Source organism: Ruegeria sp. H9 (genome assembly GCF_056532915.1).
Genome location: NZ_JBQFNX010000003.1, coordinates 280,967 through 335,990 on the forward strand (window position 1 = coordinate 280,967; position 55,024 = coordinate 335,990).

At 57.4% G+C, this 55,024-nt stretch carries 65 protein-coding genes (2 of these 65 cut by a window edge); 22 read left to right on the plus strand and 43 right to left on the minus strand.

Annotation, left to right across the window (positions count from 1 at the left end; genetic code table 11):
- On the minus strand, positions 1–197 hold the start of the coding sequence (locus ACR0CZ_RS15555) for an acetyl-CoA C-acyltransferase family protein (RefSeq protein ID WP_170465822.1). 979 nt of this gene lie to the left of the window's left edge; only the first 197 of its 1,176 coding nucleotides appear in the window; its start codon is at positions 195–197; the stop codon falls past the left edge of the window.
- 112 nt (positions 198–309) lie between these two features.
- Here ACR0CZ_RS15555 and ACR0CZ_RS15560 point away from each other — a divergent pair, with 112 nt between their 5' ends.
- From ACR0CZ_RS15560 to ACR0CZ_RS15580, 5 genes are all read left to right on the plus strand, one after another.
- Positions 310–873, plus strand: coding sequence for a helix-turn-helix domain-containing protein (locus tag ACR0CZ_RS15560; protein ID WP_170395365.1), 564 nt, complete (start codon positions 310–312; stop codon positions 871–873).
- A gap of 109 nt (positions 874–982) precedes the next feature.
- Positions 983–2,167: a glycine C-acetyltransferase gene (locus ACR0CZ_RS15565; RefSeq protein WP_170395363.1), complete on the plus strand. Its 1,185-nt coding sequence runs from the start codon at positions 983–985 to the stop codon at positions 2,165–2,167.
- Positions 2,168–2,181: 14 nt separating this feature from the next.
- On the plus strand, positions 2,182–3,210 hold the full coding sequence (tdh, locus tag ACR0CZ_RS15570) for an L-threonine 3-dehydrogenase (RefSeq protein ID WP_170396071.1): 1,029 nt from the start codon (positions 2,182–2,184) through the stop codon (positions 3,208–3,210).
- Positions 3,211–3,273: 63 nt separating this feature from the next.
- The gene (locus ACR0CZ_RS15575; protein ID WP_170396070.1) at positions 3,274–4,149 is read left to right on the plus strand and encodes a tryptophan 2,3-dioxygenase; all 876 of its coding nucleotides are present in this window, start codon (positions 3,274–3,276) and stop codon (positions 4,147–4,149) included.
- Between the two features lie 3 nt (positions 4,150–4,152).
- On the plus strand, positions 4,153–4,983 hold the full coding sequence (locus tag ACR0CZ_RS15580) for an alpha/beta hydrolase (protein WP_170395361.1): 831 nt from the start codon (positions 4,153–4,155) through the stop codon (positions 4,981–4,983).
- A 59-nt stretch (positions 4,984–5,042) separates the two neighbouring features.
- On the opposite strand, the gene infB is transcribed toward ACR0CZ_RS15580, so the two are convergent.
- From infB to pip, 6 genes are all read right to left on the minus strand, one after another.
- A complete protein-coding gene (gene infB, locus ACR0CZ_RS15585) occupies positions 5,043–7,517 on the minus strand; it encodes a translation initiation factor IF-2 (RefSeq protein ID WP_170395359.1) in 2,475 nt (824 codons plus the stop codon).
- A gap of 8 nt (positions 7,518–7,525) precedes the next feature.
- Positions 7,526–8,149, minus strand: coding sequence for an RNA-binding protein (locus tag ACR0CZ_RS15590; protein ID WP_170395356.1), 624 nt, complete (start codon positions 8,147–8,149; stop codon positions 7,526–7,528).
- A gap of 22 nt (positions 8,150–8,171) precedes the next feature.
- The gene (gene nusA / locus ACR0CZ_RS15595) at positions 8,172–9,785 is read right to left on the minus strand and encodes a transcription termination factor NusA (RefSeq protein ID WP_170395353.1); all 1,614 of its coding nucleotides are present in this window, start codon (positions 9,783–9,785) and stop codon (positions 8,172–8,174) included.
- A complete protein-coding gene (gene rimP, locus ACR0CZ_RS15600; RefSeq protein ID WP_010442531.1) occupies positions 9,785–10,375 on the minus strand; it encodes a ribosome maturation factor RimP in 591 nt (196 codons plus the stop codon). Before rimP ends, nusA begins: the two co-directional genes overlap by 1 nt.
- A gap of 160 nt (positions 10,376–10,535) precedes the next feature.
- A complete protein-coding gene (locus tag ACR0CZ_RS15605) occupies positions 10,536–11,348 on the minus strand; it encodes an ABC transporter substrate-binding protein (protein WP_170395350.1) in 813 nt (270 codons plus the stop codon).
- A complete protein-coding gene (gene pip, locus ACR0CZ_RS15610; RefSeq protein WP_170395348.1) occupies positions 11,345–12,322 on the minus strand; it encodes a prolyl aminopeptidase in 978 nt (325 codons plus the stop codon). The genes ACR0CZ_RS15605 and pip overlap by 4 nt, the downstream gene beginning before the upstream one ends.
- Positions 12,323–12,370: 48 nt before the next feature.
- Between pip and ubiG the strand changes: the two genes are divergently transcribed.
- Positions 12,371–13,117 (plus strand): bifunctional 2-polyprenyl-6-hydroxyphenol methylase/3-demethylubiquinol 3-O-methyltransferase UbiG, encoded by a 747-nt coding sequence (gene ubiG, locus ACR0CZ_RS15615; RefSeq protein ID WP_170395345.1) that lies wholly within the window; start codon positions 12,371–12,373, stop codon positions 13,115–13,117.
- Between the two features lie 71 nt (positions 13,118–13,188).
- On the opposite strand, the gene ACR0CZ_RS15620 is transcribed toward ubiG, so the two are convergent.
- The 5 genes from ACR0CZ_RS15620 to ACR0CZ_RS15640 are packed head-to-tail and all read right to left on the minus strand — an operon-like array spanning position 13,189 to position 16,259.
- Positions 13,189–13,878 carry a hypothetical protein gene (locus ACR0CZ_RS15620; RefSeq protein ID WP_170395342.1) on the minus strand — a complete coding sequence of 230 codons (690 nt, stop codon included), beginning with the start codon at positions 13,876–13,878 and terminating at the stop codon, positions 13,189–13,191.
- A gap of 36 nt (positions 13,879–13,914) precedes the next feature.
- Positions 13,915–14,355 carry a MarR family winged helix-turn-helix transcriptional regulator gene (locus ACR0CZ_RS15625; protein ID WP_170395340.1) on the minus strand — a complete coding sequence of 147 codons (441 nt, stop codon included), beginning with the start codon at positions 14,353–14,355 and terminating at the stop codon, positions 13,915–13,917.
- 14 nt (positions 14,356–14,369) lie between these two features.
- A complete protein-coding gene (locus ACR0CZ_RS15630; protein ID WP_170395337.1) occupies positions 14,370–15,200 on the minus strand; it encodes a carbon-nitrogen hydrolase family protein in 831 nt (276 codons plus the stop codon).
- Positions 15,200–15,457, minus strand: a complete 258-nt coding sequence (grxC, locus tag ACR0CZ_RS15635) for a glutaredoxin 3 (RefSeq protein WP_480537187.1) — start codon at positions 15,455–15,457, stop codon at positions 15,200–15,202. Before grxC ends, ACR0CZ_RS15630 begins: the two co-directional genes overlap by 1 nt.
- Before the next feature lie 37 nt (positions 15,458–15,494).
- Complete coding sequence (locus tag ACR0CZ_RS15640; protein WP_480537188.1) at positions 15,495–16,259, minus strand: double zinc ribbon domain-containing protein; 765 nt, start codon at positions 16,257–16,259, stop codon at positions 15,495–15,497.
- Between ACR0CZ_RS15640 and ACR0CZ_RS15645 the strand changes: the two genes are divergently transcribed.
- Both ACR0CZ_RS15645 and hemH read left to right on the plus strand, forming a co-directional pair.
- Complete coding sequence (locus tag ACR0CZ_RS15645; protein ID WP_170395331.1) at positions 16,240–17,070, plus strand: methyltransferase domain-containing protein; 831 nt, start codon at positions 16,240–16,242, stop codon at positions 17,068–17,070. The two genes, ACR0CZ_RS15640 and ACR0CZ_RS15645, sit on opposite strands and share 20 nt — an antisense overlap.
- Before the next feature lie 55 nt (positions 17,071–17,125).
- On the plus strand, positions 17,126–18,175 hold the full coding sequence (gene hemH, locus ACR0CZ_RS15650) for a ferrochelatase (RefSeq protein ID WP_170395328.1): 1,050 nt from the start codon (positions 17,126–17,128) through the stop codon (positions 18,173–18,175).
- A 76-nt stretch (positions 18,176–18,251) separates the two neighbouring features.
- Here hemH and ACR0CZ_RS15655 read toward each other — a convergent pair whose 3' ends face one another.
- Positions 18,252–18,434 carry a hypothetical protein gene (locus tag ACR0CZ_RS15655; RefSeq protein WP_010442520.1) on the minus strand — a complete coding sequence of 61 codons (183 nt, stop codon included), beginning with the start codon at positions 18,432–18,434 and terminating at the stop codon, positions 18,252–18,254.
- A gap of 139 nt (positions 18,435–18,573) precedes the next feature.
- On the minus strand, positions 18,574–19,173 hold the full coding sequence (locus ACR0CZ_RS15660) for a L,D-transpeptidase (RefSeq protein ID WP_170395325.1): 600 nt from the start codon (positions 19,171–19,173) through the stop codon (positions 18,574–18,576).
- Between the two features lie 169 nt (positions 19,174–19,342).
- On the opposite strand from ACR0CZ_RS15660, the gene dalA reads away from it, so the two are divergent.
- Positions 19,343–19,858, plus strand: a complete 516-nt coding sequence (dalA, locus tag ACR0CZ_RS15665) for a divisome-associated lipoprotein DalA (RefSeq protein WP_255611997.1) — start codon at positions 19,343–19,345, stop codon at positions 19,856–19,858.
- Between the two features lie 71 nt (positions 19,859–19,929).
- Here dalA and ACR0CZ_RS15670 read toward each other — a convergent pair whose 3' ends face one another.
- The 7 genes from ACR0CZ_RS15670 to ACR0CZ_RS15700 form a co-directional block, all read right to left on the minus strand.
- Positions 19,930–20,394, minus strand: a complete 465-nt coding sequence (locus tag ACR0CZ_RS15670) for a PTS sugar transporter subunit IIA (RefSeq protein ID WP_170395318.1) — start codon at positions 20,392–20,394, stop codon at positions 19,930–19,932.
- A 59-nt stretch (positions 20,395–20,453) separates the two neighbouring features.
- Entirely contained in the window at positions 20,454–21,017 is a 564-nt protein-coding gene (gene hpf, locus ACR0CZ_RS15675; protein ID WP_039541074.1) for a ribosome hibernation-promoting factor, HPF/YfiA family, read from the minus strand.
- A gap of 252 nt (positions 21,018–21,269) precedes the next feature.
- Entirely contained in the window at positions 21,270–22,028 is a 759-nt protein-coding gene (gene lptB / locus ACR0CZ_RS15680) for an LPS export ABC transporter ATP-binding protein (protein ID WP_170395315.1), read from the minus strand.
- Entirely contained in the window at positions 22,028–22,519 is a 492-nt protein-coding gene (locus ACR0CZ_RS15685; RefSeq protein ID WP_255611996.1) for an LptA/OstA family protein, read from the minus strand. The genes lptB and ACR0CZ_RS15685 overlap by 1 nt, the downstream gene beginning before the upstream one ends.
- Before the next feature lie 3 nt (positions 22,520–22,522).
- Positions 22,523–23,131 carry an LptA/OstA family protein gene (locus ACR0CZ_RS15690; RefSeq protein ID WP_170395312.1) on the minus strand — a complete coding sequence of 203 codons (609 nt, stop codon included), beginning with the start codon at positions 23,129–23,131 and terminating at the stop codon, positions 22,523–22,525.
- 4 nt (positions 23,132–23,135) lie between these two features.
- A complete protein-coding gene (locus tag ACR0CZ_RS15695; protein ID WP_170395309.1) occupies positions 23,136–24,098 on the minus strand; it encodes a KpsF/GutQ family sugar-phosphate isomerase in 963 nt (320 codons plus the stop codon).
- On the minus strand, positions 24,095–24,709 hold the full coding sequence (locus ACR0CZ_RS15700; protein ID WP_170395306.1) for a ribonuclease D: 615 nt from the start codon (positions 24,707–24,709) through the stop codon (positions 24,095–24,097). The genes ACR0CZ_RS15695 and ACR0CZ_RS15700 overlap by 4 nt, the downstream gene beginning before the upstream one ends.
- A 144-nt stretch (positions 24,710–24,853) precedes the next feature.
- Between ACR0CZ_RS15700 and ACR0CZ_RS15705 the strand changes: the two genes are divergently transcribed.
- The 7 genes from ACR0CZ_RS15705 to ACR0CZ_RS15735 all read left to right on the plus strand — a co-directional run bounded on the left by ACR0CZ_RS15705 (position 24,854) and on the right by ACR0CZ_RS15735 (position 31,731).
- Positions 24,854–26,173 (plus strand): MFS transporter, encoded by a 1,320-nt coding sequence (locus ACR0CZ_RS15705; RefSeq protein ID WP_480537189.1) that lies wholly within the window; start codon positions 24,854–24,856, stop codon positions 26,171–26,173.
- A gap of 56 nt (positions 26,174–26,229) precedes the next feature.
- A complete protein-coding gene (locus tag ACR0CZ_RS15710; RefSeq protein ID WP_170395301.1) occupies positions 26,230–26,658 on the plus strand; it encodes an Lrp/AsnC family transcriptional regulator in 429 nt (142 codons plus the stop codon).
- A 72-nt stretch (positions 26,659–26,730) separates the two neighbouring features.
- Positions 26,731–27,399, plus strand: coding sequence for a transglycosylase SLT domain-containing protein (locus tag ACR0CZ_RS15715; protein WP_170465809.1), 669 nt, complete (start codon positions 26,731–26,733; stop codon positions 27,397–27,399).
- Positions 27,400–27,408: 9 nt separating this feature from the next.
- Positions 27,409–29,496, plus strand: a complete 2,088-nt coding sequence (gene flhA / locus ACR0CZ_RS15720; protein WP_170395296.1) for a flagellar biosynthesis protein FlhA — start codon at positions 27,409–27,411, stop codon at positions 29,494–29,496.
- The gene (locus ACR0CZ_RS15725) at positions 29,493–30,266 is read left to right on the plus strand and encodes a flagellar biosynthetic protein FliR (protein ID WP_170395294.1); all 774 of its coding nucleotides are present in this window, start codon (positions 29,493–29,495) and stop codon (positions 30,264–30,266) included. The genes flhA and ACR0CZ_RS15725 overlap by 4 nt, the downstream gene beginning before the upstream one ends.
- Complete coding sequence (flhB, locus tag ACR0CZ_RS15730; protein ID WP_480537190.1) at positions 30,263–31,348, plus strand: flagellar type III secretion system protein FlhB; 1,086 nt, start codon at positions 30,263–30,265, stop codon at positions 31,346–31,348. The genes ACR0CZ_RS15725 and flhB overlap by 4 nt, the downstream gene beginning before the upstream one ends.
- Before the next feature lie 11 nt (positions 31,349–31,359).
- A complete protein-coding gene (locus tag ACR0CZ_RS15735; RefSeq protein WP_480537191.1) occupies positions 31,360–31,731 on the plus strand; it encodes a hypothetical protein in 372 nt (123 codons plus the stop codon).
- 11 nt (positions 31,732–31,742) lie between these two features.
- On the opposite strand, the gene ACR0CZ_RS15740 is transcribed toward ACR0CZ_RS15735, so the two are convergent.
- Genes ACR0CZ_RS15740 through ACR0CZ_RS15780 form a run of 9 tightly spaced genes read right to left on the minus strand, consistent with a single transcriptional unit; the run spans position 31,743 to position 36,273 of the window.
- On the minus strand, positions 31,743–32,237 hold the full coding sequence (locus ACR0CZ_RS15740; RefSeq protein ID WP_170395285.1) for a flagellar basal body-associated FliL family protein: 495 nt from the start codon (positions 32,235–32,237) through the stop codon (positions 31,743–31,745).
- Positions 32,238–32,248: 11 nt separating this feature from the next.
- Positions 32,249–32,980: a flagellar basal body L-ring protein FlgH gene (flgH, locus tag ACR0CZ_RS15745; RefSeq protein WP_170395282.1), complete on the minus strand. Its 732-nt coding sequence runs from the start codon at positions 32,978–32,980 to the stop codon at positions 32,249–32,251.
- A complete protein-coding gene (gene flgA, locus ACR0CZ_RS15750) occupies positions 32,980–33,393 on the minus strand; it encodes a flagellar basal body P-ring formation chaperone FlgA (RefSeq protein WP_480537192.1) in 414 nt (137 codons plus the stop codon). Before flgA ends, flgH begins: the two co-directional genes overlap by 1 nt.
- A complete protein-coding gene (gene flgG, locus ACR0CZ_RS15755) occupies positions 33,393–34,178 on the minus strand; it encodes a flagellar basal-body rod protein FlgG (RefSeq protein ID WP_170395277.1) in 786 nt (261 codons plus the stop codon). The genes flgA and flgG overlap by 1 nt, the downstream gene beginning before the upstream one ends.
- A gap of 21 nt (positions 34,179–34,199) precedes the next feature.
- On the minus strand, positions 34,200–34,910 hold the full coding sequence (locus tag ACR0CZ_RS15760; protein ID WP_170395274.1) for a flagellar hook-basal body complex protein: 711 nt from the start codon (positions 34,908–34,910) through the stop codon (positions 34,200–34,202).
- On the minus strand, positions 34,910–35,182 hold the full coding sequence (locus ACR0CZ_RS15765; RefSeq protein WP_170395271.1) for a flagellar biosynthetic protein FliQ: 273 nt from the start codon (positions 35,180–35,182) through the stop codon (positions 34,910–34,912). Before ACR0CZ_RS15765 ends, ACR0CZ_RS15760 begins: the two co-directional genes overlap by 1 nt.
- A 3-nt stretch (positions 35,183–35,185) precedes the next feature.
- Positions 35,186–35,476 carry a flagellar hook-basal body complex protein FliE gene (gene fliE, locus ACR0CZ_RS15770; RefSeq protein ID WP_170395268.1) on the minus strand — a complete coding sequence of 97 codons (291 nt, stop codon included), beginning with the start codon at positions 35,474–35,476 and terminating at the stop codon, positions 35,186–35,188.
- Positions 35,477–35,488: 12 nt separating this feature from the next.
- Positions 35,489–35,875, minus strand: a complete 387-nt coding sequence (gene flgC, locus ACR0CZ_RS15775; protein ID WP_170395265.1) for a flagellar basal body rod protein FlgC — start codon at positions 35,873–35,875, stop codon at positions 35,489–35,491.
- 11 nt (positions 35,876–35,886) lie between these two features.
- Entirely contained in the window at positions 35,887–36,273 is a 387-nt protein-coding gene (locus ACR0CZ_RS15780; protein ID WP_170396063.1) for a FlgB family protein, read from the minus strand.
- A 107-nt stretch (positions 36,274–36,380) separates the two neighbouring features.
- Between ACR0CZ_RS15780 and ACR0CZ_RS15785 the strand changes: the two genes are divergently transcribed.
- The 6 genes from ACR0CZ_RS15785 (at position 36,381) to ACR0CZ_RS15810 (ending at position 43,609) form a co-directional block, all read left to right on the plus strand.
- Positions 36,381–37,706 (plus strand): FliI/YscN family ATPase, encoded by a 1,326-nt coding sequence (locus ACR0CZ_RS15785; protein ID WP_480503087.1) that lies wholly within the window; start codon positions 36,381–36,383, stop codon positions 37,704–37,706.
- An 83-nt stretch (positions 37,707–37,789) separates the two neighbouring features.
- Complete coding sequence (locus ACR0CZ_RS15790; RefSeq protein WP_170395259.1) at positions 37,790–38,629, plus strand: flagellar motor protein MotB; 840 nt, start codon at positions 37,790–37,792, stop codon at positions 38,627–38,629.
- Between the two features lie 98 nt (positions 38,630–38,727).
- Positions 38,728–40,023: a flagellar hook protein FlgE gene (locus tag ACR0CZ_RS15795; RefSeq protein ID WP_480454508.1), complete on the plus strand. Its 1,296-nt coding sequence runs from the start codon at positions 38,728–38,730 to the stop codon at positions 40,021–40,023.
- Positions 40,024–40,056: 33 nt separating this feature from the next.
- Entirely contained in the window at positions 40,057–41,508 is a 1,452-nt protein-coding gene (gene flgK, locus ACR0CZ_RS15800; protein ID WP_170395253.1) for a flagellar hook-associated protein FlgK, read from the plus strand.
- A gap of 2 nt (positions 41,509–41,510) precedes the next feature.
- On the plus strand, positions 41,511–42,518 hold the full coding sequence (locus ACR0CZ_RS15805; protein WP_170465806.1) for a flagellin: 1,008 nt from the start codon (positions 41,511–41,513) through the stop codon (positions 42,516–42,518).
- The gene (locus tag ACR0CZ_RS15810) at positions 42,515–43,609 is read left to right on the plus strand and encodes a flagellar basal body P-ring protein FlgI (protein WP_480537193.1); all 1,095 of its coding nucleotides are present in this window, start codon (positions 42,515–42,517) and stop codon (positions 43,607–43,609) included. Before ACR0CZ_RS15805 ends, ACR0CZ_RS15810 begins: the two co-directional genes overlap by 4 nt.
- 38 nt (positions 43,610–43,647) lie before the next feature.
- Here the strand turns inward: ACR0CZ_RS15810 and ACR0CZ_RS15815 are convergent, their stop codons facing one another.
- The 13 genes from ACR0CZ_RS15815 to glcF all read right to left on the minus strand — a co-directional run.
- A complete protein-coding gene (locus ACR0CZ_RS15815) occupies positions 43,648–44,292 on the minus strand; it encodes a DUF1523 family protein (RefSeq protein WP_170395244.1) in 645 nt (214 codons plus the stop codon).
- 10 nt (positions 44,293–44,302) lie between these two features.
- Positions 44,303–44,569, minus strand: coding sequence for a hypothetical protein (locus ACR0CZ_RS15820; RefSeq protein ID WP_170395242.1), 267 nt, complete (start codon positions 44,567–44,569; stop codon positions 44,303–44,305).
- Position 44,570: 1 nt separating this feature from the next.
- The gene (locus ACR0CZ_RS15825) at positions 44,571–45,908 is read right to left on the minus strand and encodes a DUF6638 family protein (protein WP_170395239.1); all 1,338 of its coding nucleotides are present in this window, start codon (positions 45,906–45,908) and stop codon (positions 44,571–44,573) included.
- Positions 45,909–46,056: 148 nt separating this feature from the next.
- Positions 46,057–46,389 carry a hypothetical protein gene (locus ACR0CZ_RS15830; protein WP_170395237.1) on the minus strand — a complete coding sequence of 111 codons (333 nt, stop codon included), beginning with the start codon at positions 46,387–46,389 and terminating at the stop codon, positions 46,057–46,059.
- Positions 46,386–48,317 (minus strand): ATP-binding protein, encoded by a 1,932-nt coding sequence (locus ACR0CZ_RS15835; protein ID WP_170395234.1) that lies wholly within the window; start codon positions 48,315–48,317, stop codon positions 46,386–46,388. The genes ACR0CZ_RS15830 and ACR0CZ_RS15835 overlap by 4 nt, the downstream gene beginning before the upstream one ends.
- Before the next feature lie 75 nt (positions 48,318–48,392).
- Complete coding sequence (locus ACR0CZ_RS15840; protein ID WP_170395218.1) at positions 48,393–49,517, minus strand: hypothetical protein; 1,125 nt, start codon at positions 49,515–49,517, stop codon at positions 48,393–48,395.
- Entirely contained in the window at positions 49,504–49,860 is a 357-nt protein-coding gene (locus ACR0CZ_RS15845) for a hypothetical protein (RefSeq protein WP_170395215.1), read from the minus strand. Before ACR0CZ_RS15845 ends, ACR0CZ_RS15840 begins: the two co-directional genes overlap by 14 nt.
- Positions 49,861–50,940 (minus strand): coiled-coil domain-containing protein, encoded by a 1,080-nt coding sequence (locus ACR0CZ_RS15850; protein WP_170395212.1) that lies wholly within the window; start codon positions 50,938–50,940, stop codon positions 49,861–49,863.
- A 209-nt stretch (positions 50,941–51,149) separates the two neighbouring features.
- On the minus strand, positions 51,150–51,581 hold the full coding sequence (locus tag ACR0CZ_RS15855) for a hypothetical protein (protein WP_480502285.1): 432 nt from the start codon (positions 51,579–51,581) through the stop codon (positions 51,150–51,152).
- A 223-nt stretch (positions 51,582–51,804) separates the two neighbouring features.
- On the minus strand, positions 51,805–52,272 hold the full coding sequence (locus ACR0CZ_RS15860; protein ID WP_480537194.1) for an Hsp20 family protein: 468 nt from the start codon (positions 52,270–52,272) through the stop codon (positions 51,805–51,807).
- 122 nt (positions 52,273–52,394) lie between these two features.
- Positions 52,395–53,213, minus strand: coding sequence for a trypsin-like serine peptidase (locus ACR0CZ_RS15865; protein ID WP_480454506.1), 819 nt, complete (start codon positions 53,211–53,213; stop codon positions 52,395–52,397).
- Complete coding sequence (locus ACR0CZ_RS15870; protein WP_170395202.1) at positions 53,210–53,995, minus strand: trypsin-like serine protease; 786 nt, start codon at positions 53,993–53,995, stop codon at positions 53,210–53,212. The genes ACR0CZ_RS15865 and ACR0CZ_RS15870 overlap by 4 nt, the downstream gene beginning before the upstream one ends.
- A gap of 117 nt (positions 53,996–54,112) precedes the next feature.
- Positions 54,113–55,024: the 3' portion of a glycolate oxidase subunit GlcF gene (gene glcF, locus ACR0CZ_RS15875; RefSeq protein ID WP_170395199.1), read on the minus strand. It continues 402 nt past the right edge of the window; only the last 912 of its 1,314 coding nucleotides appear in the window; its start codon lies beyond the right edge, outside the window; it ends in the stop codon at positions 54,113–54,115.

A 55,024-nucleotide genomic window follows, 5' to 3' on the forward strand; every position in this document is an offset into this window, starting at 1 on the left:
AGATACATGTCGCGCGGTTCGGTGTTGATCACATGACCAAAGACAACATGATCAATCTGCGCGCCTTCAACGCCCGAACGCTCCATTGCCGCCTCGGTCGCCACGGTCGCCAGATCGATCGGAGCGGTCGAGGCCAACGCACCGCCAAAGGTCCCGATGGCTGTGCGCGCACCGTCCAGTATTACTATGTCCGTCATGTTTTCTCCTCCAAGTCTCGCGCCCATTATGCACCTGCAGCATGATCTTCATATTAGACTCACTGTCACGCCGGAATTGACATTACGTTGCGCAACACCCATGGATTCCGTCATGACGGAAAACACAGACGATATTCTGACGCGCCTGCCCGCCCGATTGAAAGAGGCGCGCCGCGCCAAAGGCCTGTCGCTTGAGGCGGTCGCCAACCTCAGCGGCGTCTCCCGTTCTATGGTCAGCCAGATCGAGCGTGGCGAAAGCAGCCCCACAATTTCGACTCTTTGGAACCTGACACGCGCTCTGCAGGTGGATTTCGCCGGACTTTTAGAAGACGCCAAAACGACCGACCAGATCGAAGTGCTGCGTCAAGCAGAAGTGCCCAGTATCGACAATATGGGCGAGAAATGCCGGATTCGCATCCTCTCTCCCCCCGAAGAGGCCGGAGGACACGAGGTCTATGATATTCAGTTTCAGGCCAATGGGAGCCTGAACAGCCAGCCTCATGCGCGCGGCGCACGGGAGCAACTGACTGTGCTGGAAGGCGCCGTCCGTGTCACTTCGGGAACGGCATCCAGCGATCTGAAACAAGGGGATACCGCCCGGTATGCCGCCGATATTACGCATTCGATAAGCGCTGAAAACCCGGCCCGCGTTTTCCTGATCGTAAAAAACGCCTGAACGGGCAAGATTCCGCCTTCACGGATATTTTTCCCAAATACTGTAATTCTCCTATTTGGGAATTTCATCCGCTATGTTAGACATGCGACTCAGATTAACGGAGGTCGCCATGGCTGATGCATTCCTGTCTCATATTTCGGATACACTCGCGCAGATTGAGGCAGAGGGTCTGTACAAGCGCGAACGAATGATCACCTCGCCTCAGGGCGGTGAGATTACGGTGGGCGACAAGCAGGTGATCAACTTGTGCGCCAACAACTATCTGGGTTTGGCCGATCACCCCGCGCTGATCAACGCCGCCAAAGGCGTCATGGAGCCCAAGGGGTTCGGCATGGCCTCGGTCCGGTTCATCTGCGGTACGCAGGACATTCATCGTGAACTTGAGCAGAAGCTGGCAAAGTTCCTGAACAAGGACGATTCAATTCTGTTCGCTGCCTGCTTCGACGCCAATGGCGGGTTGTTTGAGCCTTTGTTAGGGCCTGAAGACGCCATCATCTCTGACAGTCTAAATCATGCCTCGATCATCGACGGGGTACGGCTGTGCAAGGCAAAACGCTATCGCTACATGAACAACGACATGAACGACCTCGAAGCGTGGCTGAAACAAGCACGCGAGGACGGGGCGCGGCATATCATGATCGCAACCGATGGTGTGTTCTCAATGGACGGCTATCTGGCCAATCTGCCGAAGATTCGCGAGCTGGCCGACAAATACGACGCCATCGTGATGGTCGATGACTGCCACGCCACCGGCTTTATGGGGCCAAACGGGGCGGGCACGCCGGATCATTTCGGCGTCGACGTGGATATTCTGACGGGAACTCTAGGCAAGGCACTTGGGGGGGCAATCGGCGGTTATATCGCCGGGCCGCAGCCAGTGATCGACCTGCTGCGGCAGCGGGCGCGGCCCTATCTGTTCTCAAACTCGCTGCCGCCGTCCATCGTTGCCGCAGGGCTTGAGGCAATCCGTCTGGTTGAAGAAGGTGACATGCTGCGCGCCCAATTGTTCGGCAATGCCAAGTACTGGCGCGCCGGGTTAGAGAATCTGGGCTTCGACCTACTTCCGGGCGAACACCCGATCATCCCGGTCATGCTGGGTGAAGCGACCCTGGCGCAGGATATGGCATCGCGATTGTTTGACGAAGGCGTCTATGTTTCGGGCTTTTTCTTTCCTGTCGTGCCGCGTGGTCAGGCCCGAATCAGAACGCAGATGAATGCGGCTCTAACACGAGACGAATTAGACCGGGCGCTCGCGGCATTTGGCAGGGTCGGCAAAGAATTGGGGATAATCTGATGCGGCCCAACACGATGAAAGCCCTTGAGAAATCCAAGCCCCAGGAAGGTCTGTGGATGGTGCAGGCCCCGGTACCCGAGATCGGCCCAGACGAGGTTCTGATCCGCATCAACAAGACCGGGATTTGCGGCACGGATATTCATATCTGGAACTGGGATGAATGGGCTGCGGCCACCGTGCCGATCCCGATGATCACCGGCCACGAGTTCGCGGGTGAAATTGTTGAATTGGGTCGCAACGTGACAGGGATGACTGTCGGCCAGCGCTGTTCAGGCGAGGGGCATCTGATCACCCCTGACAGCCGCCAGAGCCGTGCGGGCAAGTTCCACCTTGATCCCGGCACGCGCGGTATCGGTGTGAATGAACAGGGTGCCTTTGCGCAATACCTGAAACTGCCTGCCTTTAACGTGGTGCCCCTGCCTGACGACGTACCGGATGAGATCGGGGCGATCCTCGACCCGCTGGGTAATGCCGTGCACACTGCACTCAGCTTCGATCTGCTGGGCGAGGATGTATTGATTACTGGCGCAGGCCCTATCGGCATCATGGCCGCCGCCGTTGCCCGTCACGCCGGTGCCCGGCATGTAGTGATCACCGATATCAACCCCGACCGCCTTAAACTGGCCGAACACGTGGTACCAACGGTACGCACCGTTGATGTGTCCAAAGAGGATCTGCAGGATGTCATCGCGGAACTGGGCATGACTCAGGGCTTTGATGTCGGGCTTGAAATGTCGGGCTCGCAAGCCGCGCTGGACCAGATGGTCGAAGCGCTGGTTATGGGTGGCAAGATCGCACTGTTGGGGATTCCGCCCGGAAAATCTCCGGTGGACTGGTCGCGTATCGTGTTCAAAGCTATCACCATCAAGGGTGTCTATGGGCGCGAGATGTTCGAGACCTGGTACAAGATGATCGCCATGTTGCAGAACGGGCTGGATGTCAGCCGCGTAATCACCCACCAGTTTGCGGTCGATGACTTTGCTCAGGGATTCAAGGCCATGAAATCCGGTCAATCAGGCAAGGTGGTTCTGGACTGGACCTAACGCTCTGGAACCGTGCGGGTTTTGTCCCTAAACATGGATAAACCCGCGCGTCTGGAGGAGCACATGGGCGACAAAGACAGGTATACAGAACGGGGAATCGAAGAGTCTCTGGTCACCGATTTCACAGAAACTCACCGCAAAAGCTATGGGGATTTTCTGCAACTTAAGACTCTGCTGAACCTGCAAAAGACCTTTCAGGACCCGGCCCAACCTGATGAGATGTTGTTCATCATCATTCATCAGGTCAGCGAACTGTGGCTGAAACTGATGCACCATCAACTTGTCGAAGTCCGCCGGTTCTTGCAGCAGGACGATTTCGGTCCCGCGATGAAGAACCTCGACCGGATCAAGGCGATCCAACGGCAGTTGATCGCCGCGTGGGAGACGCTACTGACTATGACTCCCGCGGACTACATGACGTTTCGGGACGCATTAGGCAGTTCGTCAGGCTTTCAAAGCTATGGCTATCGCCAAATCGAGTTCATTCTGGGCAACAAAGATCCCCAGACCCTGAAAGTGCATGCGCATGACCCAGAAGTGATGGAGATGCTGAACGCGGCTCTTACCAAACCCTCGCTCTATGACGAAGTGCTGCGGATGCTGGCCCGGCAAGGGTTTGACGTGCCGCATGATCTGATCGAGCGGGATTACGCTAAGCCCTACTCCGGCGATCCGCGTATCGTCAAAATCTGGGTCGAAGTGTTCCGCAACACGGAGCAATACTGGGATCTTTACGCGCTGGCCGAAAAACTGATGGATGTGGAATCTCTGTTCCAGAGGTGGCGATTCGATCATGCAACCGCGGTTGAGCGCGTGATCGGAATGCAGCCCGGAACGGGTGGATCTAGCGGCGTGGCCTTCCTGCGCAAAGCGCTGGAGTTGCGGTTTTTCCACGACCTCTACGACGTGCGAACCGAACTGATGTATACTGGGGAATAGGCCATGCTGTATCGCGGATTCACCCAAGAAGAGCTTGAGCAGGAGTATTCCCCTAGCTCAATGATTGGCGGTGATCTGACGCCATATCTAGCCAGCTATTCTGCCCTCAGCGCACAGGCACGGTCTGAAATTAGGATGCACGAAAACCGTTCCTATGGCGACAGCCCGACGCAAGTTCTAGATTTCTTCCCCGCACCTGGCGCCAACGCGCCTTTGCATGTCTTTATTCATGGTGGCTATTGGCAGGCGCTTAGCCAGCGTGAGTCGGCCCCTATGGCACCGGTATTGCATGAGAACGGGCAAGCCTTTGCCACGCTGAATTATACGCTCGCCCCCGATGCCAGATTGGGGCAGATGGTCGACGAATGCCGTACCGCCTTGTTGTGGCTCGCGTCACAGGCCGAAACACTGGGTTTTGATCCATCAAACATCACACTTTCAGGCCATAGTGCAGGCGCCCATCTGGTCGCGATGGTCATGGCGACGTCTTCAAAGGCGTTTGCGCAGACCGGTCTGCGGGTACGTAATGTGATCCTGATCAGCGGGGTATATGACCTTGTCCCGATAAGCCTGACATCGGTGAATGATCCACTGCAGCTGACCAAGGTCGAGGTTCACGATCTCTCACCCTGCCTCAACCTGCCCGCACCGGGACCGCGTTACAGGGTAACCGTCGCCGAGCGGGATACGCCCGAGTTCATCCGCCAAAGCCGTGACTATGCGGAATTGCTGCGTAAGGCCGGACATTCGGTAAGTTTCGATCTGCAGAAGGGCAAGCATCACTTCGACATCATCATGCCATCGGGCACGTTTCTGTCGTCGCGCACGGACTAACCTAAATGAAAACAGCGGCCTAGTGGGGCCGCTGTTTCAAGTTTCTTTCTAGATCCGGATCAGTCCAGCGTACGCGTGACCTCTTCGCGTTCGAAAATCTCGATCACGTCGCCGGCGCGAATATCGTCGTAATTCTCGAACGCCATACCGCATTCCTGACCCGACTGAACCTCGGCCACTTCATCCTTGAAGCGCTTGAGGGTCTTCAGCGTGCCTTCGTGGATCACCACGTTGTCGCGCAGCAGGCGTACGCCAGCCGAGCGGCGGGCAACACCTTCGGTGACCAGACAGCCGGCAACTTTGCCAACACCGGTAACCTTGAAGACCTCTTTGATCTCGGCGTAACCGATGAACTTTTCGCGAATCTCGGCGCTCAGCAGGCCCGATGCGGCTGCTTTCACGTCATCAACCAGATCGTAGATCACCGAGTAATACCGGATCTCGACGCCCTTCTGGTTCGCGGTATTCCGCGCCGATGCGTTGGCACGGACATTGAAACCAAAGATCGGAGCGCCGGAGGCTTCGGCCAGGCCGACATCCGTCTCGGTGATCGCACCAACGCCCGAGTGTAGAACACGTACGCGCACTTCGTCATTGCCGATCTTCTCCATCGCCTGAACGATGGCTTCGGCAGAGCCCTGCACATCCGCTTTCATCAGAATAGGCAGCTCGGTGACGTTTTCGTCTTCCTTGGCCTTCTGCATCAGCTGCTCAAGGGTGGTCGCGGCACCGGCGGCGGCGCGTTTGTCCTTGGCGGCTTGCTCACGATAAGCAGCGATCTCACGGGCCTGCGCTTCGGTCTCGGTCACGTTCAGAACGTCACCTGCTTCGGGCGTGCCGTTGAGCCCCAGAACCTCGACCGGAACCGAGGGGCCAGCTTCTTTGACGCGGTCGCCCTTGTCGTTGATCAGCGCACGCACCTTACCGTACTGCTCACCCACGACAAAGATATCGCCCTGACGCAGCGTGCCGTTCTGAACCAGAACGGTAGCGACGGGGCCACGGCCCACATCCAGCTGCGCCTCGATCACGGCACCTTGGGCGGCGCGATCTGGGTTGGCTTTCAGTTCCAGAATCTCGGCCTGCAGTGCAATGGCTTCCAGCAATTCGTCCAGACCCTGACCAGTCATGGCCGAGACCTCAACGTCCTGAACCTCACCCGACATCTTCTCGACGATCACTTCGTGCTGCAACAAGTCAGTGCGGACTTTGTCGGGGTTCGCGTCGGGCTTGTCGATCTTGTTGATCGCCACGATCATTGGCACTTCGGCCGCTTTGGCGTGGTTGATCGCCTCAATCGTCTGCGGCATCACCGCGTCATCAGCGGCGACAACCAGAACCACGATATCCGTGACCTGAGCCCCGCGCGAGCGCATTGAGGTAAAGGCCGCGTGTCCCGGTGTATCCAGGAAGGTCAGCGTGGTGCCACCATCGGTTTTCACCTGATAGGCGCCGATATGCTGGGTGATGCCACCAGCTTCGCCGGCAACAACACGCGCGTCGCGGATCGCATCCAGCAACGAGGTTTTGCCGTGGTCAACGTGACCCATGATGGTGATGACCGGCGGACGCGGCTGCAGATCGTCATCGCTGTCTTCGACCTCTTTGATGACGTCTTCAACGTCCGAATCGGACACACGCGTGACCTTGTGGCCAAATTCTTCGATGATCAGTTCAGCGGTGTCAGCATCGATGGTCTGGTTCTGCGTGACCATCATGCCCATCTGCATCAGCGATTTGACAACGTCAGCGACACGCTCGGCCATACGGTTGGCCAGTTCCGAGACCATGATCGCCTCGGGCAGCTGAACGTCGCGGATCACCTTTTCCCGCTCGACCGTGCCGCCCATGGCCTTCTGGCGCGCACGCTCCTGCTTGCGCTTCATCGCGGCCATCGAGCGTTGGCGATTGCCTTCGCCGCCAGTGGCCTGACCAAGTGTCAGCTTGCCCGAGCGGCGGTTGTCGTCACGGCCCTTGCCACGGCCACGCTGCTCACGCTCGCGATCCTGCTTGCGCGGTGCCGCAGCAGGTGCAGGCTTGCTGGATGGGCTGCGTGCGGCCTTGGGCTCGGCGGGTGCCGGGGCTGCGGCAGCACGCTGGGCTGCTTCCTCGGCCTCTTTACGCTTGCGTTCTTCCTCTTCGGCCTTGGCACGGGCACGCTCTTCAGCTTCACGCTGCTCGCGTTCCTTGGCCTCTTGTTCGGCCCGGCGGCGTGCGCGTTCTTCTTCGCGCGCCTTTTCCTGCGCCTCACGGGCAGCGGCCTCTTCAGCCTCGCGCGCTTTGGCGGCTTGCAACGCCTTCATACGACGCGCCATTTCCGCATCGGAAATACCCGCTGGGCGACGCGAAGGATCACCCGAAGGTGTCGCACCACCACTTGGTTTGGTCGCGCCCGGCTTGGGTACGACCACGCGTTTGCGTTTGGTCTCCACCACGACATTCTTGGTGCGTCCGTGGCTGAAACTCTGTTTCACATTTCCGGGGCGTGCCCCGCCACGAAGACCCAATGTCTTTTTGCCGTCACTATCGCTCATAAAGCTTCTTACCCTTCCGAGCGGCCCTTGCCGCCGTCATCCTTTTCGCGCAAGCCACGCAGGCGCTGCGCTTCCTCTACAACACGTTTGGCGAGTCCGCCAGAGGCCAAGGCCGCATGAATCACGGTTTGGCGCCCAAATGCCGCCCCAAGCTCGTCTGCGGTCAGCCAGCCGATGTATTTCCCGAAGTGCGGCGTGCTGAGTTTCGACTTGCCGCGCCCCGATCCATCTGAGGCCTGAATCAGCACCTGGGCCTCTTCCCGGTCCAGCCACGACTTGACCTTTTCATACCCGGCGACCGCGTCACCGGACTTGCGCGCCAGACTGATCAGCTCGATCACACGACGCGCCACCTGTTTCTCGACCTCATCGGTCAGGTCCTTGGCGGCACTCACCTGTGCCTTAAACCCGCGCGAGAACAGTTTCTTGTTCACCGCCTTGTCCAGCGCCGCACGATCCGCCGCCACGTAAACCCCACGCCCCGGCAATTTCGCCGCGACATCGGGAAAGACCTGACCATCCGGCCCCGTCACAAAGCGGATCAAGCCATATTTGGGCTGAACCTCGCCCGTGGCGATGCACTTGCGTTCAGGGCCTTCCGACCGATCCTTATGGACGCCACCGCGACCCATGTCAGCCACCCGAGGCCTGAGATCAGGCCTCGACCTCCTCATCGGTTGCTTCGCCGTCTTCTTCGGCCTGCTCCAGCTCGGCCGGATCAACCCAGCCCAGCATGATGCGCGCGGTCATGACCAGATCCTGCGCTTCTTCCAGCGTCACGCCGAAGGGCTCCAGTACACCATCATCCTTGATGCGTTCGCCATCGACCGTGGTCCAGCCACCGGCCAGTTCCCAGTCGGCGCAGGTTGCGAAGTCTTCCAGAGTCTTCACATCATCCTTGGCCAGCGCCTCTACCATCTGGGGTGTCAGGCCCTCGAATTCAATAAGACTGTCCTCGGCACCCAGCGCACGGGCTGCATCCAGCGCCGCCTTGGCCTGAGCTTCCAGGAATTCGCGTGCACGTGTCTGAAGTTCTTGCGCGGTACCTTCATCCACACCGTCGATGACCAGCAGTTCGTCGATTTCAACGTATGCCACTTCTTCGAGGTTGGTGAAGCCTTCAGAAACCAGCAGCTGAGCGAAGAATTCGTCCAGATCCAGCGTTTCCATGAACAACTGGGTACGAGCCTCGAATTCTTTCTGACGGCGCGCCGATTCTTCGGCTTCGGTCATGATGTCGATGTCCAGATTGGTCAGCTGGCTGGCCAGACGCACGTTCTGACCACGACGGCCAATGGCGAGGCTCAGTTGCTCCTCGGGAACCACAACTTCGATCTTGCCAGCTTCTTCGTCCAGAACCACCTTTGAAACTTCGGCGGGCTGCAGAGCGTTGACAAGGAAAGTCGGCTGATCTTCGTTCCACGGGATGATGTCGATTTTCTCTCCCTGCAGCTCGTTTACCACGGCCTGCACGCGGCTGCCGCGCATACCAACACAAGCGCCGACGGGGTCAATCGAGCCGTCATAAGAAATCACGGCAATCTTGGCGCGCGAGCCGGGATCACGAGCAACGGCCTTGACCTCGATGATGCCGTCATAGATTTCTGGTACTTCCATCTTGAACAGCTCGGCCATGAATTCCGGCGCAGTGCGCGACAGGAATATCTGGTGGCCACGAACCTCGCGGCGAACCTCTTTGATATAGGCGCGCACACGGTCGTTCGGGCGATAGCTTTCGCGACCGATCTTGTCATTGCGGCGCAGAACGGCCTCGGCACCGCCCAGATCGACGATCACATTGCCGAACTCTTCACGCTTGACCGCACCGTTGATGATGGTGCCGGCACGATCCTTGAATTCTTCGTACTGACGATCACGCTCGGCTTCGCGAACCTTCTGCAGGATGACCTGCTTGGCGGACTGAGCTGCAATCCGGCCCATTTCCACGGGCGGGACTTCTTCAACGAAGACGTCACCAACCTCGGGCGATTCCATGTACTGGCGCGCCTGCTCGACGGTCATCTCGGCCTGATAGTTCTCAAGCTCTTCATCCTCGACCACGGTGCGGACGCGGGTGAAGGTCGCCTTGCCGGTCTTGCGGTCGATGCTGACGCGGATGTCCATCTCGGCGCCGTAACGGCTCTTGGCGGCACGGGCGAGCGATTCTTCCATCGCTTCGACAACCAGACCGGGGTCGATCATCTTTTCGCGGGCCACGGCCTCGGCGGTCTGCAGCAGCTCCAGCTGGTTGGCTGAGGTGATTGCCATCAGTTCGTCTCCTCTTCGGACCCTTCGGTCTCAATCTCGTCGAAAGCGTTCTCGTTCAGGGCACCAGCATCTTTGCGCTGGCGCAGCATTTCCTTGATCAGGTCATCGGTCAGGACCAGCTTGGCATCGCTCAGCCAGTCAAACTGCAAACCGATAGTGATCGTCTCATCCCCCTCAGGGATGTTGATCAGAACCTCATCCCCTTCGATCCCGGCCAATTCGCCCTTGAAGCGGCGGCGACCGTCGATCAGTTCTGCGGTTTCGATCTTGGCCTCATACCCTTCGAACGTCTCAAAATCTTTGAGACGGGTCAGAGGACGGTCAATTCCAGGGCTGGAAACTTCAAGCGTGTAGGCGTCCAAAATGGGGTCTTCGACATCCAGCGTGGCGCTGACCGCATTGGAAATCTCGGCGCAGTCATCCACTTCGATGCCGCCATCGGGCTTGTCTGCCATAATCTGCATCGTGGTGGTCTTGCCGCTCATCAGCCGAATGCGGACAAGCTCATACCCCAGATCCTCGATCACAGGGGTGATGATCTCGGCCAGTCGCCGGTCGATGGCAGCTTTGGCTATCAGGTCGTTTGTCATTCAGGTTCTCTACCCTGCTATCGGGCACAAAAAAACGGGCGCGCGGCCCGTCGAATTTTCCGGTGGAGCCCCGGACCAGAAGTCCGACGCGCCGCTGTTGCAACTGCATATACGCAGGAGTTCCTGAGTCTGCAACCCCCGGCGCAAATCGTGATCAAATTTACGCCAGCCACCACCGTTCGGCGATGCGCCCATCATCCAGCGCAGCCCGGCTGATCTGGCGCGGCATACCGACATGAGAGGCCATTGCCAACGCCATCTCGGCCTCAGACGGATGATATCGCAGCCCGCGTTGCGCGGTCAGCTCCTCACCAGCCGGGAGCGCTGCGATATCTACATATCCATCGCGCAATGCTTCGGCCCGCACCCCGGCGTCCGGGATCACGATAATCTCAAGCGTATCAACCCATCCTGCCGTTCCGCTTTTGTAGTGATTGGACACCCTCCGTGCGCGGAAATGACGTTCATCCTCGGCCCGCTCAACCCGGTAGCATCCTGTGCCGTTGGCCTGAGCCAGTGGCGTCACGCCCCCTCGCGCAATGACAAACCGTGACCCAGCCAGCAAGAATGGTAGTCCCGGGTTACCCTCAGCCAATTGCAACTGCACACGATCAGGTGCAATGGCCTCGGCCTGACCAATATCTTCCAGAACAGCTAGAACATCGTTCACGTCCAGCTTGGTGCCATCGTGGAACACAGCATCATCGCGCAGGTCAAAGTTCCAGACCCGCGCATAAGCATCGGTCTGCCAATTTGTAGCCAGCTCTCCGCGCAGGGTACCATCAGGCGCGATCTCGGTCAGGCTGTCAAAGACTGCGCCCCGAGCCACCTGTTCCAGACTGTTGTCGCGTGGCACCGCCAGCCGCAAGGTGCCACCCTGTTTCGGCGTATCGGCCAGAGACGCTCCTGTCGCCGCCAGCAAAGCGGCGGCGGCGCCCGAGGCAAATAATGCGCGACGGTCGATGCGAGTCATACCGTTTCCTCCGACACGCGATCCATGATCCGAACCAGTTCCGCGCTGATGCCCGGTTCTGACAGGGCGTGACCGGCTTGCCGCACCATCTTCAGTTCGGCATTGGGCCAGCGCTCGGACAGGTTCCATGCAGCCTGCGGTGGGCAGATCATGTCATAGCGTCCCTGAACGATGTGACCGGGAATATGGGCAATCCGGTCCATCTGATCCAGAATTTTCCCGTCATACTCAAGAAACGCCTTGTTCGTGAAATAGTGATTCTCAAGCCGCGCAAAAGTTCGCGCGTATTCGCCGGGACTTTCCCCAACCGAACCATTGGTGTGGATCGAAGCCAAAGCGTTTTCCCAATGTGACCACGCGCGGGCATAGAGGATCTCGGTCGCGCGGTCGCCCGAAAACAGGCGCTTGTTGTAGGCCGAAATTGCGTCATTTACTTCATGTTCGGGCAAGAGAGAGGTGAACTTGGCCCATTGTTCAGGCCAGAATTTGCCCGCACCACCGCCATAAAACCAGTCCAGCTCGGCCTGTGTGGCCAGAAACACGCCGCGCAATACCAGCCGATTTATCCGATCCGGATGTGTTTGGGCATAGATCAACGCCAGTGTCGCGCCCCAGCTACCGCCAAAGACGATCCAATCTTCGATGTCGAACAATTTGCGCAGACGCTCGATATCCGCCACCAGATGCCATGTCGTGTTGTTTTCGACCGACGCAGTTGGCCGCGATCGGCCACATCCGCGCTGATCAAAGAGAATCACCCGATAGGCATCCGGGTTGAAATACCGTCGCATCGCCGGGCTGCAGCCGCCGCCCGGCCCGCCGTGCAGGATCACCACTGGTATCCCATTGGGATTACCGCATTGTTCCACATAAATACGGTGCCCATCGCCCATATCGACCACGCGCTGATCGAACGGATCGATCGGCGGGTAAAGATATTGAACTGCGCGCTTTTGGTCCGGGTACTTATCCATTACGGCCCTATATAGTCCTTAAGCGTAAAAGAGCACACGGAGACAGGAATGCAAGCGCATCCGAACACGGTTGACCCGTCCGAGATCGCAAAATTCGAGGCGATGGCCGCAGAATGGTGGGACCCGCATGGGAAATTCAAACCTCTGCACATGCTGAATCCGTGTCGCCTGGATTATATCACACAGCAGATCGCAGGCGAGTTCGACCGTGATCTGAAAGCTCCGCGTCCCTTCGAAGGCTTGCGCCTGCTGGATATCGGCTGCGGCGGCGGGTTATTGAGCGAACCGATGGCGCGTTTGGGCGCCACGGTCGTGGGCGCCGACGCCGCCGAAGGCAACCTGCCTGTCGCCCGCATCCATGCCGAGCAATCGGGGCTGCAGATCGACTACCGCCACACTACCGCCGAAGACATGGCCGCCGCAGGCGAACGGTTCGATGTGGTGCTGAATATGGAAGTGGTCGAACACGTCGCTGATCCGTTGGGTTTCCTGACCGCATCGCAGCAATTGCTGAAACCGGGCGGGTTACTGATCTGCTCAACCATCAACCGCAACCCAAAATCCTACGCGATGGCCATCATCGGGGCCGAGGTCGTCATGCGTTGGCTGCCGCGCGGCACGCACGAGTGGAACAAGTTCATCACCCCGGATGAGCTGTTCGACCTGCTGCGCCAGGCCGGGCTGGATCCGGTGGACCGCAAGGGGTTCGTCTTCAACCCGATCCTGTGGAGCTGGTCGATCTCGGACCGGGATTTGAGCGTGAATTACGTGACGGCGAGTGTGAAGCCTAGGTAGGATGGGTTTTCAACCCATCTTGCAAGCGTTTTCGATCTTAAGCGATGGGTTAAAACCCATCCTACGCTTGATTATTTTAAGGCTAAACGGTGAAGGTAAAACGCTGAGGCAAAACCAGCTTCGTCCAACGAGTGTTTGAGATGCCCATTTAGAAAAACGCGATGTGGTACGCCCGGGTCGCGCCAAATGTCGATCCCGGACGCCGCATCTGCATTGCAGACAACGTCCCCGGGCTTGGCATCCTTCCATTCAGGAAGTCGAAAAAGGTCATCCCGGTCGGGTCGGGCTCGCCGAAGACTTTTTGACTCAGCAATGTTCAGCGTGCCGGATTTGTTTGCGATCCACAGGATCGAGTAGTCCTGCTCAATCGGTGTGATCTTGTCTCTTTCGAACAGGTTGACGGGATAAAGCCCCCCTTGCCCTAATTCGAGATTTTTGAGGATATCAGCCACATCTGATCGGATCGCCAGAATTCCAAACAAAGTGATTACAGGAGAATACTTCCCGTAGTGAGGCTCAAAATCATGATCTTCAGGAGCAACCTCTTGAAAGAAATCCGGCAAGATATCCTGCTGCTCCAGCGGCTCCCCGTGGCGCTGCCAACGATACAGATTCGCATGATAACCTGATCCGGGTTGCCACCTGAAGGCCTTGAAGCGTTCACTTGGTTCTTCAGGAAAATCATCGGGGACAAGAGCCCGGAATGGCCTCTGCAGGTCCATCCCGACGGTAATGTCTGAAACCCAAATTTCATCCGTCATCTTTTACGATCCTTTGGCGCAGTTGGCGTAAAGCCCCTACTCCCCCTCCAACTGCAACCGCAAATCCCGTAGCACGGGCAGCGTGCTGCGCACCCGCTCCAGCCCCAGCTCTCCGACCACGCGGTTGATCAGCGGGGCAATCGAGGAAATCGCCTGATCGCGTGCGCGTCGGCCTGCGGGGCTGATGGCGACCATCTTGCGGCGGGCGTCGTCCCAGTCGGGGCGGATGTGGATATAACCGGCCCATTCCAGCTTGGCCAAAGTGTTGGTCATCGCTCCGCGCGTCACATGGAACGTGTTGGCAAGTTGCGCCGGGGTGCGCTCGTCGCCGACAAACACCAGATGGTTCAGCACCGAGAAATGCGAGATTTCCATGCCCTTGGGCAGCACCCGGCTCAGCCGGTTGCGCAATAGCTGATCGGCGGTCAGGATCTCGCTGAACAGCGTGACCGCAAGGGCATTTTTTTCGTCAGTCATGGTCCGGTTCTGGATCAGGGTCCGTCAAAGGGGCGGACATGTGTTAGTGACGGCACGCGTCGTCGCGCCTCTGTAACAGACCTATCATCCAAATCAAAAAAGTGAATGCCCGGATCGGTGCCTGCGTCGATCAGCACCTCTCCCCACGGGGCGACAACCATACTGTGGCCGTGTGTATATCGCGTCTTGCCGCGAGTTTTAGGGTGCTCACCCGTTTGTGCCGGAGCCAGCACCCAGCAACCGGTCTCAATGGCCCGCGCGCGCAGCAGTGCTTCCCAATGGGCCGCACCGGTGACCGGCGAAAACGCCGCTGGGACGGTGAGAATCCGCGCGCCCGCCTGCGCCAAAGCGGCATACAGGTAGGGAAATCGAATATCATAGCAGATGGTCAGGCCGACTTTACCGAAATCGGTGTCGGCAATCACCGCTTTCTGACCGGGGCGGTAGTTCTTCGATTCGCGGAAGGTCTCGGATTCCGTGACCTGCACGTCGAACATGTGAATCTTGTCATACCGCGCCACGATCTGCCCCTGCGGGTCGATCATGAAGCTACGGTTGGCAAAGCGGCCATCGGTATCATGCGTTTTGATCGCTAGTGACCCGATCAGCAGCCAAACACCCAAATTGGCGGCCTGTTCGCCAAGGCCCGCCAGAGTGATATCGTCCTCTTCATGCTGCAAAACCTCGCGCTGCCGAGTGGTGCTGGTTGAGACGCAATTCGTGACTTCAGGCGTCAGAATGAACTGCGCACCTTGCGCAGCCGCATCGGCCATCATGGTTCGCACCATGTCCAGATTCTCGGTCGGATCATCCGACGCGGTGATCTGCAGCAAAGCGGTTTTCATCAAGCCGCCAGCAGGCGATCCAGCTTGCCCTGACGTTCAAGCTCGTAAAGATCGTCGCACCCACCAACATGGGTGGTGCCCACAATAATCTGCGGCACAGTGCGTTTTCCTGCCGCGCGCTGGATCATTTCAGGTTTGCGTTTCGGATGCATCAGCACGTCGATTTCCTTGAATTCGACGCCTTTCTGTTTCAGCAACCGCTTGGCCGCATGACAAAAGCCGCACAGCGGCGAGGTGTAGATTTCTACCGGCTTCATATTCCGTCCCTTTGGGTTTCGCACATTCTTGGGCGAATTAGGCATCCTTGGCAACGCGCGCCAGTACCAACACGAAAATATGATTTGCCCCTGACGCGCGACAGACACGCGCGCAGGCGTCCAAGGTCGCACCCGAGGTCATAACATCATCGACCAGAAGAATATCCCGGCCTCTGATCATGGGTGCACGTTTTCGGTGCAGGGATATGGCGTTGGACAGCGCAAGGGATCGCTCAACCGCAGTTTTTCCATCCAGAACAGGGGTGCGTACCGTGCGTACCAGAAGATCGGGGCATACACTCAACTCCGCTTCCCGGCCCAGATGCCCCGCCAGCAGCACCGATTGATTGTAGCGACGCTTGATCAGCCGGGTCCAGTGCAGCGGAACCGGCGCGATCAGCATGTTCGGGTGCAACAGCTCTTGCCCGGCTTGAGCCATCCAGCGTGCGGCAGGGCGGGCCAACTCAGGCCGATCCCCGTGCTTAAAGGCAAGTATAAGTGCCTTCGCGCGCCCCTGATACAGCAACGCTGCCCGACCATGCTGCCACGCGCGTGGTGCCCTGAGGCAGTCATCACATTCAATCCGGTGTCCGTCCTGCGCGCCGGGAAGTGGCATGCCGCAGCTTTCGCAGACGGTGCCACCGATGAACGGCGTATCCCGCCAGCACACACCGCAGAGGCCGAAATCGGATTCGGTCAGTGCTCCGCAGGACAGGCAACGCGGTGGGTAGATCATCTCGACAGCGGTTTGAATCCCCTGACGAATGCGATACTTGCGGCTTATGAAGCTTCCGTCCGACACTACACCCTCTCCGTTTGACCGCGCCGTCCTTGCGCTTCACCGCAGCCGCGTGCGGGACGAGGCGCTTTTCCTGCACCGTGCCGCTGTCGACGAAGTGCAGGATCGTCTGTCCATGGTTAACAAAACCTTTAAGGCGCCCGCCGTCGTGACCCCCTTCCCCCATATCTGGGAGGGGTTGTGGCCCGAGGCTCGGGTAATTGGGGATGAAGATGTTCTCGACTTGACGCCAAGTGCGCATGATCTCGTGATACATGCGATGGCGCTGCATTGGGCAAACGACCCGGTCGGGCAACTGATCCAATGCCATCGCGCCATGAAACCCGATGGATTGCTACTGGCGGTATGTTTGGGGGGTGACACCCTTCAGGAATTACGCGCGGCCTTGGGTCAAGCCGAGATCGAGGTGACTGGCGGTCTCAGCCCCCGTATTGCTCCTATGGCCGAGCTTCGTGATCTGGGGGGGCTGCTACAACGGGCCGGGCTGGCTTTGCCGGTCGCCGACAAGGCGACGCTGTCCGCAGAATATCGCGATCTGGTGCATCTGATGCGTGATCTGCGTGCGATGGGGGAAACCAACGCTTTGGCGGATCGCCTGAAACACCCGACCCGACGCGCTGTTTTTGACAAAGCGCAGGACATCTACGCCGGGCATTACGCATCGCCACAGGGCCGCCTGACGGCAACCTTTGAACTGATCTGTCTGACGGGCTGGGCCCCCGATGACAGCCAACCCAAACCTTTGCGTCCGGGATCCGCCAAGATGCGGCTGGCTGATGCGCTAGGTACGGATGAGGGCAAACTGCCCGATTGACGACCGGCCTTTTCCCTATATCTCAGGCCAGACACCACAAATCAGGAAGCTTTCAATGTTTGATGCCACTCGTCCAACCCATGCCCCTGCAGACCATCCCAAGGTCAAGATGGGCCGCGTCGGCATCCTGCTGGCTAATCTGGGAACTCCAGATGACTACAGTTATTGGCCTATGCGGCGGTATCTGAACGAGTTCCTGTCGGACAAGCGCGTGATCGACTACCCGGCGTGGAAGTGGCAGCCGATTCTGCAAAGCATCATTCTGACCAAGCGGCCTTTCAGTTCGGGTGAGGCGTACAAGTCAATCTGGAATCACGATAAGGGCGAAAGCCCGTTGATGACGATCACCAAAGATCAGACTGCCAAGCTGCGCGCAGCGATGCAGCAGCGGTATGGCGATCGGGTGATGCTGGATTTTTGCATGCGCTACGGCAATCCTTCAACTCCGTCGAAGGTCCGGGAGATGGTAGAAGAAGGCTGTGATCGCATCCTGTTCTTCCCGCTCTACCCGCAATACGCCGGTGCCACGACTGCCACAGCAAATGATCAGTTCTTCCGCGCGTTGATGAAAGAGTCATGGCAGCCTGCCAGCCGAACTGTTCCGGCCTATTTCGACGAACCTGCCTATATCGATGCGTTGGCGAGCTCTGTCGAGCGCGCCTATGCAGATATGGAGACAAAACCGGATGTCTTGGTCTGCTCGTATCACGGGATGCCCCAGCGTTATTTGCAGCAAGGGGACCCCTACCACTGCCAATGCGTGAAAACATCAAGGCTACTGAAAGAGCGTCTGGGATGGACGGATGATCAGCTGATCTCGACCTTTCAATCGCGCTTTGGACCGGAAGAATGGCTGAAGCCCTACACCGTTGATCACGTGGCTGATCTGGCGCGTCAGGGTAAGAAGAACATCGCCGTCATCGCACCTGCCTTCTCTGCCGATTGCATTGAGACGCTGGAAGAGATCAACGAAGAGATCAAAGAGAGCTTCGAAGAGGCAGGTGGTGAATCGTTTACCTATATCCCTTGCCTTAACGACGATGATTCGCATATCGCCGCGCTGATTAAAGTGATCGAAGACAATCTGCGTGGTTGGTTAGACTAATCGCGCGCTTTCACCAGACACGAAAAAAGGCGGTGGTTTGCACCACCGCCTTTTAAGTGCATAAAGTCTCGTCGACTTAGCTTGCTGCAACAGCTGCGGCAACAACAACCAGCAGGATCAGCGGCAGGATGATGCCCTGCGACGAACCTTGGGTCTCTTCGACAACAACAGGTGCTTCAACAACCGGCTCTTCCAGGTTGCCAGCATATGCGGTCGAAGCAGCAGCGGTCAGAGCAGCAGCGAGAACGAGTTTCTTCATATTAACCTCCAGAATTTGCGCGATTCCCAATAGCGAAACCACGCATCTAAGACTTACCTCGTGAGTTTTTCTAATCAGCAATGCAGGCGGATTGCAATTGCAACTTGTCCCGCAAGCGGGTTCGTGCGCGAAAATGTCGTCAAATTAGCAACACTTGCGTGCCGACCTTGGCCATAGAAAACAGTTCGGCGATGTCATCGTTGAACAAGCCAATGCACCCGTTCGACGACCGGCGTCCAATTTTACGCGTATCGTGGGTGCCATGGATGCGATAATACTTCCAGCTCAGATATAAAGCGTGTGTTCCCAGCGGGTTATCGGGACCCGGCGGAATATAGTCCGGCCATTCAGGGTTGCGCTTCTTCATCGATGGCGTCGGTGACCAGCTTGGGCCTTCCACCTTGCGAATGACACTGGTGCGTCCGCGACGGGTCAATTCCTCGGTCAGAGGCACCGAAGAGGGGTACAGTTTGTATACGGATTGATCATCTGACCAATAATGCAGCGCTCTGGATACGGTATCCACCAGAATGGCGCCGTTTCTTGTGTTCGAAAAATAGGGCTGCCAGTCCAGCGCACGGAATCCCGACACATTGCGGCGTACCGGAGCTTCCGGTTCCGGGGCGGGGCGTAGCGGGTCGCCCGGAATATACTGAGCCAACGCAGGCGAGGCCAAGCTGGCGGTTGCACCGGCCAGGAATCCCCGGCGCGTCGATGTAAGAATATGTTTCTTGACCATGGAGATCGGTCCTCTGCTAACAGCAAATGCAAAATATAAGGCATTTTATGGCCAGAATGCTTCAGTCGCAAATCAAACCGGCAGAATCACGCAAGGTTGGGGCATTGTAGGTTTGCTCCGGGCGGTCAAGCAGGCTATTTCCCTTCTCGACACAATATTTAGGCCGATCATGACACGTATTCTTTCTCTACTAGCGATTTGTTTTGTCGCACTTGCGGCATGTACCGATTCGGGCACATCCGCTATTGGCGCCGATGGCAGGCCGCTGCCATCCGTGTACAAAATTCGCGGCAACCCTGAAAAGCTGCAGTTTAGAATGCTGGATTCGGTGAATGCCTTGCGGCAGGCATCTGGCTTGCAACAGGTCCAATTGAACTCGCAACTGAATGCAGCTGCCGCCACTCATGCGAAAGACATGGCGCGACAGAATCGGCCCTGGCATTTCGGTTCGGACGGTTCGTCTCCGTTGGATCGCGCGGCGCGCGCCGGTTACTTCGGTACATTCCTGGGTGAAGCGATCTCGGAAACCTTTGAGACCGAGACCGAAACGCTGGCCGCATGGATGCAGGAACCCGGTCCTCGTGCTGTGATCATGGACCCGCGCGCCACCCAGATGGGATTCGCCTGGCACCAAGAAGGCGGTGGCAAGATCTGGTGGACGCTGGAAATGGGATCCGGCGGCTGATCACGCCAGCTAAAGAAACAAAAAAATGCCCCCGACAAATCGGGGGCTTTTTTTGTTGATAAGTGGGCCAATCAGGCAGCTTGCATCGATTGCGCTTCAGTCAGAATGGCATATAGCTTTACCGGGTCAGGGTTGGCCCGCAGCTTGGCGCAGACCGATTGCTCGCGCAGCGTGCGCGAGACCAACGCCAGCGCCTTAAGGTGTTCAACCCCCGCCTCTTCTGGCGCAAACAGGGAAAACGCCAAATCAACCGGCTGACGGTCGACCGACCCGAAGTCGATGGGCTTTTCCAGCATGACAAACACGCCCGAAACCGATTCCAGTTCGGAAAGCCGTGCGTGCGGAAGTGCAACACCATGTCCAACACCAGTTGGGCCAAGGCTCTCCCTCTCAAGCAGGCTGTCTACGATCGTCTGAGCATCCAGCCCAAGCGTCGCGGCGCCCACATCGCCAATTTCCTGAAACAAACGCTTCTTGCTGGAAGCAGCGGACAGTACACGCACCGCTTCTGGCTTTAGAATGCTCGAAAGCTCCATCATTTTGCTCCTAAGCCGTGCCCCCGGCTATTCGGGGGCAGGCCGATTTGTCTTGCCTGTTACGGATCGATCCAACCGATATTGCCGTCCTCGCGGCGATAAACGACATTCAATCCGTCCTTGTTCTCATTTCGGAACACCAGTACCGGAGCACCAGCGAGTTCCATCTGCATGACGGCTTCACCAACACTGAGCGATGGGATCTTGGTTTCCATCTCAGCCACGATCATAGGCTGCAGCGATTCGGGTTCGTCTGCCGTCTCCGATTCGTCAGAGGCGAGGATATAAGAGGACGCGCCAAAGAGTTCAACCGGCTCGGACCGATCCTTATGGTGGTCTTTCAGGCGGCGCTTATAGCGTCGCAGTTGTGTCTCCATCTTGTCGCAGCAGCCTTCGAATGCCGCGTAAATCTCGGTCGCGTGCGCCTTGGCCTGTGCGGTCAGGCCGGTCGACAGATGCACGGTGGTTTCGCATACATATTCATGCGCCGAACGGGAAAAGACGACGTTGGCGTCTGTAGGCCGCTGGGCATATTTGCCCACGACCTCGCCCAGTTCGGTCTGCACATGGGTCTGCAGGGCCGCACCGATGTCGATCTGTTTTCCGCTGATTTGGTAACGCATGTGATCTCCTTCACAATTCACACCCATTCTGACGTCGCGTAACGCGACTGACTTGTTTTTATCGGGTGGGGGGTATCGGCATGTTCTGCGGTTGCCGTTGGCCCGGCCCTTCAACGAAGGGAGATCGAGATCCAGTTTGGAACCGAAGAAATGCCATATGCCAATTGAGCCAAGAGGTGAGGGAAGAGTCAATCAAAACAGGTGTGTATATACGTGATTTCCGTCATGCGTCAGGCGCATCTCCGCACAACCTTATGAAATACGGAAGTTTTCACCCAGATAGACCCGGCGAACATTTTCGTTTTCGACAACTTCGTCGGGCGTGCCTGACATCAAAACCTGGCCATCATGCAGGATATAGGCCCGATCCACAATCTCCAGCGTTTCCCGGACGTTATGATCCGTGATCAGTACTCCGATGCCACGCTTTTTCAGATCGGCCACTAGATGCCGGATATCACCGACACTGATCGGATCGACACCCGCAAATGGTTCGTCCAACAGCAGATATTTCGGATCGGCGGCCAGACAGCGCGCAATTTCGACCCGGCGGCGTTCCCCGCCGGACAATGCCAATGCAGGCGCTCGGCGCAGGTGTTCGATGGAAAAGTCCGATAGCAGCTCTTCCAGCCGCTCCTTGCGGCGATGGGCATGTTTAACCGTGATATCTAGAACCGAAGCGATGTTGTCTTCAACGCTCATCCCGCGGAAAATCGACATCTCCTGCGGCAGATATCCGATCCCCATCCGGGCACGACGATACATCGGCAGGGTCGTGACGCTCTGCCCATCAATCGTGACCGTGCCCGCTTCGGGGAAAACCAGACCCGCGACAGAATAAAAAGTGGTGGTCTTGCCCGATCCGTTCGGGCCTAGCAACGCTACGACCTCGGAGCGGTTCAATTCCATGGACACATCGCGAATGACGGTCTTCTTGCGATAAGACTTTCGTAGCTTTTCGATCTTCAGACCGGAAGAACCTTCAGCGATGGAGAGTTCGGGCCGGTTCATCAGTTGCCACCTTGTTGCAGAATGGTTTTGACACGCCCTGACATCGTCGCGGTTCCCGTGGTCAGATTTGCAATCATCTCGTCGCCGCTGATGATACTTGGGCCCTGCGTCAGCAACACGTTGCCCTTCATCTCAATCACGCCGGAATCGATGGTGTATTCTGCCCAATCGCCCTCGGCTGCGTCGGGCGGACTGACCAGAACCACGTTTTCGGTGGCCTCCATCCGTTCGATGGCTGAGCGTTCTTCGTTATAGATGACAAGAACCCGGTCTGCCGTCAGGCGCATCTCGCCCTGGATGACAATGACGTTGCCGATAAACTCGGCCGATCCATCTTCCTGATTCACGTTCAATGTCTCGGACGTCACCTCGACCGGCAGAGTCGGGTCGGCATTGACCGAGCCGAACGCCACCTGAGCCTCTTGTGCAGAAACAGGTGTGGCTCCGACAGCCACGGCTAGACACAAAAAGGCGACACGTAAATCGAACACAAGTTATCTTTCTGCTTTTTGCGGCTCATATATCAACTTCACGCCGCCTGTAAAAAGAATATGAACCGGACCGTCCTTTTTTTCGGTCCCAAACACCATTCTTCCGGCAGTAAAGTCGCCAATCGGACCGGTTCCGTCAATCTGTCCAGGGCTATCACCACGTATTTCATCCAGCGACGTATTCAACAGGTCGGTGGTGACCTGGATGCCGTCTCTGGTGGTGATGACCACATCCCCTGCAAACGTTGCAGTACCCTTGTCTGGCCTGATGATGCCTGTGTTGGATTCGAGTGTGATCTCGCCCCCATTGCTTAGTCCAAAGCGACCCTGCACTTCGGCTGCCGTCGGCGTGTCGCCATCGCCACCCTGACTGGCCCTTCGGGCTTCGACGCGGATTTCCTCGCCCTTGCGGGTGACACCTTTATAGTCGGGCCGCGTGACCACCTGATCTGTCAGCCGGTCGTCAATATCCTGATCACTGAACGGCACCGAGACATTGGTGTCGACGCTGCGAGAAAGAAGAAAGACAGAAGACAGCAACAAAATCGCCACAAGCGGTAGCAGCAACTTCAGGAACTGCACCCATCGGGAATGGCGATCAACTTCAGCCATCTTCCTAACCCAATCCTACACGCAGACAGTCATGTATGTGCAGCAGACCCAAGGCTGGGCCATTTGTGTCAGGATCAACCACAAAGAGTGACGTGATCTTGCGATCGTTCATGATTGCAACCGCCTCCTCCGCCATGGCACTTGGCGCAATGGTCATTGGGTTTTCGGTCATCACCTCTTCGGTGTTTTTGCTCAATAGCCCGTCCATGTTCCTGCGCAGGTCGCCATCGGTCACAATACCCAGCAAACGACCTGCCTGGTCAGTGACTCCCACAACACCAAAGCTCTTCTGACTCATGACCAGCAGCGCCTCGCTCATCGGGGTGCCAGCGGTCACCAAGGGCAAATCTTCATGCATCAGATCACGCACAGTAGACAGTTGCGCCCCCAACTTTCCACCGGGGTGGTAAGCGCGGAAATCTTCGGGTTTGAAATCCCGGTACTTCATCAGCGCAATCGCCAGCGCGTCGCCCATCGCAAGGGTCAGCGTCGTCGAAATTGAAGGCACCATCCCAAAGCCGCAGGCCTCTCCCAGTGACGGGATCAGCAGATGCACATCCGCCTGTTTCATCAAGGTGCTTTCCGGCTTGCTCGACAACCCGATCAGCGGAATTCCAAAGCGACGCGTAAAGGCCAGCAAGTTCGCCAGTTCCGGCGCTTCACCTGAGTTCGAGATCGCAAGGACCACATCGCCTTTCGAGACCATCCCTAAATCACCATGGCTGGCTTCGGCGGGATGGACAAAATAGGCGGGCGTGCCAGTGCTGGCCAGAGTCGCCGCGATCTTGTGGCCAATATGGCCGGATTTGCCGATACCACTGATAATGATGCGGCCAGTGGCCTGCAGGATCAGTTGCACGGCTTCGGCGAAATGCTCGTCCAAGCTTTCGGCAAGGACCTCCAATGCGCGGGCTTCGTCGGTAACGACCTGCCGGGCGGTTCTGAGGAATGCTTCGGTGTCAGTCATGAGTGCGCAAAAATATCGGTTTCGGGCCAGCCTGCGAGGTCAAGCTTCGCACGCATTGGCAGGAAGTCAAAACACGCCTGCGCCATTTCGGTGCGGCCTTCGCGGGCCAGACGTCCGTCCAGTGCATCCCGCAGTTGGTGCAGGTACAAAACATCCGATGCCGCATAGTCCAACTGGGCATCAGTCAGCGTTTCAGCGCCCCAATCGCTCATCTGCTGCTGCTTCGAGATATCGACGCCAATCAGTTCCTGACACAGGTTCTTAAGACCATGACGATCAGTATAGGTGCGCACCAACCGGCTGGCGATCTTGGTGCAATAGACCGGGGCGGCCAAAGCGCCGAAGGTGTGATACATCGCAGCAATATCGAAGCGGCCAAAGTGGAACAGCTTCAAAACATTCGGATTTTCCAGCATCGCACAGAGGTTCGGCGCCTGCGTCTGCCCAATCTCGACCTGAACGATATGGCTGTTGCCGTCCCCTCCTGACATCTGGATCACACACAGGCGATCTCGATGCGGGTTCAACCCCATGGTTTCACAGTCAATGGCCACGGTGGGGCCCAAATCCAACCCGTCCGGCAGGTCATTTTTATACAGATGGTTCGCCACGGAATTGTCCTTTGTGCGCTTTCGGCCCCGAGATAGGCGGTTTGGCCCGCAAACTCAACGCCGTCCTTGGAAAAGCGTCCCCTTGACCTTGTGGCCAACACTTGAACTATGGATCGGCGACACCGCGATTGAGAAATTCCGACAATGCTCAGCATCCTGAGAAACCGCACTTACAGACATCTGCTGGCCGCGCAGATCGTGGCGCTGACCGGAACCGGGCTGGCGACGGTTGCCTTGGGGCTGTTAGCCTTTGATCTGGCCGGAGAGGCCGCCGGGATGGTCCTTGGTACCGCTCTTACGATCAAAATGATCGCCTATGTCACCGTTGCCCCGCTTGCTGCTGCCTTTGCCGAGCGGCTGGATCGTCGCCGGATGCTGGTCGCACTGGATTTGGTGCGCGCTGTGGTTGCGCTCTGCCTGCCTTTCGTGTCCGAAATCTGGCAGGTCTACGTGCTGATCTTTGTGCTGCAATCCGCCTCAGCCGGATTTACACCCGCGTTTCAGGCCACCATCCCGGATGTGCTGACCAACGAACAGGACTATACCAAAGCCCTGTCCCTGTCGCGGCTGGCTTACGATCTGGAAAGCCTGCTGAGCCCGATGCTGGCCGCCACCTTGCTGCTGTTCGTCAGTTTCGACAGCCTGTTTCTGGGCACCTGTGTCGGTTTTGTCGCCTCGGCCCTGCTTGTGGTGTCTGCAACTTTGCCCTCACCCAAACCATCCCAGCCGCGTGGCATCTATGACCGCACAACGCGCGGCATTCGAATTTACCTTAAAACCCCGCGCCTGCGGGGCCTGCTGGCGCTGAGTTGGAGCGCGGCCGCGCTCAGTTCGATGGTCATCGTCAACACGGTCGTGATCGTGCGCGGCGATCTTGGTCTTTCTGAAAGCGCCGTTGCCATCGCGCTGGCCGGGTTCGGTGGCGGTTCGATGCTCGCGGCATTTGCACTGCCACGCCTTCTGGATCACATTCCAGAGCGTCGCGTCATGCTGGGTGGTGCATCATTGGCGACGGGCACCATGGCGGTGGCAGCGCTGCTATCTGTCACTCTGCCGATGACATTAGGTTTGCTGACAACGACATGGCTATTTATTGGTTTTGGGTATTCCAGCATGCTGACGCCTTCGGGCCGCCTACTGACCCGATCAGCCCACCCCGAAGATCGACCCGCCGTGTTTGCCGCACAGTTCACTCTGTCTCATGCTTGCTGGCTGGTGCTTTATCCCCTGGCCGGGTGGCTGATGACCCGCTTTGGCGTAACTGTGGCCATGGCCGGAATGGCGACCGCAGCGATTCTGGGTCTGGTTCTTGTGCTCATTGCCTGGCCACGGCGCGACGCCAATGCGGTGGTTCACGGCCATCCTGACCTCCCACAGGATCACCCCCACCTGTCTGGGCCGAAACCTCATGCGCATCCGATCATCATTGATGAACTGCATCCCCGTTATCCGCACCAGCCTTGAGCCCGAACACCAAACTACCCTAAACCGAGGCGAAGTTGCCTGAACCCGGAGCCGCAATGGACCAGCTTGACCGACGCATCATCGCCGCCTTACAGCACAATGCGCGCGACTCGACGACCCGCATTGCAACAACACTTGGCGTCGCGCGGACAACGGTGCATGAACGCATCAATCGAATGGAAGAGCGGGGCGTCATCGCTGGTTACTCGGTCGTCCTGCGCGAAACCGAAGATACGCCACGCGTTCAGATCATCGTTCTGCTTGAAGTGCAGCAGAAAGAAACCACACGGATCATCAAGCGGCTTGAAGCTTATCCCGAGGTCAAACTGTGTTTATCAATCAATGGCGAATTTGACCTGCTGCTTTCCGCCGAAGCGCCACGGATCGAAGACCTCGACATTCTGGTCGATGAACTTGCGCGCATCCCTGGCGTGTCGCGCACCAACACCAGCGTGGTCTTCGGTCGAAAGATTGATCGAAACTAAGGCACGCTAACTCTCTGTAAACAGGTAACTGGATAGCTTGGCCCGGACTGATCAGAATCCTGGACCGGCAGAATGCCAATTCAAAACCTCCTGATTGCGGCGCTTATGTTTTTTGCGCAGGACGCAGACGCGGCGGCAACGACAGCTCTTTGTGACCGCGCAGCGCAACGGGCTGCGCTGGCCGAAGACGTTCCGCTCGATGTTCTAAAGGCAATTGCCCGCGTTGAAACAGGCCGCACGCTGGACGGGGTTCTGGAACCCTGGCCATGGACCGTCAATCGTGAAGGACAGGGATATTGGTTTGCCTCCGAGGTTGAGGCAAAGTCTTACGTGTTCGACATCTTCAAATCCGGTGTACGCAGCTTTGACGTCGGTTGCTTTCAGATCAACTATCGCTGGCACGGAAAGGCTTTTCGCTCGATCGACGCGATGTTCGATCCGGATGAAAACGCAGTTTATGCGGCGCGGTTTCTGGCCCAGCTTTATGCGGAACTTGGATCATGGCCCGCCGCTGCCGGGGCTTACCACTCGCGCACGCAGCACCTCGCAGCCTCATATTCTGACCGTTTTCAGACGGTCCTGGCGCAGCTGGATGGCTCGGGCACAGCCCACGAACGCGATCCATTCACCGCATCTGCCAGCCCACTCATCCCGCTGAACGCTCACCCGGTCGGCCAGAACGCGCTGGGTTCACTGGTTCCCGAAACCTCTACAGCCACCGCCTTTATCGCTTTCAATTAGGAGCAGATAGTGCCCCGAATCGATCCCCGCACCTTGTTCTCTCCGACCATACTGCTGGCGCTGGCGCTGATGTCGGTCATCGTGATGATGATCCTGCCCATGCCAGCCTGGGTCCTGGATGTGGGGCTGGCGGCGTCCTTTGCGCTGGCGATCCTGATCTTCACATTGACGCTGTTCATCGAACGGCCACTGGATTTCTCATCCTTCCCGACGATCCTGCTGGCCTCGCTGATGCTGCGCTTGTCGCTGAACGTGTCTTCGACGAAGCTGATCATCGGTCAGGGGCATACTGGCACTAACGCCGCTGGCGATGTGATCGAAGGTTTCGCCCAGTTTGTCATGGGCGGCAGCATCTTTCTGGGCCTTGTGGTGTTTGGCGTTCTGCTGATCGTGAACTTCATGGTCATCACAAAGGGTGCAGCCCGCATGGCCGAAGTGGGTGCCCGGTTCGCGCTGGACGGGATGCCAGGCAAACAGTTGGCCATCGACAGTGACATGTCGGCTGGAGCCATCGATCACCAGCAAGCCAAAGAACGGCGCGAGCGCGAGCAGCAGGAAACCACCTTTTTTGGTTCGCTCGACGGCGCGTCGAAATTCGTCAAAGGCGATGCGATTGCCGGGTTGCTGATCACACTTCTCAACCTCGTGATGGGATTGGTCATGGGGGTCATCGTGCATGGGATGCCGGTATCGTCCGCCTTCGAAACCTATGCAATCCTGACCGTTGGGGACGGGTTGGTGTCGCAGATACCAGCAGTGATCATCTCGATTGCGTCCGCCTTGCTGTTGGCGCGTGGCGGTACGCAGGGTGCAACCGACAATGCGATCTTCTCGCAGCTTGGACGCCACCCGGCGGCGTTGGGCACCGTAGCGGTTCTGATGGTGCTGTTTGCCCTGGTGCCCGGCTTGCCGTTCTTACCGTTCATTCTTGGGGCCGGGGTGCTGGGCTATGCGGCTTATTCAGGCCTCAGAAAACGCAACGCCAGCGAGGCAGAAGCTCAGACCCCCGAGGCCGAGTCTGACACTCCGGTTTCACAGGCCATCGGTGATATCCTGGACCTCGACGACGTTCACTTGGAATTCGCCCCCGATCTGGTCAGCATGGTGCTGAACCCCGGTACCGGCCTTGACGCGCGGATCGCCAACATGCGGACCTATGTCGCCTCAAGCTTTGGGCTTATCCTGCCCGAAATTCGATTGACTGACCGCGCCGATCTTCCGACCGGAACTTATGTGATCAAAGTACAAGGGGTCGAACAGGCCCGTGGTGTTCTGAATTCTGAACTTGTGCTCGCGCTGGTACAGGACGGGCACGGCTTTCTACCTGATGGCACCGATGTGACCGAACCCGTCTACGGTGCCCCGGCGCGCTGGATATTGCCCAAGGACCAGGAGGTCGCCGCACTGAATGGGGCCACCATCGTCACCCCTCCTGAAATTCTGGCGACCCATCTGCTTGAGATCATCAAACAGAATTTCTCGCGCCTTTTGACCCTGAAATCCCTTCGCCGCCTGCTGTCCGAGATGACGCGACTTAGCGAACCGATCCGAGCTGAAGCCAACCGCAAAATGCTGGACGAATTGATCCCAGACAAGGTGCCGATCGACACACTGCATGCTGTTCTGCGGCTGTTGCTAGACGAACGAGTCTCGATCCGGAACATGGCGCTGATCCTTGAAAGCGTGGCTGAAGCACGATTGACCACCACCCAGCCCGAAGGGATCTGCGAACTGGTCCGCCAGCGGCTGGGCTTTCAACTGGTTGCCGACATGAAGCGCGAGGACGGCTCGATCCCTCTGATCCAACTCGCGCCGGAATGGGAGGACACATTTGCCACCTACCAGATCGACGCCGCGAACGCAGGTATCGACGTGGCACTACCGCCCAACCTGTTCAATAAGCTGGCCGATGGGGTTGTCGATAGCGTCGCAAAATCAGCAGATCACGGGTTGTTCCCGGCGGTCGTAACCACGACCCGCCGACGCAGATTGCTCAGGACCATTATGCACGCGCGCGGCGTCGCCAACCCCGTCCTGTCTTTTGAAGAGATCGGGCTTGAGGCGCGCCCCGCCTTGGTCGGAACGGTGCCCGCGTGATCTCAGTCCCGTCAGAGCTTTTGCCACATCTGGGGCAAAACCTGTGGCATCTGTTCGCCGTATTTCTTCGTGTGTCCGCATTGGTTTCGCTGCTACCGGCCTTTGGTGAACGCAGCGTCCCTGTGCGGGTCAAACTGGGCGTGGCAGTTGCTTTCACAATGATTGTCATTCCCGCCATACCCGCATCGGGTGTTATGCCGGGCTTTCACAAAATGATTGGATTAATCACCATCGAAGTCTTGATCGGTCTTATGCTCGGCATCGGGTTGCGCCTTTTTGTCCTTGCATTACAAACTGCAGGTTCAATCGCGGCGCAAGCGACATCCTTGTCTCAGATCCTGGGCGGAGCGGCCGCAGAACCTGTCCCGGCGATGGGGTATCTGCTGACGCTGGCCGGCTTGGCGCTGGCGGTATTGCTTGGCCTTCATATCCGTGCAGCGCAGTTCATGATCCACAGCTATATGCTGTTTCCGATGGGCGCGCTTCCAACTGCGCCTGATCTGTCGCAATGGGGCGTTGCGCAAGTCGCCCGCAGCTTTGGACTGGCCTTTGCGCTGGCGACGCCCTTTGTCATCGCATCGCTGATCTACAACCTCGCACTGGGCGTAATTAACCGCGCCATGCCGCAGCTCATGGTCGCTTTTGTCGGTGCCCCAGCAATCACTTTCGCAGGCCTTTTCCTGCTTTTCGCCGGGGCACCATTGATCCTGGCAACCTGGTCTGACGCTTTGTTCGCCTTTCTCCAAAATCCTCTGGGAGGGCTGAGATGAGCGCATCAGACGACAGTGATAAGTCATTTGAGGCGACCCCGCAAAAGCTGGAAAAAGCCCGAAAAAAAGGCGAGGTAGCGAAGTCCAATGATCTGTCGGTGGTGGCTGCATACATGGGACTGCTCGTCGCATTTTTGCTCACGGGGCAATTCACAGCAGAGCATCTGGGGGCTCTGTTCGTGGTCTTGATCGACCAATCAGATCAATTCGCAAGCTTGCTGACCGTCGGACCCGCGACATCCACCGTCGCTGGGATTCTGAGATCAACTATGGCACCAATCGCCGCGTTGTTTATCGTTCCGGCAGTCGCGGTGTTGCTCAGCCTGATCGCCCAGCGCGCACTGATCTTCGCGCCGGAAAAGCTGAAACCACGCGGTTCACGCATCTCGATCGTCTCAAACGCAAAGAACAAGTTTGGCAGGGGCGGGTTGTTCGAATTCGCCAAGAGCTTTGTTAAATTGTTGATCTATGGAACATGCGTGACCCTATTTTTACACGTCCACCTGCCAGAGATTCTGACAGCTAGTGCAGCCGCTCCGAGATCCTCAATTCTGTTGATGATGAACTTACTAAGCCAATTTCTGTTTATCGCCATAATGATCGCGCTGGCGATCGGCGTGATCGACTATCTGTGGCAACATGCCGAACACCTTCGCAAAAACAGAATGTCACGCAAAGAAATTCAAGATGAAACCAAGGATTCCGAGGGTGATCCGCACGTCAAACAGCAGCGTCGCCAACGCGCGCAGGACATAGCAACCAATCAGATGATGGTGGATATGCCCAAGGCCGATGTGGTGATCGTCAACCCGACGCATTATGCGGTGGCGCTGAAATGGTCGCGAGCAAGTGGCAGCGCACCGGTTTGCGTCGCCAAAGGGGTAGATGAAATCGCGGCAACAATCAGGGCCACGGCCGGAGACGCAGGCATTCCTATTCATTCCGATCCACCAACAGCACGCGCATTGCACGCGACCGTCGGGATCGGACAGGAAATTACCGAAGAATACTACCGACCCGTTGCAGCTGCTATTCGGTTTGCCGAATCCATGCGCAAACGAGCGAAGGGTCAGGTCGGATGACGCAAGATCGCATGGACAACCTTTTGACCGTCGCTGAAGCTGTTTATCAACGGGAACACCAAAAATTGCACCCTTTGTTGCAGCGCGAAGCCCAGTTGCTTCAGCAATTGACGCGTCTGGATTCTCAATTAGCCGAAGTAAAATCGACGAGTTCACAGTCGGATGGCTATCAGGTCACCGGCGCAGACCTGTTGTGGCACGGCTGGGAATCTTTGACACGGCGCAACCTGAACACCGAGTTGGCGCGCCTGCGATCACAAAAGCTTGCGGCAATGGAAGAATTGCGTGGGGCATTTGGGCGCAAACTGGCCGTTGCCGATCTGTCGCGCCGCCTACAAGAACACAAGCGACGCATGCGACAATCTAAAGCTCAGGAATCGTAACCCCAACCCGTTCAGGTATCCTGTCGGCTGACACTCATGATCAGAACTTGCGAGACATCTTCGCCCAGATCCTTTCTCGCAACCTCCAGCAACGCATTGCGCAATGCCGTCAGGTTGTCTGACCGCGTGAATGCGCCGTCAAACCCGCCGATATTGGCGTGATCAAACAGAACTTGCAGAAACCGGTCCCTTAATTTTGGTTCGATCTCATAAAACGCTTCGGCAATCCCCGGCCTCACCTCAAGGCTGAGGGAGATGGTGACGAGCGCCGATATCTCGTCCTCGGAAACCACGGGGACCACGAACTGTTTGGTGAGTTTCAGATACTCATGTGTTTCTGATTGATCATCTTTGCCGGGTTTAGTTTTGTTTTTCTTGTCTTCATTGGGTTTTTGCCCAGCCTCCGCAAGATCTTCAGCTTCCCCGGAAGGGGACAATAGGATCCGGGCGCCCGCACCGGCAGCCAGGCCGAAAACCAGAAAAACGATCGGTAGTAGTTTTCCCATCAGCGCAGCCCTCAGAAAGGTAGCAAGGTATCAAGTATCTGTTGTCCATAGCGTGGTTGCTGCACATCCGTGATCTGCCCGCGGCCACCATAAGACACCCGCGCTGACGCGATCTTGTCATAGGTGATTTCATTCTGGCGCGAGATATCTTCGGGGCGGACATAGCCCGAGACCAGCAGTTCCCGAAGTTCGAAATTCACCCGCAGTTCTTGCGATCCAGAAATCGAAAGCACACCGTTAGGCAGCACGTCGACGACCGTTGCCGCCACGCGCAAGGTCAGTTTCTCTTTGCGTTTGACCGATCCCTTCCCTTTGCTGACCGAAGCCGAGTCAATTGAAACGGCATCATCAAGTGAGGCGCCTTCCGGCAGGCGTTCACCCGCACGCTGCGGCAGGCCGAAGAGTTCCGGCACTGCAAGGCTTTCCGACCCCGCGCGCGATCGATTGGTATCGTTGGAAATTTCGGCCTTTTCATCCAGCTCGATCACGACCGTTAGAATGTCGCCTTTTTTCATCGCGCGCTGATCCCCAAGCAAGGAATGCTGACCGCCACTCCACAAAGAGGACTGGTCGACCGTTCGCTGCGGCTGGCTGTGCAGCGGAAGCCCGGGCCACAGCATGGCAACATGTTCGGGCGATTCCGTGTTTGGTGTCAGGCTGGGCGGCTTGCCAAGGTGGTCCAATCGTCCACACGCCGCAACACTCAGAACGACAAATAGCAGGGGTTTCGAAAGGCTCGGCATCATTTAACCTCAATTTGTCCATCGGGACGGATTACGCCCGTTACTGTTGTGCGAGACGCCAGATTCATGACACGGATACGCTCGCCTGCTGCGCCCCGGCCCAACGCGCGGCCTTCGGCAGTGATCGATAGCGCGACGTGATCGAACACCAGCGTCACCAGATCGTTTCGGTCCACGATCGCAGGCGGACCGACATCGGCAAGGCGGATTGGCCGACCTGGATAAAGCGCAACACGTGCCTCCTGACCGATAAGATCTTCTGGCCTACGAACCGCCCCATTGACCTCAGTGGTTTTGATTTCGAGGTCGGATGAGACAATGACCTCTTTGGCGCGGATCGTGCGGGTCGGCACAACGATCTCGGCCAAGCTTGGCATCGGCATCATGCATAGTATGAAGGTTAACAGGCGCATCACCGCACCTGCGTGGTTGCGCCCATCATCTGGTCGACGGCGGAAATAACTTTGGCGTTCATTTCATAACCACGCTGCGCTTCGATCAGTTCCGTGACCTCGCGCACCGCATCGACTGAGCTGTCCTCAAGATAGCCCTGCCGCAATGTGCCCAGCCCATCTTCGCCCGGGGTGCCGACCACCGGTGCACCCGAGGCTTCGGTTTCCTTGAAGAGGTTGCTACCAATCGCCTCAAGACCCTTGGCGTTCGAGAAGCTGGCCAGCGTAAACTCGCCCAGCAACTGCCCCTCGGCCGTATCATCGAAATAGGCATAGACCTCACCCGCCGCATTGATCGAGATCGATCTGGCATCGTCTGGAATGGTAATTTCAGGGGCAACGGCAAAGCCATCAGAAGTTACGATCAGACCTTCGGCCGAACGTTTCAGGCTTCCGTCTCGGGTAAAGGCGGATTGGCCATTCGGCATGGTGACTTCAAGGTAACCTCGCCCTTCAATGGCGACATCCAGATCACTGCCCGTTGCCGAGAGCCCACCCTGTTCCAGCTGTACGGTGACGGCGGCAGGGCGCACGCCCAACCCCAGCTGAATACCTGTCGGAAGGACCGTTCCATCCGAGGCATTGACCGCCCCGGCGCGCGCCATCTGTTGATAGTGCAGATCGGCAAACTCGGCCCGGCGGGTGTTGTAGCCGGTTGTATTCATATTCGCGAGGTTGTTTGAAATTGTCTCAACCCGCATCTGCTGTGCGGTCATGCCCGTAGCCGCGATCTTCAATGCTCGCATGTCGTATTCTCCTTCCGGTAATCAGCGCATCAATGCCTTAAGCGCCCCGCGAACCCGTTCGTCTTCGGCCTCAAGAAAACTCTGCCCGAGCTCGTAGGCCCGCTGAATTTCAATCATCCGGGTCACCTGACCAATGGCATTGACATTCGATCCTTCGAGAAACCGATGCAGCACGACCGGCTCGTCCACCGGGTCCACCTGCCCGCCTGCACGGAAATGTGTGCTTCCTTCGCGCACCAGGTTTTCGGGATCGGCGACCTTGTAGACACCGATCTGGCTCAGAAGTTGTCCATCGACGCTCATCGTGCCGTCGCTGCCAACATCGATCGTTGCGGCGTCGGGCGGGACAAAGACCGACGCGCCATTGCTGTCCAGAACCCGGTGCCCGTCCATCGTCACCAGATCGCCCTCAGCATTGGGTGAGAAACTGCCGGAACGCGTCAGGCGGTTCCCAGCGGGCGTTTCGATCATAAAGAACCCGTCCCCTTCGATGGCAAAGTCGAAGGACCCGCCTGTCTCGGTCAGCACACCTTGTTGCAGAGAAGTGTTTCGAACCTGCGCACGGCTGAGCGATAGTGAAGGATTGCCCGGCATATCCCGGACGAATTCGGAGAACACCAACCCCTGCTGACGATACCCGGTCGTGTTGGCATTGGCGATATTGTTGGCCACCATTCGCATCTCATCCATGAGACCGGATTGGCGGGACAAGGTGACATAAGCGGTGTCCATTAGCGACCTCCGGCAATAAGCGGGACCAATGTCCCGGTAAAAAACGTAACAAGGGTCTGGGTCATGAAGCCCATCGACATCCAGAACACGACCACGATTGCAATCAGCTTAGGCACGAAGGTCAGGGTCATCTCCTGAACCGAGGTCAAGGCCTGAAACAAACCAACTGTAAGGCCCGAGATCAGCGCCACCGCCAGGATCGGAACCGACGTGATGACTGCAACCCAAAGCGCCTGGCGCACGATGTCGTAGAACAGACCTTCGCTCAGCATCGTTCAGACCGGCATCCGCAAGATTTCCTGATAGGCTTCAACGACTTTGTTCCGAACAATCACAGCCGTTTCCACTGCCAACTCTGTCTGCGCCAGCGCCTGAACCAAAGCGTGCGGATCGGCCTGCCCAACCATCGAAGATTGCGTGACTTGCTCGCTGTGTTTCAGCGTCGCCACGAAATCCTGAAACGAGGATCGCAGCCCTTGCGCTGTCCCCTGATGTTCGGGGTCGGCCTGCGTTGCAGGGCGCGCACCCGTATAGTTCTGTGCGGCGGTAAGTGAGCGAACATCCATTCTGGTATTCCTTTATTTTCGGAGTAGATCCATCAGACTTGATGACATCTGCCGGGTCTGGTCGAACATCTTGAGGTTGGCTTCGTAGCTGCGCTGCGCCTCTCGGGCGTCTGCTATTTCGATCATCAGATCGACATTTGATCCTCTGTAATGGCCAGTCTCATCAGCCATAGGGTGGCCAGGATCATAAATTCGGCTCAGGTCGCGACGATCGAGTTTGACGCGCCCCGCCTGAACCATCTCTTTTCCGTCCCGTTCGACTGTCTCAAACGGGACCGTCTTACGCCGGTATCCCGGCGTATCGGCGTTCGAGATGTTCTCGGACACATGACGCAACCGCGCTGCTTGTGCACGCAGTGCGCTAGCCGACGCGTCCAACGAGTAGGAAAAATCGCTCATCGTGAAACCCCCTATGCCCGGCCCAGACTCGTGCGCAGCACACCGATTGAAGACTTGTAGATCGCTAATGCCCGGTCATGTTGTCGCTTAACCTCGACAGCTTTCAGCATCTCTTCTTCCAATGAAACACCATTGCCATTCGGATCGCTCGAAGCCGCGACCGTGAATTCAGCCCAAGGCTGAGCGCGCACATCACCATTCAGATGACCCGTCCGAGTCGCGGTCATCGCGACCTCTTGGCTCGTGTTTTCAAACGCTGTCTGGAATGCTTCAATATCGCGGGGCTTGTATCCCGGCGTATCCGCGTTGGCCATGTTGCGCGCAACAACCGCTTGCCGTTGTCCGGCATGGGTTGCCATTGCGTAGGCAGTCTTAAAGACGTTCAGGTCATTGAACATCGGGGCTTCTCCCTCGATCAATTTCAATCAAGGCTTAACCCCGATTCCTTTAGAAACCGTTTTCAACAAATCTATTTGGAGGACCTGCGATGGCCGATCTCGATCCGATGCGTCTGAAATGCGAATTCGATAGGATGTCGGCGGTACACCATATCGGGCGTGTGACCGGTGTTGCGCGCGGCGTGGTTGAAATTGATGGTCTGACCGCCCAAGCCCGGATCGGGGATCATCTGACGCTGCGCCGACAAAAAGGCCCGGACCTGCCGGGCGAGGTCCTGCATGTCGAATCAGGCGCGATCCATATGCTGCCAGCCTCCGCACCCGATGGCGTAAGCCTGGGGGATCAGGTCTCTCTCGACCTGATGCCTGCCTTTGCGCCCGGAATGCATTGGCTTGGGCGGGTGATCGATCCGTTTGGCAAACCTCTGGACGGCAAGCCCCTGCTGCCTGGCACGCTTAAACGTGACCTTATGCAGGCCCCGCCAACTGCGGTATCGCGCAAGCCGCTGGGCGGTCGTATGGAAACCGGGTTGGCCATCCTCAACACGATGCTGCCCATTGTCCAGGGTCAGCGAATCGGCCTGTTCGCTGGTTCAGGCGTTGGCAAATCGACACTTCTGGCGACGCTTGCCCGCTCCGTCCAGGCGGATGCTGTGGTCGTTGCATTGGTGGGCGAACGCGGGCGCGAAGTGAATGAGTTTGTCGAGAACGCCCTGGGTGCCGAAGGTCTGAAACGATCCGTCGTCGTGGCCGCAACCTCGGATCAATCGGCCCTGATACGCAGACGGTGCGCATGGTCGGCCATGTCGGTGGCGGAATACCTGCGGGATCAAGGGTTAAACGTTCTGTTTCTGGCCGATTCAGTTACTCGTTTTGCCGAAGCGCATCGCGAGATTGCCGCCGCAATGGGTGAGGCCCCATCGCTACGTGGCTACCCGCCATCGGTCACGCCGCTGATTGCAAACCTGTGCGAACGGGCGGGTCCCGGAACTGCCGATCAAGGTGACATCACCGCAGTCTTCAGTGTTCTTGTCGCGGGTTCTGACATGGACGAGCCCATTGCGGACATTCTGCGCGGCGTCTTGGACGGACATGTCGTGCTGAGCCGAGACATCGCCGAACGCGGGCGCTTCCCAGCGATTGACCTCAGCCGATCCGTATCACGCAGCCTACCAGGTGCGGCGACCGCAGATGAGAACCAGTTGATTACAGAAACCCGCAAGCTGGTCGGCAGTTATGAGCAATCTGAGGTGATGATCAAAGCCGGTCTCTATGCCGAAGGAACAGATCCTTTGTTGGATCGCGCCGTCCGGGTCCACGAAGAGCTAGATAGCTTTTTTGCGAAGGCCGATCCCGATGGTATCGAAAACAGCTTTAATCGATTATCTCTGATTTTAAGGCGCGCTGGTGTAAACCCGGTGTCGCAGTCTTAGAATTCAGAACAGTTTTAAGTGTTAAGCCCACCTTAACACCTGCCCTGCTAGGCCAGTAAGCGGGTGAATAGAAGGTGGTGGAGATGGGTGCGCAATCCAATGCGGCGCCAATCATCATCAAGAAGAAACGTGTATCGGGTCGCGATGCTCACCACGGTGGTGCGTGGAAGGTCGCGTATGCGGACTTTGTCACTGCCATGATGGCGTTCTTCATGTTGATGTGGCTGCTGAATGCAACAACCGAGACGCAACGCAAGGGTCTGGCGGATTATTTTTCGCCCACGATTCCGGTCAATCCGGTCTCGGGCGGCGGCGATGGTGCCTTCGGCGGTGACAACATGTTTTCGGAAAAAACCATGGTTATGGATGGATCAGGTGCCAGCAATCGGAACCCCACCGAGGCGAAACAGGCGCGCGGATCAACCGGCGTGGATGCGAAAGGCGGCGGTAAGGGTGCGTTCGAAGATTTCTCGTCGCTCGAGGCGCAGTTGCTGGGGCGCGCTGGGGAAAGCCTGGTGTCCGATAAGATGCGCAAGCACATCGTGACCCGCGTCACCGACGAAGGGCTGGTGGTCGAGCTGTTCGCCACTGAGGATCAACCGTTGTTCGAATCGGGGACAGACACGCCAACCCAAATGATGCGCGCGCTGACACTTTTGGTAGCGCGGTCTTCTGATCTGGTGACAAACGCAATCGCGGTCGAAGGGCATGTGCGGTCTGCGCCCGTCGTGTTGGCGAATAACCCGGTCTGGGATCTGTCGACCGCGCGGGCGCAAAGCACCCGCCAACTGCTGCAGAACAAAGGCATTCAGCCACAGCGGTTGGACCGCGTGACTGGGCACGCGGACCGAGAGCTTTCGGATAAAAACCCCATGGCGATACGCAATAATCGGATTGAGATCATCTTTTTACGCAACCCTTAAGGGGTAAAGGATAGACAGCATTTTAGCTGTTAGCCGGCTGTTAAGGGCCAGTGCGGTACGTGTTGCATCAACGAATGACGCAACAAAAGGGCGTACCGATGACCATATCCTCTTCGCTGAATGCCGGTGTGGCAGCGTTGAAGGCCAACGCCAACAGGCTGGCCACGATCTCTGACAACATCGCCAATTCATCGACATTTGGCTATAAAAGAGTCGAGACCGACTTTCACTCCATGGTCACGTCTGGTCAGGGCGGCAGCTATTCGGCAGGCGGGGTCAGAACCACCAGCCAACGCCTGATAGATCAGCGCGGATCGTTGGTAACCACCAACAACTCAACCGATCTGGCCGTGCGCGGAAGGGGTATGCTACCGGTTCGTCCCAGTTCGCAGATCGCGTCAGGTTCAAATGAGATGCTGCTGACCACGACAGGCTCATTCCGCACCAATGAGGAGGGGTATCTGGTCACACAATCCGGCCTTGTACTTCTTGGCTGGCGTGCCAATCCAGATGGCTCGATCCCCAGCGTCCCGAGGGATACGCCCGCCGCTCTGGAACCCATTCAGCTAAGCGTCAATCAGCTTTCGGGCGCCCCCACAACATCCATGAACCTGCGGATGAACCTGCCTGCAACAGCGACCGACGCCGGTGCTCCGGGTGACACGCAGCCCTTGTCGGTCGAGTATTTTGACAATTTGGGCAAGTCTGAAAGCGTCGATATCGAATTGATCCCCACCGTTCCTGCGACCGGCAGCAGCAATGAATGGACCATGACATTGCGCGATTCAGCCTTGGGCGGCGCTGTCATCGGAGAATATACCCTGACCTTCACCGATAGCCGCACAGCCGGTGGTACACTAGCCAGCGTCACCGCCGTGACCGGCGGTGCCTATGACCCGGCGAACGGCAGCGTTGTCGTCAACGTCGCCGGCGGACCGATGGAGATCAACATCGGCCAGATCGGCGATGCGGACGGCATTACACAGCTTTCCGATACCTTTGCTCCGGTTTCGATCACACGCGATGGTTCGGCCGTTGGCACGATGACAAGCGTACAGGTTGATGAGAACGGCTATGTCTATGCTTTCTATGATACTGGGGTCAGCCGCCGGATGTTCCAGATTCCACTGGCCGATGTGCCGAATCCAAACGGTCTGACGGCGTTGGACAGTCAGACCTATGCCCCCTCGCGCGACAGCGGCACCTTTTTCTTATGGAACGCGGGTGAAGGTCCGACAGGAGATCTTGTTTCTTTTGCACGCGAGGAATCGACCACCGATGTCGCCACCGAGTTGACCTCAATGATCCAGACCCAGCGGGCCTATTCCTCAAGCGCCAAGGTCATTCAGACTGTGGATGAGATGCTGCAGGAAACCACCAATATCAAACGCTGATCTGATGATTGATCAACGAAAGGGATGCGTCCGATGAATATGTCGACAGCACTGAACAACGCTCTGGGCGGGCTGAGCGCAGCCAGCCGTGGTGCGGCGGTGGTTTCAGGAAACATCGCCAACGCCTTGACCCCGGGATATGCTCGCAGATCGCTTGAACTGGCGACCAGCGCAGTTTCTGGTAATGGCGTTCGTGTCGTTGGTATCACTCGGCACCAGGATCCGGTACTGATCGCAAACCGCCGTGCGACCGATGCAGACCTGATGGCAGCCAAAACCGTGGCGCAATTTCATTCAAGTTACGAGAAACTGTTGGGGGCAGCCGACGATGCCACTTCGATCTCGGCCAGACTGGCCCAATTCGAAAGCAGCCTGATTACAGCTGCAAGCCTGCCCGGCTCAGCCCAACGGCTGGATCAGGCCGCCCGTGCAGGCGGTACATTGAGCACAGCGCTCAATACAGCGTCCGAAGGGGTGCGGCAAATGCGATCCGATGCGGATCGCACGATAGGCAAACAGGTCGATACGCTGAATCAGACTCTGAAAGACATCGAGAAACTGAATGCTCGTATCCCCGCTGTCCGCAATTCGGGCGGTGATATTGGCGCGCTGTTGGATCATCGTCAGATTCTGGTCGATCAAGTCAACGAGTTGGTGCCTGTCAACGCGATCGCGCGCGATAATGATCAGATTTCCCTTTATTCCGATGGCGGGTTGATCCTGCTGGAAGGAACCGCGGCCGAGTTTTCGTTCTCGACCACAGGCGATACCATGCCGCATATGACCGTTGGCAACGGGTTGTTGTCCGGGCTCGAGATCAACGGCCGACCCGTTCGCGTGAGCGGAGAGTTCGCCCAAATCCGAGGCGGCGCATTGATGGCCCAGTTCTCGGTCCGCGACGAACTGACCGTCGAAGCGCAAGCCGATCTGGACGCCGTCGCCCGCGACCTGATCGAGCGCTTTGAAACCACCGGGTTGGACCCGACCGCTGCCGCGACCGATCCGGGCGTCTTCACGGATGACGGCAGCCGCTTTGATCCGGTTTCTGAAACCGGTCTTGCGTCGCGCATCTCACTAAATGTTGTGGTCGACCCGGATGCAGGGGGTGACAGCTGGAGATTACGCGCGGGTCTGGGGGCATTGATCCCCGGTGCGCCGGGTGATGCCAGCCAGTTGCAAGCTTTTGGGGCCGTTCTGACCGACTCGCGCCCGGCCCCCAGCGTGGGGTTTGGGACAGGCACGATGCGCGCGGCCGAGATCGCCGAGGCGTTGCTTTCCAAAGCCGGGGCAAACGCACACACAGCTGACCAGCGCAGCAGTTTTGCAGCAAACGCGCAGCTGGAGATGCAAAAAGTCGTCGCGGAGCAAGGTGTTGACAGTGACGCGGAACTGCAGCGCTTGATGCAGATCGAGCAAGCCTATGCCGCAAACGCACGCATCGTCGCTGTCGTGGATGAACTGATGGATACCCTGTTGAGGTTATGAACATGACACTGAATTCGATCGGGGATCTGGCCCGCGGCCTTACACTCAGAACTCGCAGCGCCGAGATCAAATCACAAATCGAAACACTGTCGTATGAGATGTCCACCGGCAAGGTGCAGGATATCTCGGGTCGTCTGGGTGGTGATTACTCGCACCTACTGGATCTAGATCGCAGCCTGGAACGGTTGGGCGCGCTTTCCATCGCCACCGCCGAGGCGCGGCTATTCACGGACGCAATGCAATTGAGCCTGACAACGCTAAGCGGCTCGGTCGCCGAGATGTCAGCGTCGCTGCTATCATTCGGCACGGCGAACCAGACCGTGACACATGAACAAGCATCGGTTCAGGCACGAAATGAGCTCGACACAATGATCTCAGCCCTGAATACGCGGGCGGGAGGGCGCAGCCTGTATTCCGGAACATCGACTGACGTCTCACCTCTGCCCTCCGCTGAAACATTATTGACAGCGCTGCAGGCCGAATTGATAGGGCTGACCTCCCTAACAGATATCCAACAGGCCGCTGAGGATTGGTTCAACGACCCCGCCGGATTTGATGCGGTGATATATCAAGGTGGCACAGACACCTTGGCTCCGATGCAGATTTCCGAGAACGAGCGGATCACGCTTCCGATCACTGCGACAGACCCCACGCTCAAGGACGCTTTGCGCGATGTTGCGGTTGCGGCTCTGGCCACAGATGATGCGCTTGGATGGACACCTGATCTACGAACCGCATTGTTCACGCAGCTTGGTGTTGAGCTGGCCAATACAAAGGATGCGACGGTCAATTTGCGCGCCCAGGTCGGCGCGGCTGAGGCGCGTGTGGAGCAAGCCGCAACGCGCAACGCCGCCGCAAGGACCAGCGCTGAGCATGCGCGCAATGCGTTGATCGCTGCAGATCCCTATGAGACTGCGGCACAGTTGCAAACCGTGCAGTTCCAACTGGAGAGTCTGTATTCCGTGACCGTTCGCAATGCCAACCTGTCACTGGTGAATTTCTTGAGATGAAGATATTCGCATTCCTTTTGATAGTCTTACCTTGCATTGCCAATGCCGGGGCTATACGCCTGAAAGATCTGGTGGATTTCGACGGGGTCCGCGGCAATGATCTGGTTGGCTACGGCCTTGTGGTTGGCCTGAATGGCACCGGTGACGGCTTGCGCAATTCTCCGTTCACCGAAGAGATTATGTCCAACATTCTCGAACGGCTGGGCGTAAACGTGAATGGCGAAGATTTTCGCCCCAAAAACGTCGCCGCCGTATTGGTCACCGCCACCCTACCACCCTTCGCGCGCGTCGGCGGTCAGATTGACGTCACCGTCTCTGCCATCGGAGATTCCAAAGGACTTCTTGGGGGGACATTGATCATGACACCCCTGAATGCAGCAGATGGTCAGATTTATGCCGTGGCGCAAGGGACAGTGCTAGCCGGAGGCGCTGCGGTTGAAGGCGAAGCAGCGTCGGTTGTAAGCGGGGTGCCGACATCGGGCGTCATACCCTCGGGCGCGCGTGTGGAGCGCGAGATCGATTTTCAGCTTGCTGATTTGACTCAATTCAGACTGGCGTTGAGAGAACCGGATTTCACGACCGCAAGCCGCATTGAGGCCGCCATCAACAGAGAATTCAACCGCGCCGTCGCACTCATGCGCGATTCCGGCACTGTGGAGTTGAGCATTGAGGCGACGCGGGCCGTATCAACCGCGCATGCGATTGGACGTATTGAAAACATACTGGTCGAACCCGAAAGCAAGGCCCGCGTCGTGGTGGATCAGAGATCCGGCACAATTGTTATGGGTCGGGACGTCAGGATCTCACGCGTCGCGGTATCGCAGGGCAACTTGACCCTCACGGTCGAGGAAGCCCCGATTGCTGTTCAGCCAAATCCGTTTGCGCGAGGCGAAACAGTCGTTGTTCCGCGCACCTACGCTGGGATCGAAGAGGAAGAAGGAACGGGGCTTGCAGAAATTCCCGAGGCAACCACCTTGTCCGAAGTGGTCGCCGGGTTGAACGCCTTGGGCGTGTCGCCACGCGATATGATCGACATCCTGAAAACCATCAAGGCTGCCGGGGCGCTTCATGCTGAGTTCATCGTGAGATGAGCAGTCAGACCACAGCGCACGCCTTTTGGCGTACCACTTTACTTGGATTTCCAACTGTCCAGCCAGCGGCGAAAGCCCTTGCGCTTTTCATCTATTGCATCACCAGCGGCGTAAAGACCATCTTCCATGTTCTCCAAAACAGGATCGATCTTCTTTTGCCGAAACCGCCGCCATCGAACCCAGATGGCCCAAACCAGCGCAGCAAACACAGTCAGGAAGACGATATTGAACCACGGGATGATGCGGACATCCGGCCCCTCGACATGCCGGATGAAAATTGCGTTGGGAAAAATCGACATGAACTCATTGCGCCAGCCGTAATGCGTTACGACCACCCAATCGGGGTTATCTTTGGTCGACTTGGCATCGTTGGCCTCGGTGTAAAGGTTCGCAGTGTCGAACTTGAAATAAGGCGGCCAGCCCCAACCGGTGTCTTCGTTGCGATAGACAATCGGCTTCCCGTTGGCGCGTACGGCCTGAATGAACTGTACATCGCGGTTTGACAGGCTGGTGGATTGATCTTCAGGCTCGGACCAGAAGATCCGCGTCCAGTCCGTCAGGTCCTGACGTTCCTCATAGGTGTTGACGATCCGCACCACATCGTGCTGCGGTAGGGAATACTGCAAGATCACGGCGATCGTGCCCCAGAAGATGATAATGAACGCCCATTTCACATAGGCCATGCCTTAACCCTCACATGTAATTCACGATGTAGATCAGCGCGCCAATCGCCACCCAAGGTACAATATAGACACCCAAAATCAGTTTGCGCCGGAATGAGTTGTCGTAGACGTGCAAACCACGCGCAACAAACGCTTCTTTGTTACCGGTTTTGCCCTTTTCGTCCCACCACGTCTCCAACTTTCGCCGCCTAACTCCTCGCGAATAAAAGGACAGCGCGAAATAGGCAATCGTCTGGATCACCAGCAGGATCAGAAACAGGCGCATCGCTCCGAACATCTTAATCTCTCCTGACCGCGCCCCAAGGGCCGACCCGTGCGATCACTGTTTCGCTGACCCGGTCATTGCCGGTCATGTCCGGTTCATGACCAAATAGAGCCGCCCGCGCGCCTGCCTTGTCCACCTGATACTCGCGGGCAAGGAAGTCGGCAACATAGGCTTTCTTGGTCTCGGGCCAGGTCCTGTAAGTACTATAAAACAATTCCTTGTGGCAGATGAACATCTGCCGCGGATCCAGCGGAGCCAATTCGGTCAACAGCATATTCACCAGATCGCGGTTCGGCGTATCGGCTGCGCGCAATGTGTAGAAATAAGCGGGATGATCCGAGGTGATGCGTGGCCAGCGCCCGCCATCCGTCGCCCAGCGCAACAGTTGCGCGAGGCCGTGATAGGCTTCGGGCAGCCGGTCCGAGTGGTTGCGGGCGAGGCGGCGCATATCGCTGCGATCCAACCCGGTCAGATCGACATCGGCATCTGCTGCGGCAGCAATGGTCAGAAAGTCCATTTTCTGCTGCAGTATCGCAGCAGCATCCACGCCGCGCGCTTTGACAATCGGTTCAACCAGATCGTTGTAGTCCAGAAACTTTGCGATCTGGTTCCGCTGCGACGGGCCAAAGACATATTTGATCGGCATATCGTCAGGCTTTTCGCCCATGCAAATCGCCGCCGGGTGATCCATATCCGGGAACAGGTAGAGCCCGCCAAAGTGTGCCGTCCAGAAATTACGCTGCTCGAATGCGGTATGGCGCAGGCGAACGGGATTGCGAGTGACGTCGCCGGTTTCCTTGGCCGTTTCGATCATCTTGGCGATCAGCACATCGTCGAACCATGCATCCTCTTCGGTTTTGAAACGTTCGACCATGCCCGCTAGCTGCTGGGCCTTGCGTAGGGTGCCGCCTGCGGTGTCGGCCTCGATCTCGATCTTGCTCAGGTTCAACAGGTCGCGCGGCGTGCTGAGTTTGATGACCGAGTTCACCAGCTCTCCGGCCACCGCATCGGCGGCGGTCAAGGCAAACAGTTGCGCCTCGTTCATATCGATGAATTCGCGCAGGATATCGCGCGAGGTCGAGAATTTGACGTTCAGCAAAGGCGCGCGTTTCTGCTCGGTCGTCAGCAGGATGAACTGCCGGTTAACCCCGTTGGGGTTGAGGTAGAGCTCATCCTCCAGCTCAATCCCCACCTCTGGCGAATAGCCCGAGATATCGACATGGAAATCCGTTAACGCCGTAGTCTTGCCCGTCAGATGCTGCAGCGCGCGGTTATACCGCTTGACCAGAGCCGGGCTGGAGATGTGGATGAGATTGCCGAACATCAGGCCTTTTTCGATGAGGCGGATCATAACAATTGCCTTCCCGCGCAACGGTAGCGATGCGCCCGGCCTGAGGGTGGGTGCGGAACGCGCCCGCCCTGGGGGCCGGGTCGGGCGCGTCGCGGCTGCGCCGCGATATCACTCTCAAACAGAAACCTGTACTCCAAGAATTCGAAACTCATGCTCGCAGTCCTTTTGCAAATGCAAAAATGATCGCGAAACCAAGGGGTACTGCAATCAACCAGAACTGTAGCTGAAAATAGACCATTACATCTGCGGGATTTGCGTTGCCAACGTCCACGGCAAATCGGTCGACAAAAAAATTCATCAAAGTGTAGCTGGTAAGAATTGCCAGAACAGCGCAAACCGCGCCATATACGAAGAAAGGAAGAAAACATTTCTTTCCGCTTTCTTTAGCCGCACGAGATGTTCGATAGGCTCGGAACCCTATTGGAATAGCAACCACAGTGCTCAGTAGAAGAGGCAGACCTATAGCGATCAAATAATTCACCCCTTCCCCTCCAGATACCGCCGCTTAGCCTCTTCCATCCGACCCATCTCACGCACTGCGTTTTCGATGGCGACCTCGTCACTCTTGTCGGCATAGCGGAATTCGCTGTCGGCGTAGCGGTTGATCTCCTGGATTACCATTTCCACCGTGATCGGCTGGCGCAGGTCGTCGATCATCGCCTTCTTGGTGTCGTAGTCGCGGAACAGGAACAGGTCGGGGTTTTCCATCCACTCGTCGGGCAGTTCGAAATCCATCGCGCGGACCTTGACCGCGTCGGTGATGTTCTTGATCGCACGGCCGGTGAACCGCTCATCCGCCTGCTGGATCGCCTTGAGGTAGGTGCCCAGCTTGGCAATCGTGTCCATCTGGCCGATCTCGCCAGACACCCGGTCATAGACCTGCAGCAGGGCATCCTCATGTGGACGGGAGTGGCTTTCAAAACTGGCGGCGACGGCCTTTTTGATCTCCTGCGCGGCATAGGCTTCGTGTTCACCCAGCGGGATGTCGTGGTTACGGCCCATCAGCAGGTGTAGGATGTCAATGTAATCCTCGCGCGTTTGCGGCCCATCCACCAGGAACCGCGCGCCCGCCCGCTGGCGCAGGGCGTCGTCCACATTCTCGGGGTAGTTCGAGAACATGCCAAAGGTGCAGTTGCCGCGCACGACGGTGTTGGCCCCGGCAAAACTCTCCATCAGAACGGCGGTGATTTCCAGTTGCCCGGCCGAGGATTGACGGTCGCCGCGTTTGCCCGCCAGCTGGTCGATATCGTCGATGGTGCCGAAGCCGATAACCGAGGGGTCGATGATCGTGTTGATAAACGCCTTTGCGTTCTGGCCGGATTTGCCCTGATAGCTGTCGATATTGTCGGTGCTCAGGTTCTGATAGCGGAACGGATAGCCCGCATTCTGGCAATAATCGTTGATCAGCCCGGCCATCATCTGGATCAGAGTGGTCTTGCCGGTGCCCGGTTTGCCGTCGCCCATGAAGGTGAAGATGAACCCGCCAAGCTCGGCAAACGGGTTCAGGCGTCGGTCGAAGTCGTAGGCCATCACCATCTTGGCCAGTTTCATCGCCTGATACTTGGCGATATGGTTGCCGACCACCTCGTTCGGTTTCTTGAACGTCATGGTTAGCGTGGTGGATTTGGCTTTGGACGCAGGTTCGAACCCCCGGATTGTCAGGTCATCGGCCTCGATATGCCAGGCGGCATTCTGGAACGGTGCCAGATGGCCTGCGGACTGGGCGCGTAGAGCGACCTTTTCCATCAATTGCTCGGCATAGGCGCTGGTGGCTGCGATCAGGTGGGCATCATCGGGGGCGTGTTTGGCAAGGGTCTGGTCCAACTCCCACAGCGCGCCGTGCAAGGCGAGTTGGCCGTTGTCGGTCAGGACCTCTTCGATCTCACCGATATCGACAGTGGTCTCTCCCAGATGCGAGGAGATCAAGTACGCCAGCGCATTGCCGAAGGTGTGCGAGGTGATCAGAGCCTCGGCAGTCAGCAGTTCCGAGAATTCGGTCTTGCGGGCGGCAGGTAGATCTCCGGCCAAATTCGCGCGCTTCAGATCCGCCAGCGGAGTCTGTTCCGCATAAGCCTCGGCCACGGCCAGAGCGATTGCGATGGCACGTCGTATCGCCTGTTGCAAAGTCGCCTGTGGCGGCGAGACCAGAGTATCCCCGTCATCTGACGCTTCGATCCGTTCGACTAGATGCACCCCGTCCCTGCGGGCAGTACGGCGTGTCACCAGACCCGGCGTCGTCGACCGAAACCGCCGCCCGGTAGAGACACCAGGGGATCGTTCGACAGTCGTTTCAACCGCTTTGGCAATACGCGGAGCGTGCTCGAAACCGCTCAGCAAAGCAGTCGCTGCCGGATAGTGCTTACGAATGTCGTCTTCGCGCAATTCCATCTGATCTGACGTCAAACTCATGTTTTTCCTCGCAATGCCGGGCTGAAGCCCGGCCTACTCTTATCACGTAGGGCGGGTTTCAGCCCGCCTCTGGTCTCAATATCTCAACACCTGTCCGGCCTTGCTGACCACGAACTTGCGCACATCGGCAAAACCCGGCGGATTGCGTTCGGCCAGCACCTGAAACGGACGCTGGGGCAGGATGATCGACCGCTGGGTACGGGTAGCGCCGGTTTCGGCCCCCTGCCCTCCGAACGGATCCAAGGCAAAAACCTCGCGTTCGACGGTCGAGAACCATCCGGCCCGCTCTTCGATCACATCTTCGCTTTCCAGCTCTTCCGTGGTCCAGGCCAGCGCCCAGTCCTGACCTTGCGGAGATTGCGCATCCTCCAGCACCTGCCGCAGGGGGCCGGATTGTTCGGTATAGGCTGAGGAATACATTGGCCCCACATGAATGCGGCGCAGGTGTTTGGGGTGCAGGTCGTCGAAATCCTGATCGAACCCTTTGGCTATGGTCACCAGTTTCAACCCGCCCAGAGACTGCGCCATCAGATGCGCCTGCACTTCGGGCCAGCGGCGTTGGTCTTTGGGAAGGGCGGTTTTGCCGCTATCCTCCAGTTGCATCAGATAGATGACCGGCAGGTTGATCTGGCTGTCATAGACCGCCCAATGGATCATGAACTTCCGCCGCTCGCCCTCATTCCCGATCCAGTGGCACTCGGGATCGTTGCGGGCCCAGAACAGCTGACCTTTCAGTAATTCCTCGTAATAGAGCCTTTGTGACAGCGCAAATTGCAGCTTAGTGGGGATTTCCTGATCGCCAATGATCGTACGCACCATGTCAGTTTTTAGGTCAGCCTCGGATGGCATATTCGCCAGATGCACCTGCGCCTGCTGCGCGTCATTGGCCATCGTCAGCAGCTCGGCCGCCACCGGAAACCCGCTGTCACGCTTGTCCATCGCAAGGCTACCAAAAAACCGTCCCGTATCGCGCCCGACCAGCAGGTATTTCATACTGAGCGCCCGGAAGGTGTAGAGCAGCCCCGAGAGGTAGCGCGACACGATCCGCACCTCTTGCTTGCTGATCTCACCCTCAGCCTCCATCGTCGCGGCCACGCGCAGAAGGTGGACGGTGATGACCTCGAATTTGCGGAAATAGCGGCGCGAGGCGAAGGTGTCGGTCAGGCCGACATGGTCTTGGGTGGGATTAACTTCGACCACGAATGAACTCTCTATATCTGGTCCAATCTTGCGCAAAACATCCGAAACGATCTCGTACCAAGCGTGTCGCTTGGATCATCGACATACCGTTTTTTCGAAGGATGGCTTCGTTCAAGTTGACCAAAGCCATCCAAATAGCTGGCAGCCAAATGCGAACAATAAAATAAATGTAGGCCGGTAACATCAGAGCACCGAACAATACGGCTAAACCTTCAACGAAACCGTCATTGGGCAAACCTAGAAAAGCCAGGACCCAAACAGTCAACGTGAAGACGGCCAGCACTACCCCCAATGCCACAACGAACACGAGCATTGGACCGAATATCAGAATGATAGAGGCCATTTACGCCCCATACAAATTCTTATCATGCTTCTCGACAATCGAGGCAAAGCGCCGCGCGAACCGCTCATCCGCCTTGGCCTTTTTCTCCAGCACGTCGCGGGCAAAGACCATGTGGTCCTCATGCGCCTCAAGCATGTCGGCCATCTTCTGGTTGGTCGCGGTGCCGATGGCGGCCATGGCGGTTTGCGCTTCTTGATCCGTCTGCACGCCGATCTCGTTGATGCGGTGGGCCACGTCCTGCTGCTGTGCTGTTTTCAGCGATTTGGTCAGGGCGTCATACAGCACCACGCGCTGTTGCGTGTCTGTCTGCAGCTTGTTGATCAGCACCATCTGCGTCGCCGCCTGGTTTTGCAGTGAGTCGACCCAGGTTTTGCCCTTTTCGATATAGCGTTCCAGCGTCTGAGACTTGGCCAGCTTGACCTGCTCTTCCTGAACCTTGGCGTTGTATTGCTTGTTCAATTCGGCCAATTCAGTCTCTAACTGGGTGCGGGCGGCAGCATCCTGTTCGACGCTGATCTTGTTTTCCAGCGTGATGATTGTTGGGTCCATACCCTGAATCTCGGCGCGCAGTGCTTCCAACTCGGCCACCGTCGCCTCACGGTCATCCAGCGTGACAGTCAGGTTGTCCTCGACCTTGACGCGCTGTTCTTCCAGCACGGCCAACTGCCCTTCAAGCAGTTTGACGATCACATCCGATTTAGCGATCAGGTCCTGTAGCTTGTCGTCGATATTGGCGGTGCGCATGCGTTCCTGCCGCATGGACTCGGATTTGGCCTTGGCGAAGATGCCGACGAACGACTCCCACCCGGTTTTCGAACGCATTTCGTCGAAATCCTTGGAAAACGCGTTGGTCACGTCGTCGAGCCCCATGATCAGCTCAGCGATGTTGGCGTTCATCACCTCGGTATGGGCGTGCACATCTTCCAAAGTGGCATTTTCAATGTCGATATCTGCCTCTGCGGTTCCGATCTTGGCACGCGCCGCTTCGATCCGTGAGGTCAAGCCTTCAATCTGCGACTGGCTTTCGCGGACTTTCTGTTGCGTCTCTTGAATCAATGCTTCGAATTGCTGGTTCGACATCTGCTATCCCTATTCTTCTTATCATCCAATGACATAGGGAATGTTATGGCAATTTACATCCCCTTGGGCCTCCAAATCACCAAGACTGTGACAAACTCGACGCTAAAAAGATAGACGCAGAGACAAGGCCGAGACACATTGCCTACTGGTTTTCAGAAGGGAAAATAGAAGCTCTTGGATTTCTTAAGTTGAAGCTGCCGATGGCAAGCTCAGTAGTTCGAATACCGGAAATTGACCACAGCATCATCTTGAATAGCGCAATGGGCTTTTATGTGGCTCCGCGCATCATTGCTGTCCTTTGAGCGCGCGACCTCCAGATCAATCAGATCGATGCCATCAGAATTTGTCGTATAGGAAAGCGTCCGCTCAAAATCGACGGCATAGTAGCCTTGATTGCTCATGGCGGTGTGGGTCCGATGCATACAAAGCCCGATCGCATTCTCCTCGGGCGAAACGTGCGGGTGCTTCTGGTATTTTGATCCGTGCTTGTGATGGTGTTTGGCGATCGACGCTCCCAGCACACCCAACGCGACCCCAGCGATAAGCGCTCCTGTATCGTTGGCACGGGTTGATGTCGCGGTCAGTGTGGTCGATGCAACAACGGCACAGACTATAGCGGCAATAACGGATTTCATTCGCATCTATTTCGTCTCCCTCTGTAGGCAGTGAACAAAATTCAGTTCATTGAAGTGTTCCAGAAGAGACTAGCCTGACGACCTAAACTATTGCCAGATTTTCGTGAAAACGTGTTGCCTACCATGTCCGTGTTGCGATGGATACAACTTCGCCCCGCGCCTGGAGGAACGCGGGGCGTGTGGTGCGACAACCCAGAGAGGCGGGACTGTCGCTAAGTGATCAACAGCCTCAGTTCACGGCTTTGGCGTCAACCACGTCCTTTTCAATGGCCTTGCCAGACGAAATTTCGATCCGGCGCGGTTTCAGCGCTTCTGGCACTTCGCGCTTCAGATCGATGTTCAGCATGCCGTTCTCATGGCTCGCGCCGGTAACGCGAACGTGGTCGGCCAGAGCAAAGCGGCGCTCGAACGCGCGGTTGGCGATGCCACGGTGCAGGTAGCTGCGCTCTTTTTCGTCCGAAGCTTTCTTGCCGGAAACCACCAGAGAATTTTCCTTTACCTCAACCGACAGATCGGCCTCGGAAAACCCGGCAACAGCAACCGAAATGCGGTAGGTATCAGCATCGGTCTTTTCGATGTTGTAAGGGGGATAGCTGGGCTGAGCCACGTCATTGGTCAAAACCCGGTCCATCATGTCTGCAATCTGGTCGAAACCGATGGTTGCGCGGTGAAGTGGTGCGAAGTCAAATGTACGCATGTCGTATCCTCATCTTTGAGCGATTCACGAAATTGCCCTCCGAAATGGACGGGCGGTGATTTATGCCGGACCCCAGCTTTGGCGATCCGGTAAAACTCAGATGGGAAGTAAAAGGACTGGGTTCAAGACCCGCCCGCGCTGAGGAATTTAGCACCCGAACTGGACTTGGCTGAACCCGGCTGCAATCTGCGGATTGTTGCCGTGGGTCGGGGCGCGTCACGACGCAATATCGCCTTGAGTTCCGAGACAATCCCCGACAGCTCCATCCCGTAGCCGATCTTGCGTTGACCATCCGATGCGCCCGCCGAAACAACCGACAGGATCTGCCAACGCGGGCCTTTTTTTGCTAAAATAGCGGAGCCCGACGAACCGAATGTAATATCGCAATCAAAGCTGATCAGCCCCTGCCCGCGTTGCAGGATGCGGCAAGAGCGTTGGCGCGTGATCGCCTCGGCCCGACCGCGACCATACGAGGCGACGCTGATTTCGCTGTCGCTGACGCGGCCGCTGTGCAGGGCGAACGGATCAGCAATCGAATAGGGAATCGGCTCTTCCAGCCGCATTAGAGCCACATCAATTCGAACACGTGACGCCGATACCGGCGCATTGGCAACAAAATCGGGATGGGTCGCAATCTGGATGACCTTGCGATCCGCAAGCGCCTGACCGTCGCTCAAACCGGCGCGAAAGGTCAATTCACCGGGGGCATAGGGTTTTCCGGTGGCCTTGCTCACAGCGCAATGCGCCGCTGTCAGCACGATGTCCTTTGCGATCAAAGTACCGGTGCAAAAGCCCTGTTCGCCGATATCCAGACGTCCGACCGCCTCCCACCCATAAAGATCATCGCGATCCGTCAGTCGGCGCTTGCTGCTGGTCTGGGCCTGCGCGGCAGTTACGAGAATAGAAACAAGCAAGGTGATACTTAGAAAAACACGCATCATGGCTTAATGAACTTTGCTCCGAGGTTTTTGGTGTTGTTGTCCAATGTGGCGTTCATACCCCGCCCCTGCGAAAGCTCGGCCCGCAACAATTCCAGCGATTCATCCAAGGCGGTGCCCAGCGCAACGCGTTGACCCTGCAATTCGGCCTTCGCTGCAACGACCGACACAATGCGTGGCCGCTCACCGTCAAACGAAAAGATCGGCGCGCCGGATGCCCCAAAATCCACGTTGCAGGACATAACCAGAATTCCAGCCTGTCGCCCAATGACGGAACAGACTTCCTGCAGTGCTGGCGCTTCGGCGCGGTCATGCGCGTACGAGACAACCCCCACCTCTTGACCGCGGGCAGGACGACGTCCGGTTTCGAAAGGAATGACCGAGGTGTTGCGGATCGGCTGCCACAGCTCGATCAGCGCAATATCATGACGCACCCGCGTTGCAGAAACATTGCCTTCATAAACATAGTCGGGGTGAACCACTGTTCGACGCGCCGGACGATAAGCCGAGGCGGAACCAAGGCGCCAACCGGCCAGAAACTCGATCCGGGCCGGATTAATTCGCTGTTTCGTGGTTTTGTCGTACAGACAATGCGCAGCCGTCAGTACCAGAGTCGGAGATATCAGCGATCCGGTACAAAACCCGGTGCCGTCGATATCCAGCCGACCAACTGCCATCCACTCGCGCCCAGCATCGGTGGTTTCCAGGCTCCTAAGCCCAGTATCCTGCGCCTGTCCTGCCAAGGGCAGCAAGCTGAAGACAATAGCCGTGATCCAGTTGCGCACGCGGGTCTCCGGTCATGGGGTCCGACCAAGATTCGTATGCCGTTGGTGCGGCGAAAATAGGGCAATTGCCCCTTGGATGAAATTCAACCGGACCTGATGCGCGGGTGCAGCAATCGATCAACGCAGTTGGGGTACCCCAGCCATGCCGCCGCGCAATGCGCGCGGTTCCGGCCCTCCGGTGGCCCAGTCCAGCAGCTCGACTGTGTGGACAACGGGCGTGTCAGTCCCAGAGCCGATCTGCATCATGCATCCGATGTTACCTGCCGCGATAACATCAGGATTCCTAGCCTCAAGCGTGCGCACTTTTCGTTGTTTCAACTGACTCGAAATCTCAGGCTGCATCAGGTTGTAGGTTCCTGCACTGCCACAGCACAAATGACTATCTTTAGGCTCTAACACTGTGAATCCAGCAGATTTCAGCAGATTCTTGGGATAAGAGGTAACCTTTTGCCCATGTTGCAATGAACACGCCGCGTGGTAGGCAACAACCAGTTCTTTCTTGTCGCTGTCCGGCATCTCCAGCTGCACCAAAAGCTCACTGATATCCATCGCCAGGGCGGATACACGCCCCGCATCCGCCGCCAGCGGATCACTGCGGAACATGTGCCCATAATCTTTAACCGTGGTCCCACACCCCGAGGTGTTGATCACGATCGCATCCAGACCATCACCATCCATTTCGCGTGTCCAGGCCCGGATATTGGCTGCAGCAGACGCATGGCTTTCACCGGTTTTACCCATGTGATGGGTTAATGCGCCACAACAGCTGGCACCTTCGGCGACAACGACCTCGCAGCCCAATCGGGTCAGCAGGCGAATCGTGGCGTCGTTGATGTCGGTGTTCAGCGCTTTTTGCGCACAGCCCGTCATTAGGGCGACGCGTTTCTTCTTAGCGCCTTTTGCTGCAAAGCTCTGAGGGTCATCATTGCGACTGACTGGTGGAATATATCTCGGCGCCATGTCCAGCATCGCCTTTAGCCGGGCATCCGGCATCAGAAACCGGAACGGACGACCCAGCTTTGCCCCGAT

Excerpts from the sequence above, each read along its gene's own strand:
- ACR0CZ_RS15560 (WP_170395365.1), top strand. The coding sequence starts at position 310 with ATGACGGAAAACACAGACGATATTCTGACGCGCCTGCCCGCCCGATTG.
- ACR0CZ_RS15565 (WP_170395363.1), top strand. The coding sequence starts at position 983 with ATGGCTGATGCATTCCTGTCTCATATTTCGGATACACTCGCGCAGATT.
- tdh (WP_170396071.1), top strand. The coding sequence starts at position 2,182 with ATGAAAGCCCTTGAGAAATCCAAGCCCCAGGAAGGTCTGTGGATGGTG.
- ACR0CZ_RS15575 (WP_170396070.1), top strand. The coding sequence starts at position 3,274 with ATGGGCGACAAAGACAGGTATACAGAACGGGGAATCGAAGAGTCTCTG.
- ACR0CZ_RS15580 (WP_170395361.1), top strand. The coding sequence starts at position 4,153 with ATGCTGTATCGCGGATTCACCCAAGAAGAGCTTGAGCAGGAGTATTCC.
- infB (WP_170395359.1), bottom strand. The coding sequence starts at position 7,517 with ATGAGCGATAGTGACGGCAAAAAGACATTGGGTCTTCGTGGCGGGGCA.
- ACR0CZ_RS15590 (WP_170395356.1), bottom strand. The coding sequence starts at position 8,149 with ATGGGTCGCGGTGGCGTCCATAAGGATCGGTCGGAAGGCCCTGAACGC.
- nusA (WP_170395353.1), bottom strand. The coding sequence starts at position 9,785 with ATGGCAATCACCTCAGCCAACCAGCTGGAGCTGCTGCAGACCGCCGAG.
- rimP (WP_010442531.1), bottom strand. The coding sequence starts at position 10,375 with ATGACAAACGACCTGATAGCCAAAGCTGCCATCGACCGGCGACTGGCC.
- ACR0CZ_RS15605 (WP_170395350.1), bottom strand. The coding sequence starts at position 11,348 with ATGACTCGCATCGACCGTCGCGCATTATTTGCCTCGGGCGCCGCCGCC.
- pip (WP_170395348.1), bottom strand. The coding sequence starts at position 12,322 with ATGGATAAGTACCCGGACCAAAAGCGCGCAGTTCAATATCTTTACCCG.
- ubiG (WP_170395345.1), top strand. The coding sequence starts at position 12,371 with ATGCAAGCGCATCCGAACACGGTTGACCCGTCCGAGATCGCAAAATTC.
- ACR0CZ_RS15620 (WP_170395342.1), bottom strand. The coding sequence starts at position 13,878 with ATGACGGATGAAATTTGGGTTTCAGACATTACCGTCGGGATGGACCTG.
- ACR0CZ_RS15625 (WP_170395340.1), bottom strand. The coding sequence starts at position 14,355 with ATGACTGACGAAAAAAATGCCCTTGCGGTCACGCTGTTCAGCGAGATC.
- ACR0CZ_RS15630 (WP_170395337.1), bottom strand. The coding sequence starts at position 15,200 with ATGAAAACCGCTTTGCTGCAGATCACCGCGTCGGATGATCCGACCGAG.
- grxC (WP_480537187.1), bottom strand. The coding sequence starts at position 15,457 with ATGAAGCCGGTAGAAATCTACACCTCGCCGCTGTGCGGCTTTTGTCAT.
- ACR0CZ_RS15645 (WP_170395331.1), top strand. The coding sequence starts at position 16,240 with ATGAAGCTTCCGTCCGACACTACACCCTCTCCGTTTGACCGCGCCGTC.
- hemH (WP_170395328.1), top strand. The coding sequence starts at position 17,126 with ATGTTTGATGCCACTCGTCCAACCCATGCCCCTGCAGACCATCCCAAG.
- ACR0CZ_RS15655 (WP_010442520.1), bottom strand. The coding sequence starts at position 18,434 with ATGAAGAAACTCGTTCTCGCTGCTGCTCTGACCGCTGCTGCTTCGACC.
- ACR0CZ_RS15660 (WP_170395325.1), bottom strand. The coding sequence starts at position 19,173 with ATGGTCAAGAAACATATTCTTACATCGACGCGCCGGGGATTCCTGGCC.
- dalA (WP_255611997.1), top strand. The coding sequence starts at position 19,343 with ATGACACGTATTCTTTCTCTACTAGCGATTTGTTTTGTCGCACTTGCG.
- ACR0CZ_RS15670 (WP_170395318.1), bottom strand. The coding sequence starts at position 20,394 with ATGGAGCTTTCGAGCATTCTAAAGCCAGAAGCGGTGCGTGTACTGTCC.
- hpf (WP_039541074.1), bottom strand. The coding sequence starts at position 21,017 with ATGCGTTACCAAATCAGCGGAAAACAGATCGACATCGGTGCGGCCCTG.
- lptB (WP_170395315.1), bottom strand. The coding sequence starts at position 22,028 with ATGAACCGGCCCGAACTCTCCATCGCTGAAGGTTCTTCCGGTCTGAAG.
- ACR0CZ_RS15690 (WP_170395312.1), bottom strand. The coding sequence starts at position 23,131 with ATGGCTGAAGTTGATCGCCATTCCCGATGGGTGCAGTTCCTGAAGTTG.
- ACR0CZ_RS15695 (WP_170395309.1), bottom strand. The coding sequence starts at position 24,098 with ATGACTGACACCGAAGCATTCCTCAGAACCGCCCGGCAGGTCGTTACC.
- ACR0CZ_RS15705 (WP_480537189.1), top strand. The coding sequence starts at position 24,854 with ATGCTCAGCATCCTGAGAAACCGCACTTACAGACATCTGCTGGCCGCG.
- ACR0CZ_RS15710 (WP_170395301.1), top strand. The coding sequence starts at position 26,230 with ATGGACCAGCTTGACCGACGCATCATCGCCGCCTTACAGCACAATGCG.
- ACR0CZ_RS15715 (WP_170465809.1), top strand. The coding sequence starts at position 26,731 with ATGCCAATTCAAAACCTCCTGATTGCGGCGCTTATGTTTTTTGCGCAG.
- flhB (WP_480537190.1), top strand. The coding sequence starts at position 30,263 with ATGAGCGCATCAGACGACAGTGATAAGTCATTTGAGGCGACCCCGCAA.
- ACR0CZ_RS15735 (WP_480537191.1), top strand. The coding sequence starts at position 31,360 with ATGGACAACCTTTTGACCGTCGCTGAAGCTGTTTATCAACGGGAACAC.
- ACR0CZ_RS15740 (WP_170395285.1), bottom strand. The coding sequence starts at position 32,237 with ATGGGAAAACTACTACCGATCGTTTTTCTGGTTTTCGGCCTGGCTGCC.
- flgH (WP_170395282.1), bottom strand. The coding sequence starts at position 32,980 with ATGCCGAGCCTTTCGAAACCCCTGCTATTTGTCGTTCTGAGTGTTGCG.
- flgA (WP_480537192.1), bottom strand. The coding sequence starts at position 33,393 with ATGCGCCTGTTAACCTTCATACTATGCATGATGCCGATGCCAAGCTTG.
- flgG (WP_170395277.1), bottom strand. The coding sequence starts at position 34,178 with ATGCGAGCATTGAAGATCGCGGCTACGGGCATGACCGCACAGCAGATG.
- ACR0CZ_RS15760 (WP_170395274.1), bottom strand. The coding sequence starts at position 34,910 with ATGGACACCGCTTATGTCACCTTGTCCCGCCAATCCGGTCTCATGGAT.
- ACR0CZ_RS15765 (WP_170395271.1), bottom strand. The coding sequence starts at position 35,182 with ATGCTGAGCGAAGGTCTGTTCTACGACATCGTGCGCCAGGCGCTTTGG.
- fliE (WP_170395268.1), bottom strand. The coding sequence starts at position 35,476 with ATGGATGTTCGCTCACTTACCGCCGCACAGAACTATACGGGTGCGCGC.
- flgC (WP_170395265.1), bottom strand. The coding sequence starts at position 35,875 with ATGAGCGATTTTTCCTACTCGTTGGACGCGTCGGCTAGCGCACTGCGT.
- ACR0CZ_RS15780 (WP_170396063.1), bottom strand. The coding sequence starts at position 36,273 with ATGTTCAATGACCTGAACGTCTTTAAGACTGCCTACGCAATGGCAACC.
- ACR0CZ_RS15785 (WP_480503087.1), top strand. The coding sequence starts at position 36,381 with ATGCGTCTGAAATGCGAATTCGATAGGATGTCGGCGGTACACCATATC.
- ACR0CZ_RS15790 (WP_170395259.1), top strand. The coding sequence starts at position 37,790 with ATGGGTGCGCAATCCAATGCGGCGCCAATCATCATCAAGAAGAAACGT.
- ACR0CZ_RS15795 (WP_480454508.1), top strand. The coding sequence starts at position 38,728 with ATGACCATATCCTCTTCGCTGAATGCCGGTGTGGCAGCGTTGAAGGCC.
- flgK (WP_170395253.1), top strand. The coding sequence starts at position 40,057 with ATGAATATGTCGACAGCACTGAACAACGCTCTGGGCGGGCTGAGCGCA.
- ACR0CZ_RS15805 (WP_170465806.1), top strand. The coding sequence starts at position 41,511 with ATGACACTGAATTCGATCGGGGATCTGGCCCGCGGCCTTACACTCAGA.
- ACR0CZ_RS15810 (WP_480537193.1), top strand. The coding sequence starts at position 42,515 with ATGAAGATATTCGCATTCCTTTTGATAGTCTTACCTTGCATTGCCAAT.
- ACR0CZ_RS15815 (WP_170395244.1), bottom strand. The coding sequence starts at position 44,292 with ATGGCCTATGTGAAATGGGCGTTCATTATCATCTTCTGGGGCACGATC.
- ACR0CZ_RS15820 (WP_170395242.1), bottom strand. The coding sequence starts at position 44,569 with ATGTTCGGAGCGATGCGCCTGTTTCTGATCCTGCTGGTGATCCAGACG.
- ACR0CZ_RS15825 (WP_170395239.1), bottom strand. The coding sequence starts at position 45,908 with ATGATCCGCCTCATCGAAAAAGGCCTGATGTTCGGCAATCTCATCCAC.
- ACR0CZ_RS15835 (WP_170395234.1), bottom strand. The coding sequence starts at position 48,317 with ATGAGTTTGACGTCAGATCAGATGGAATTGCGCGAAGACGACATTCGT.
- ACR0CZ_RS15845 (WP_170395215.1), bottom strand. The coding sequence starts at position 49,860 with ATGGCCTCTATCATTCTGATATTCGGTCCAATGCTCGTGTTCGTTGTG.
- ACR0CZ_RS15850 (WP_170395212.1), bottom strand. The coding sequence starts at position 50,940 with ATGTCGAACCAGCAATTCGAAGCATTGATTCAAGAGACGCAACAGAAA.
- ACR0CZ_RS15855 (WP_480502285.1), bottom strand. The coding sequence starts at position 51,581 with ATGCGAATGAAATCCGTTATTGCCGCTATAGTCTGTGCCGTTGTTGCA.
- ACR0CZ_RS15860 (WP_480537194.1), bottom strand. The coding sequence starts at position 52,272 with ATGCGTACATTTGACTTCGCACCACTTCACCGCGCAACCATCGGTTTC.
- ACR0CZ_RS15865 (WP_480454506.1), bottom strand. The coding sequence starts at position 53,213 with ATGATGCGTGTTTTTCTAAGTATCACCTTGCTTGTTTCTATTCTCGTA.